General features: G+C 38.0%; 63 protein-coding genes, 6 tRNA genes, 1 pseudogene and 1 riboswitch (2 of these 71 running past the window's edge). Of the genes and pseudogenes, 13 read left to right on the forward strand and 57 right to left on the reverse strand.

From position 1 onward, the window contains the following. From rpmD to rpsJ, 20 genes are all read right to left on the reverse strand, one after another. Window positions 1-102, reverse strand: the 5' portion of a protein-coding gene (gene rpmD / locus H5R88_RS01390; protein ID WP_003664541.1) for a 50S ribosomal protein L30. 81 nt of this gene lie to the left of the window's left edge; 102 of the gene's 183 nt are visible here — the first part of the coding sequence; its start codon is at window positions 100-102; the stop codon falls past the left edge of the window. A gap of 15 nt (window positions 103-117) precedes the next feature. Beyond that, the gene (gene rpsE, locus H5R88_RS01395) at window positions 118-627 is read right to left on the reverse strand and encodes a 30S ribosomal protein S5 (protein WP_003664542.1); all 510 of its coding nucleotides are present in this window, start codon (window positions 625-627) and stop codon (window positions 118-120) included. Window positions 628-647: 20 nt separating this feature from the next. Then, window positions 648-1,004, reverse strand: a complete 357-nt coding sequence (gene rplR, locus H5R88_RS01400) for a 50S ribosomal protein L18 (RefSeq protein ID WP_003664543.1) — start codon at window positions 1,002-1,004, stop codon at window positions 648-650. 62 nt (window positions 1,005-1,066) lie between these two features. Then, window positions 1,067-1,603, reverse strand: coding sequence for a 50S ribosomal protein L6 (rplF, locus tag H5R88_RS01405; protein ID WP_182578451.1), 537 nt, complete (start codon window positions 1,601-1,603; stop codon window positions 1,067-1,069). 29 nt (window positions 1,604-1,632) lie between these two features. Beyond that, window positions 1,633-2,031, reverse strand: a complete 399-nt coding sequence (rpsH, locus tag H5R88_RS01410; protein WP_003664546.1) for a 30S ribosomal protein S8 — start codon at window positions 2,029-2,031, stop codon at window positions 1,633-1,635. Window positions 2,032-2,062: 31 nt separating this feature from the next. Then, complete coding sequence (locus H5R88_RS01415) at window positions 2,063-2,248, reverse strand: type Z 30S ribosomal protein S14 (RefSeq protein ID WP_003664547.1); 186 nt, start codon at window positions 2,246-2,248, stop codon at window positions 2,063-2,065. A gap of 15 nt (window positions 2,249-2,263) precedes the next feature. After that, window positions 2,264-2,806 (reverse strand): 50S ribosomal protein L5, encoded by a 543-nt coding sequence (rplE, locus tag H5R88_RS01420; RefSeq protein WP_153709926.1) that lies wholly within the window; start codon window positions 2,804-2,806, stop codon window positions 2,264-2,266. A 28-nt stretch (window positions 2,807-2,834) separates the two neighbouring features. Beyond that, the gene (gene rplX / locus H5R88_RS01425; protein ID WP_182578452.1) at window positions 2,835-3,143 is read right to left on the reverse strand and encodes a 50S ribosomal protein L24; all 309 of its coding nucleotides are present in this window, start codon (window positions 3,141-3,143) and stop codon (window positions 2,835-2,837) included. A 35-nt stretch (window positions 3,144-3,178) separates the two neighbouring features. Continuing rightward, window positions 3,179-3,547, reverse strand: coding sequence for a 50S ribosomal protein L14 (gene rplN, locus H5R88_RS01430; protein WP_003664550.1), 369 nt, complete (start codon window positions 3,545-3,547; stop codon window positions 3,179-3,181). Window positions 3,548-3,615: 68 nt separating this feature from the next. Further along, window positions 3,616-3,882 carry a 30S ribosomal protein S17 gene (gene rpsQ, locus H5R88_RS01435; RefSeq protein WP_003664551.1) on the reverse strand — a complete coding sequence of 89 codons (267 nt, stop codon included), beginning with the start codon at window positions 3,880-3,882 and terminating at the stop codon, window positions 3,616-3,618. 24 nt (window positions 3,883-3,906) lie between these two features. Further along, window positions 3,907-4,113, reverse strand: a complete 207-nt coding sequence (rpmC, locus tag H5R88_RS01440; RefSeq protein ID WP_003664552.1) for a 50S ribosomal protein L29 — start codon at window positions 4,111-4,113, stop codon at window positions 3,907-3,909. Continuing rightward, window positions 4,103-4,537, reverse strand: a complete 435-nt coding sequence (gene rplP / locus H5R88_RS01445) for a 50S ribosomal protein L16 (protein WP_003664555.1) — start codon at window positions 4,535-4,537, stop codon at window positions 4,103-4,105. Before rplP ends, rpmC begins: the two co-directional genes overlap by 11 nt. 3 nt (window positions 4,538-4,540) lie before the next feature. After that, window positions 4,541-5,206, reverse strand: a complete 666-nt coding sequence (gene rpsC / locus H5R88_RS01450) for a 30S ribosomal protein S3 (protein WP_003664556.1) — start codon at window positions 5,204-5,206, stop codon at window positions 4,541-4,543. Window positions 5,207-5,218: 12 nt separating this feature from the next. Further along, on the reverse strand, window positions 5,219-5,566 hold the full coding sequence (rplV, locus tag H5R88_RS01455) for a 50S ribosomal protein L22 (protein WP_003664558.1): 348 nt from the start codon (window positions 5,564-5,566) through the stop codon (window positions 5,219-5,221). A 17-nt stretch (window positions 5,567-5,583) separates the two neighbouring features. After that, window positions 5,584-5,862, reverse strand: a complete 279-nt coding sequence (gene rpsS, locus H5R88_RS01460; RefSeq protein WP_003664560.1) for a 30S ribosomal protein S19 — start codon at window positions 5,860-5,862, stop codon at window positions 5,584-5,586. Between the two features lie 40 nt (window positions 5,863-5,902). After that, the gene (gene rplB / locus H5R88_RS01465; RefSeq protein WP_003664563.1) at window positions 5,903-6,748 is read right to left on the reverse strand and encodes a 50S ribosomal protein L2; all 846 of its coding nucleotides are present in this window, start codon (window positions 6,746-6,748) and stop codon (window positions 5,903-5,905) included. Between the two features lie 25 nt (window positions 6,749-6,773). Further along, window positions 6,774-7,070, reverse strand: coding sequence for a 50S ribosomal protein L23 (gene rplW / locus H5R88_RS01470; protein WP_134989429.1), 297 nt, complete (start codon window positions 7,068-7,070; stop codon window positions 6,774-6,776). Beyond that, on the reverse strand, window positions 7,070-7,693 hold the full coding sequence (gene rplD, locus H5R88_RS01475) for a 50S ribosomal protein L4 (protein ID WP_153709923.1): 624 nt from the start codon (window positions 7,691-7,693) through the stop codon (window positions 7,070-7,072). Before rplD ends, rplW begins: the two co-directional genes overlap by 1 nt. A 21-nt stretch (window positions 7,694-7,714) precedes the next feature. Beyond that, window positions 7,715-8,374 (reverse strand): 50S ribosomal protein L3, encoded by a 660-nt coding sequence (rplC, locus tag H5R88_RS01480; protein ID WP_003664567.1) that lies wholly within the window; start codon window positions 8,372-8,374, stop codon window positions 7,715-7,717. 48 nt (window positions 8,375-8,422) lie between these two features. Next, entirely contained in the window at window positions 8,423-8,731 is a 309-nt protein-coding gene (rpsJ, locus tag H5R88_RS01485) for a 30S ribosomal protein S10 (protein ID WP_003664569.1), read from the reverse strand. 342 nt (window positions 8,732-9,073) lie between these two features. Here rpsJ and H5R88_RS01490 point away from each other — a divergent pair. Continuing rightward, window positions 9,074-9,244, forward strand: a pseudogene (locus H5R88_RS01490) (transposase); the annotation flags it as partial. Between the two features lie 202 nt (window positions 9,245-9,446). Here H5R88_RS01490 and fusA read toward each other — a convergent pair. From fusA to rpsL, 3 genes are all read right to left on the reverse strand, one after another. Then, entirely contained in the window at window positions 9,447-11,534 is a 2,088-nt protein-coding gene (gene fusA / locus H5R88_RS01495) for an elongation factor G (protein WP_182578453.1), read from the reverse strand. 138 nt (window positions 11,535-11,672) lie between these two features. Further along, the gene (gene rpsG, locus H5R88_RS01500) at window positions 11,673-12,143 is read right to left on the reverse strand and encodes a 30S ribosomal protein S7 (protein ID WP_003668788.1); all 471 of its coding nucleotides are present in this window, start codon (window positions 12,141-12,143) and stop codon (window positions 11,673-11,675) included. Window positions 12,144-12,163: 20 nt separating this feature from the next. Beyond that, on the reverse strand, window positions 12,164-12,583 hold the full coding sequence (gene rpsL, locus H5R88_RS01505; protein ID WP_182578454.1) for a 30S ribosomal protein S12: 420 nt from the start codon (window positions 12,581-12,583) through the stop codon (window positions 12,164-12,166). 275 nt (window positions 12,584-12,858) lie between these two features. Here rpsL and H5R88_RS01510 point away from each other — a divergent pair, with 275 nt between their 5' ends. Beyond that, window positions 12,859-13,533: a prepilin peptidase gene (locus tag H5R88_RS01510; RefSeq protein ID WP_182600087.1), complete on the forward strand. Its 675-nt coding sequence runs from the start codon at window positions 12,859-12,861 to the stop codon at window positions 13,531-13,533. Window positions 13,534-13,574: 41 nt separating this feature from the next. Here H5R88_RS01510 and H5R88_RS01515 read toward each other — a convergent pair whose 3' ends face one another. From H5R88_RS01515 to adhP, 7 genes are all read right to left on the reverse strand, one after another. After that, complete coding sequence (locus H5R88_RS01515; protein WP_182578456.1) at window positions 13,575-14,750, reverse strand: DUF998 domain-containing protein; 1,176 nt, start codon at window positions 14,748-14,750, stop codon at window positions 13,575-13,577. 68 nt (window positions 14,751-14,818) lie between these two features. Beyond that, window positions 14,819-18,454: a DNA-directed RNA polymerase subunit beta' gene (gene rpoC / locus H5R88_RS01520; protein ID WP_182600088.1), complete on the reverse strand. Its 3,636-nt coding sequence runs from the start codon at window positions 18,452-18,454 to the stop codon at window positions 14,819-14,821. A gap of 43 nt (window positions 18,455-18,497) precedes the next feature. Further along, window positions 18,498-22,115 (reverse strand): DNA-directed RNA polymerase subunit beta, encoded by a 3,618-nt coding sequence (gene rpoB / locus H5R88_RS01525; protein WP_182578458.1) that lies wholly within the window; start codon window positions 22,113-22,115, stop codon window positions 18,498-18,500. Window positions 22,116-22,342: 227 nt separating this feature from the next. After that, window positions 22,343-22,945 carry a TetR/AcrR family transcriptional regulator gene (locus H5R88_RS01530; protein ID WP_182578459.1) on the reverse strand — a complete coding sequence of 201 codons (603 nt, stop codon included), beginning with the start codon at window positions 22,943-22,945 and terminating at the stop codon, window positions 22,343-22,345. Window positions 22,946-23,211: 266 nt separating this feature from the next. After that, complete coding sequence (locus H5R88_RS01535; protein WP_182600089.1) at window positions 23,212-25,704, reverse strand: ATP-dependent Clp protease ATP-binding subunit; 2,493 nt, start codon at window positions 25,702-25,704, stop codon at window positions 23,212-23,214. A gap of 15 nt (window positions 25,705-25,719) precedes the next feature. After that, on the reverse strand, window positions 25,720-26,187 hold the full coding sequence (locus tag H5R88_RS01540) for a CtsR family transcriptional regulator (protein WP_182578461.1): 468 nt from the start codon (window positions 26,185-26,187) through the stop codon (window positions 25,720-25,722). Window positions 26,188-26,360: 173 nt separating this feature from the next. After that, a complete protein-coding gene (gene adhP, locus H5R88_RS01545) occupies window positions 26,361-27,389 on the reverse strand; it encodes an alcohol dehydrogenase AdhP (protein ID WP_182578462.1) in 1,029 nt (342 codons plus the stop codon). A 467-nt stretch (window positions 27,390-27,856) separates the two neighbouring features. Here adhP and H5R88_RS09580 point away from each other — a divergent pair, with 467 nt between their 5' ends. Next, window positions 27,857-28,030: a hypothetical protein gene (locus H5R88_RS09580; protein ID WP_220477535.1), complete on the forward strand. Its 174-nt coding sequence runs from the start codon at window positions 27,857-27,859 to the stop codon at window positions 28,028-28,030. Window positions 28,031-29,138: 1,108 nt separating this feature from the next. Here the strand turns inward: H5R88_RS09580 and H5R88_RS01555 are convergent. The 5 genes from H5R88_RS01555 to H5R88_RS01575 form a co-directional block, all read right to left on the reverse strand. Next, entirely contained in the window at window positions 29,139-29,561 is a 423-nt protein-coding gene (locus tag H5R88_RS01555) for a hypothetical protein (protein ID WP_019253138.1), read from the reverse strand. Window positions 29,562-29,581: 20 nt separating this feature from the next. Further along, window positions 29,582-29,812: a hypothetical protein gene (locus H5R88_RS01560; protein ID WP_019253139.1), complete on the reverse strand. Its 231-nt coding sequence runs from the start codon at window positions 29,810-29,812 to the stop codon at window positions 29,582-29,584. Window positions 29,813-30,743: 931 nt separating this feature from the next. Beyond that, the gene (locus H5R88_RS01565) at window positions 30,744-31,652 is read right to left on the reverse strand and encodes a helix-turn-helix domain-containing protein (RefSeq protein ID WP_182600090.1); all 909 of its coding nucleotides are present in this window, start codon (window positions 31,650-31,652) and stop codon (window positions 30,744-30,746) included. Window positions 31,653-31,849: 197 nt separating this feature from the next. After that, window positions 31,850-32,122 (reverse strand): helix-turn-helix domain-containing protein, encoded by a 273-nt coding sequence (locus tag H5R88_RS01570; protein WP_063164393.1) that lies wholly within the window; start codon window positions 32,120-32,122, stop codon window positions 31,850-31,852. A 1-nt stretch (window position 32,123) separates the two neighbouring features. After that, a complete protein-coding gene (locus H5R88_RS01575; RefSeq protein ID WP_182600091.1) occupies window positions 32,124-32,318 on the reverse strand; it encodes a helix-turn-helix domain-containing protein in 195 nt (64 codons plus the stop codon). Between the two features lie 119 nt (window positions 32,319-32,437). Between H5R88_RS01575 and H5R88_RS01580 the strand changes: the two genes are divergently transcribed. Next, on the forward strand, window positions 32,438-32,881 hold the full coding sequence (locus H5R88_RS01580; RefSeq protein ID WP_182600092.1) for a helix-turn-helix domain-containing protein: 444 nt from the start codon (window positions 32,438-32,440) through the stop codon (window positions 32,879-32,881). A 63-nt stretch (window positions 32,882-32,944) separates the two neighbouring features. Beyond that, window positions 32,945-34,096 (forward strand): site-specific integrase, encoded by a 1,152-nt coding sequence (locus tag H5R88_RS01585; RefSeq protein ID WP_182600093.1) that lies wholly within the window; start codon window positions 32,945-32,947, stop codon window positions 34,094-34,096. Window positions 34,097-34,245: 149 nt separating this feature from the next. On the opposite strand, the gene H5R88_RS01590 is transcribed toward H5R88_RS01585, so the two are convergent. The 13 genes from H5R88_RS01590 to H5R88_RS01650 all read right to left on the reverse strand — a co-directional run bounded on the left by H5R88_RS01590 (window position 34,246) and on the right by H5R88_RS01650 (window position 41,013). Further along, window positions 34,246-34,319 (reverse strand) — tRNA-Pro (locus H5R88_RS01590). A 45-nt stretch (window positions 34,320-34,364) separates the two neighbouring features. Further along, a tRNA-Arg gene (locus H5R88_RS01595) sits at window positions 34,365-34,438 on the reverse strand. Between the two features lie 5 nt (window positions 34,439-34,443). Further along, window positions 34,444-34,515, reverse strand: a tRNA-Gly gene (locus H5R88_RS01600). 90 nt (window positions 34,516-34,605) lie between these two features. Next, window positions 34,606-34,688, reverse strand: a tRNA-Leu gene (locus H5R88_RS01605). A gap of 8 nt (window positions 34,689-34,696) precedes the next feature. Further along, a tRNA-Val gene (locus tag H5R88_RS01610) sits at window positions 34,697-34,769 on the reverse strand. A 64-nt stretch (window positions 34,770-34,833) separates the two neighbouring features. Then, window positions 34,834-35,475: a deoxynucleoside kinase gene (locus H5R88_RS01615; protein ID WP_182578715.1), complete on the reverse strand. Its 642-nt coding sequence runs from the start codon at window positions 35,473-35,475 to the stop codon at window positions 34,834-34,836. A gap of 98 nt (window positions 35,476-35,573) precedes the next feature. Beyond that, complete coding sequence (locus H5R88_RS01620; protein WP_182578714.1) at window positions 35,574-37,049, reverse strand: amino acid permease; 1,476 nt, start codon at window positions 37,047-37,049, stop codon at window positions 35,574-35,576. Window positions 37,050-37,176: 127 nt separating this feature from the next. Continuing rightward, window positions 37,177-37,351, reverse strand: a riboswitch (Lysine riboswitch). Window positions 37,352-37,388: 37 nt separating this feature from the next. Beyond that, window positions 37,389-37,844, reverse strand: coding sequence for a GNAT family N-acetyltransferase (locus H5R88_RS01625; RefSeq protein WP_182600094.1), 456 nt, complete (start codon window positions 37,842-37,844; stop codon window positions 37,389-37,391). 72 nt (window positions 37,845-37,916) lie between these two features. Further along, window positions 37,917-38,591 carry a phosphatase PAP2 family protein gene (locus H5R88_RS01630; protein ID WP_182578712.1) on the reverse strand — a complete coding sequence of 225 codons (675 nt, stop codon included), beginning with the start codon at window positions 38,589-38,591 and terminating at the stop codon, window positions 37,917-37,919. Between the two features lie 54 nt (window positions 38,592-38,645). After that, a complete protein-coding gene (locus H5R88_RS01635) occupies window positions 38,646-39,119 on the reverse strand; it encodes a threonine/serine exporter family protein (protein WP_182578711.1) in 474 nt (157 codons plus the stop codon). Between the two features lie 11 nt (window positions 39,120-39,130). Further along, complete coding sequence (locus H5R88_RS01640) at window positions 39,131-39,886, reverse strand: threonine/serine exporter family protein (RefSeq protein ID WP_182578710.1); 756 nt, start codon at window positions 39,884-39,886, stop codon at window positions 39,131-39,133. A 105-nt stretch (window positions 39,887-39,991) separates the two neighbouring features. Next, window positions 39,992-40,192 (reverse strand): cold-shock protein, encoded by a 201-nt coding sequence (locus H5R88_RS01645; RefSeq protein WP_003672521.1) that lies wholly within the window; start codon window positions 40,190-40,192, stop codon window positions 39,992-39,994. Between the two features lie 146 nt (window positions 40,193-40,338). After that, the gene (locus H5R88_RS01650) at window positions 40,339-41,013 is read right to left on the reverse strand and encodes a metal-dependent transcriptional regulator (protein ID WP_182578709.1); all 675 of its coding nucleotides are present in this window, start codon (window positions 41,011-41,013) and stop codon (window positions 40,339-40,341) included. Between the two features lie 182 nt (window positions 41,014-41,195). Here H5R88_RS01650 and H5R88_RS01655 point away from each other — a divergent pair, with 182 nt between their 5' ends. Beyond that, window positions 41,196-42,116, forward strand: coding sequence for a cation diffusion facilitator family transporter (locus H5R88_RS01655; protein WP_182600095.1), 921 nt, complete (start codon window positions 41,196-41,198; stop codon window positions 42,114-42,116). 61 nt (window positions 42,117-42,177) lie between these two features. Here the strand turns inward: H5R88_RS01655 and H5R88_RS01660 are convergent, their stop codons facing one another. The 3 genes from H5R88_RS01660 to H5R88_RS01670 form a co-directional block, all read right to left on the reverse strand. After that, entirely contained in the window at window positions 42,178-42,870 is a 693-nt protein-coding gene (locus tag H5R88_RS01660) for a VIT1/CCC1 transporter family protein (protein WP_182578707.1), read from the reverse strand. Between the two features lie 14 nt (window positions 42,871-42,884). Further along, window positions 42,885-43,568 carry a VIT1/CCC1 transporter family protein gene (locus H5R88_RS01665; protein ID WP_182600096.1) on the reverse strand — a complete coding sequence of 228 codons (684 nt, stop codon included), beginning with the start codon at window positions 43,566-43,568 and terminating at the stop codon, window positions 42,885-42,887. Window positions 43,569-43,890: 322 nt separating this feature from the next. Further along, window positions 43,891-44,367 carry a universal stress protein gene (locus H5R88_RS01670; protein ID WP_182578705.1) on the reverse strand — a complete coding sequence of 159 codons (477 nt, stop codon included), beginning with the start codon at window positions 44,365-44,367 and terminating at the stop codon, window positions 43,891-43,893. Between the two features lie 279 nt (window positions 44,368-44,646). Here H5R88_RS01670 and H5R88_RS01675 point away from each other — a divergent pair, with 279 nt between their 5' ends. Genes H5R88_RS01675 through H5R88_RS01690 form a run of 4 tightly spaced genes read left to right on the forward strand, consistent with a single transcriptional unit; the run spans window position 44,647 to window position 47,534 of the window. Then, window positions 44,647-45,387, forward strand: a complete 741-nt coding sequence (locus H5R88_RS01675) for an amino acid ABC transporter ATP-binding protein (protein ID WP_269448352.1) — start codon at window positions 44,647-44,649, stop codon at window positions 45,385-45,387. 12 nt (window positions 45,388-45,399) lie between these two features. Further along, entirely contained in the window at window positions 45,400-46,230 is an 831-nt protein-coding gene (locus H5R88_RS01680; protein ID WP_182578704.1) for a transporter substrate-binding domain-containing protein, read from the forward strand. Continuing rightward, window positions 46,230-46,868 carry an amino acid ABC transporter permease gene (locus H5R88_RS01685; protein ID WP_182600097.1) on the forward strand — a complete coding sequence of 213 codons (639 nt, stop codon included), beginning with the start codon at window positions 46,230-46,232 and terminating at the stop codon, window positions 46,866-46,868. Before H5R88_RS01680 ends, H5R88_RS01685 begins: the two co-directional genes overlap by 1 nt. A 12-nt stretch (window positions 46,869-46,880) precedes the next feature. Further along, on the forward strand, window positions 46,881-47,534 hold the full coding sequence (locus tag H5R88_RS01690; protein WP_182578702.1) for an amino acid ABC transporter permease: 654 nt from the start codon (window positions 46,881-46,883) through the stop codon (window positions 47,532-47,534). Between the two features lie 47 nt (window positions 47,535-47,581). On the opposite strand, the gene H5R88_RS01695 is transcribed toward H5R88_RS01690, so the two are convergent. The 4 genes from H5R88_RS01695 to H5R88_RS01710 form a co-directional block, all read right to left on the reverse strand. Then, window positions 47,582-48,769, reverse strand: coding sequence for a CPBP family intramembrane glutamic endopeptidase (locus tag H5R88_RS01695; protein ID WP_182600098.1), 1,188 nt, complete (start codon window positions 48,767-48,769; stop codon window positions 47,582-47,584). Between the two features lie 147 nt (window positions 48,770-48,916). Beyond that, on the reverse strand, window positions 48,917-50,767 hold the full coding sequence (gene rnjA / locus H5R88_RS01700) for a ribonuclease J1 (protein ID WP_182578700.1): 1,851 nt from the start codon (window positions 50,765-50,767) through the stop codon (window positions 48,917-48,919). A gap of 254 nt (window positions 50,768-51,021) precedes the next feature. Beyond that, entirely contained in the window at window positions 51,022-51,360 is a 339-nt protein-coding gene (locus H5R88_RS01705; protein ID WP_182578699.1) for a DUF3368 domain-containing protein, read from the reverse strand. A 59-nt stretch (window positions 51,361-51,419) separates the two neighbouring features. Next, complete coding sequence (locus H5R88_RS01710; RefSeq protein WP_182578698.1) at window positions 51,420-51,869, reverse strand: MerR family transcriptional regulator; 450 nt, start codon at window positions 51,867-51,869, stop codon at window positions 51,420-51,422. A 132-nt stretch (window positions 51,870-52,001) separates the two neighbouring features. On the opposite strand from H5R88_RS01710, the gene H5R88_RS01715 reads away from it, so the two are divergent. Together H5R88_RS01715 and H5R88_RS01720 are read left to right on the forward strand one after the other, a co-directional pair. After that, window positions 52,002-53,510: an MDR family MFS transporter gene (locus tag H5R88_RS01715; protein WP_182600099.1), complete on the forward strand. Its 1,509-nt coding sequence runs from the start codon at window positions 52,002-52,004 to the stop codon at window positions 53,508-53,510. Further along, window positions 53,510-54,250, forward strand: a complete 741-nt coding sequence (locus tag H5R88_RS01720; RefSeq protein ID WP_182600100.1) for a DUF4811 domain-containing protein — start codon at window positions 53,510-53,512, stop codon at window positions 54,248-54,250. Before H5R88_RS01715 ends, H5R88_RS01720 begins: the two co-directional genes overlap by 1 nt. A gap of 225 nt (window positions 54,251-54,475) precedes the next feature. Here H5R88_RS01720 and H5R88_RS01725 read toward each other — a convergent pair whose 3' ends face one another. After that, window positions 54,476-55,348, reverse strand: a complete 873-nt coding sequence (locus H5R88_RS01725; protein WP_182600101.1) for an RluA family pseudouridine synthase — start codon at window positions 55,346-55,348, stop codon at window positions 54,476-54,478. Window positions 55,349-55,427: 79 nt separating this feature from the next. Further along, window positions 55,428-55,502 (reverse strand) — tRNA-Asp (locus tag H5R88_RS01730). 152 nt (window positions 55,503-55,654) lie between these two features. Here H5R88_RS01730 and mprF point away from each other — a divergent pair. Further along, window positions 55,655-57,671, forward strand: the 5' portion of a protein-coding gene (gene mprF / locus H5R88_RS01735) for a bifunctional lysylphosphatidylglycerol flippase/synthetase MprF (protein WP_182600102.1). It continues 572 nt past the right edge of the window; only the first 2,017 of its 2,589 coding nucleotides appear in the window; its start codon is at window positions 55,655-55,657; the stop codon falls past the right edge of the window.

The following is a 57,671-nucleotide window of genomic DNA, read 5'->3' on the forward strand; positions in this document are numbered from 1 at the left end:
TGAGCTATTGATCTTACCTAGTCCCAATGCCTTAACAGTACGACGTTGAGTAGGTTGTCGGTGGGCAACACTGTGAATTAAGGTAACTTTTACTTGAGCCATAATTTAGTGCCCTCCTTATTCTGCTAAGTGGTCTACTGAAACACCACGTAACTTTGCAACTTCTTCGGCGTTCTTTAATTGCTTCAAACCTTCAAACGTTGCACGAACAACATTAACAGGTGTGTTAGAACCAAGACGTTTGGAAGTAACGTCCGCAACACCGGCGAGGTCCATAACGTTACGAACCGCACCACCGGCAGCAACTCCGGAACCTTCAACAGCTGGCTTTAACATGATCTTTCCACCGCCGTATACACCAATAACTTCGTGTGGAATAGTGGTTCCAACGATAGGAACAGTAATCAAGTTCTTTTCAGCAGCCGCTTGAGCCTTACGAATAGCTTCTGGAACTTCTTGAGCTTTACCGGTACCAAAGCCAACATGACCTTTACGGTCACCAACAATTACTAAAGCAGCAAAACGCATACGACGTCCACCCTTTACAACCTTAGTAATTCGGTTGATGGCTACAACTTGATCGTCTAAATCCAACTTTGCTGGATCAATGAATTCTGATGATGCCATTGCAGGTTATTCCTCCTTTTTTAGAATTTAAGTCCGTTTTCACGAGCAGCTTCAGCTAAAGCTTGAACACGTCCATGGTAAAGGTATCCACCACGATCAAACACAACCTCAGTAATGTTCTTTTCGTTAGCGCGCTTAGCAATCAATGCACCTACACCACTAGCTTGTTCAGTCTTAGTCTTTCCACTTACTTCACTATCATTTGTGGAGGCACTTGCGAGCGTCACACCCTTTACGTCATCAATTAATTGAGCGTAAATGTTTTTGTTTGAACGGTAAACACTTAAGCGTGGGCGCTCCGCAGTACCAGAAATTTTACCGCGAACGCGTAAATGACGACGTTGACGGATCTTGTTCTTGTCTGGTTTAGAAATCACAATAGTCACCTCTTATTATATTAATTTTATTAAATAAAAGAATGTTAAATAATCTTTTTAGATTACTTACCAGTCTTACCTTCCTTACGGATAATGTGTTCGTTTTCGTAACGAATACCCTTACCTTTGTATGGTTCAGGTGAACGTACGGCACGAACTTCAGCAGCAAAATTACCAAGGTGTTCCTTGTTAATTGAGCTTAATTCGATAGTAGTATTGTCCGGTACGTTAATTTCAACATCTTCTGGCTTATCCATTTCAACTGGGTTTGAGTAACCAACAGTTAAAATCAACTTTTTACCTTTGAGTTGAGCACGGTAACCAACACCAACGAGTTTAAGAACCTTCTTGTAACCATTCACAACACCTTCAACCATGTTGTTAACATTAGCACGAGTAGTTCCGTGTAACATCTTTAACTTGTTAGTATCAGCATCACGATCAAACTTTACAACGTTACCATCAATAGTCATTTTGATTAATGGTGAAATTTCACGAGATAAAGTACCCTTAGGACCTTTAACAGTAACTACATTACCATCTTGAGAAATTTCAACACCATTTGGTAAATCAATTTCTTTGTAACCAATACGACTCATCTTTGCACCTCCTATCTAATATTCATTTTTTACCAAACGTAAGCGATAACTTCGCCACCGATTTTCTTAGCACGAGCAACTTTATCAGTAACAACACCTTCAGATGTTGAAATGATAGCAATACCTAATCCATTAAGAACCTTAGGCACAGCATCTGACTTGACGTACGTACGTAAACCAGGCTTAGAAATACGCTTTAAGCCAGAAATAACACGTTGACCGTCATTGCCGTACTTTAAGAACACACGGATGATGCCTTGCTTGTTATCGTCAACGTATTCAACATCGCGAATGAAACCTTCGTTCTTTAAGATTTCAGCGATGTCCTTCTTCATCTTTGATGCAGGTGCTTCTACTGATTCGTGTTGAGCCATGTTAGCATTACGAATACGAGTTAAGAAATCTGCAATTGGATCACTCATAGACATCGATGTTTTCCTCCTTTTGTCGGTTTTTTGTTTACCAGCTAGCCTTCTTCAAACCAGGAATTTGTCCTTTATGGGCAAGTTCTCGTAAGCAAATCCGGCATAGGTGGAATTTACGGTAAACAGAGTGCGGACGTCCACAACGTGCACAACGCGTGTATTCACGACTTGAGAACTTAGCTGGACGGTTGCACTTAGCAATCATTGATTTTTTAGCCAATTTGTGGAACCTCCTTTATTTAGCAAACGGCATACCGAGTTGAGCAAGTAATTCGTGGGATTCTTCATCAGTTTGTGCAGTTGTTACAATAACGACATCTAAACCACGAACTCGGTTAACTTTATCATAATCAATTTCTGGGAAAATTAATTGTTCATGGATACCAAGAGTGTAGTTACCACGGCCATCAAATGCCTTGTTACTTACACCATGGAAATCACGAACCCGTGGCAATGCCACATTAACTAACTTATCCAAGAAATCATACATCCGTTCACCACGTAAGGTTACCTTAGCACCAATTGACATACCTTCACGAAGACGGAACCCAGCAATTGACTTCTTTGCCTTAGTAATTAAAGGTTTTTGACCAGAAATTAAACCAAGTTCTTCAACAGCTTCATCAAGATTCTTGGAGTTAGTAGTTGCATCACCAACACCCATGTTTAAAACAATCTTGTCAATCTTTGGTGCTTGCATAACTGAAGAGTAGTTAAACTTTTCAATTAATGCTGGACGAATTTCATTTTCGTATTTAGCTTTCAAACGGTTTTCCATTAGAAGTTATTCCTCCCTTCCTTAAAAATTAGTCAAGTGTCTTACCTGACTTCTTTGCAACACGAACCTTCTTACCATCAACGAACTTGTAACCTACGCGAGTTGGTTCATTTGTTGAAGGATCAATCAGCATTACGTTTGAAGCATTGATTGCAGCTTCTGTATCAATAACACCACCATTAGGATTTGAGTTGCTTGGCTTTTGGTGTTTCTTAACGATGTTTACACCTTCAACGATAACGCGGTTTTGAGAAGCGAGTACCTTTTTAACAGTACCTTCTTTGCCCTTATCCTTACCAGCGATTACGCGAACCTTATCACCTGTTTTAATGAACATGTTGATTGTGCACCTCCTTATTTTCGGTAAAATCTTTAGAGAACTTCTGGAGCTAATGAAACGATCTTCATGAAGTCGTCTCCACGAAGCTCACGAGCGATTGGGCCAAAAATACGGGTACCCTTAGGGCTCTTGTCGTTGTTAATTAAAACAGCGGCATTTTCATCAAACTTAATGTATGAACCATCCTTACGGTGAATACCATGCTTAGTCCGTACAACAACGGCCTTAACAACATCACCCTTTTTGACAACGCCACCTGGTGTTGCCTGCTTTACAGTAGCAACAATGATGTCACCAATATTACCTGTCTTAACCCGGGAACCACCTAAAATCTTAATAACTAAGATTTCACGAGCACCGGAGTTATCAGCGACCTTCAACCGACTTTCTTGTTGAATCACGGTTAATGTCCTCCTTCCATTTACAAATAAGAATTAGAATACGAATATTTTTAGAGTTGTCTGCTAAATTAAAGGGTAGCAGCTTTTTCGACAATCTTTACAAGACGGAAACGCTTCTTAGCTGATAATGGCCGAGTTTCCATAATTTGTACAGTGTCACCGGTCTTAGCTTCGTTGTTTTCATCGTGTGCATAGTACTTCTTTGAATACTTAACACGCTTACCATAGATAGGTGCACTCTTGTAAGTATCAATTACAACAGTGATGGTCTTATCCATTTTATCAGAAACAACGTGGCCCTGGTAAACCTTACGTGCATTACGTTCTTCACTCATGCGCTAATCCTCCTTTTCGTATTCTTATTTGTTTAATTCTTGTTGACGAAGAACTGTCTTAACCCGTGCAATGTCCTTGCGTACTTGCTTAAGACTTGCAGTATTTTCCAACTGGCCGGTTGCTAATTGGAAACGTAAGTTAAACAATTGTTCCTTCAGTTCCTTTTCACGGTCAAGTAGCTTATCAGTGGTTAATCCATTCAGTTCTTGTACATAATCTTTACTTTTCATTAGATTGTCCACCTACTTCCTCACGTTGTACGATCTTAGTGCGAACTGGCAACTTGTGACCGGCAAGACGTAAAGCTTCACGAGCGACCTCTTCAGAAACGCCCCCTACTTCAAACATTACCTTGCCACGTTTTACTGGAGCAACCCATCCTTCAGGAGCACCTTTACCGTTACCCATCCGGACCCCAACACCTTTACTAGTGTATGAGAGTTGTGGGAAGATCTTAATCCAAACTTTCCCACCACGCTTCATGTAACGCGTCATAGCGATACGAGCAGCTTCGATTTGACGGTTGCTAATCCAATGTGAATCAAGAGCTTGTAAACCAAATTCACCAAAAGTAACAGTTTTTCCACCCTTAGCTTCACCGCGCATATGACCACGTTGAACCTTACGGTGCTTTACACGTTTTGGTACTAACATGTGTTACTTCCCTCCTTGTTCATCATTGTTTGAGTTCTTCTTAGTAGGAAGCACTTCACCACGGTAGATCCAAGTCTTTACACCAAGAACACCGTATGTAGTATTAGCTTCATCCCAAGAATAATCGATATCAGCACGAAGTGTATGCAACGGAACAGTACCATCTGAGTATGATTCAATCCGTGACATATCTGCACCGTTCAAACGACCAGCAACTTGAGTCTTGATACCCTTCGCACCAGCACGCATAGCACGTTGCATAGCTCCACGCATAGCACGACGGAAAGCAATACGAGCTTCTAATTGTCGTGCAATACTTTCACCAACAAGGTGAGCATCTAAATCTGGTTTCTTAATTTCCACAATATTAATGTGAACACGTTTACCAGTTAATTTGTTAAGTTCTTTACGAAGTGCTTCAACTTCTGAACCACCTTTACCAATAACCATTCCTGGCTTGGCAGTATGAATTGATACGTTTACGCGGTTAGCGGCACGTTCAATTTCAACGGTTGATACAGAGGCATCAGCAAGTCGCTTTTCAATATACTTACGGATTCGAAGGTCTTCGTTAAGGTAATCAGCAAAGTCCTTGTCAGCGTACCACTTTGCAGTCCAATCACGAATGACCCCAACACGAAAACCATTAGGATTGATCTTTTGACCCACTATTCATTCCTCCTATCGTTCTGTAACAACCACTGTAATATGACTAGTTCGCTTGTTAATTGGGGAAGCAGAACCTTTCGCACGAGGACGGAATCGTTTAAGAGTTGGTCCTTCGTTAGCAAAGGCTTCACTTACAACCAATGAAGCACGATCTAAGTCGAAATTGTTTTCAGCGTTTGCAACAGCAGATTTTAATACTTTTTCAACATCTGAAGCGGCACCACGAGGGGTGAACTTCAAAATAGCAAATGCTTCGGCAACACTCTTGCCACGAATAGCATCTAATACAAGACGAACCTTACGAGCAGAAACTCGTACCATCTTGGCAGTAGCCTTAGCTGACGTAATATTTTCAGCCATATCTTATTTCACCCTCCTTACTTACCTGTCTTCTTGTCATCAGAAGCATGACCATGGAAAGTCCGAGTAGGAACAAATTCACCCAACTTGTGACCAACCATGTCTTCTTGTACGTAAACTGGTACGTGCTTCCGACCATCATATACTGCAAAAGTGTAACCAATAAAACTTGGGAAAATGGTAGAACGACGTGACCATGTCTTGATGACAGTTTTCTTTTCAGAACCTTCTTGCTCCTTAACCTTCTTCAGTAATGAAGCATCAGCGAAAGGCCCTTTTTTCAAACTACGACCCATTTAGTGTACCTCCTCTCGGGTATTAAAACGTATATAAATATTAACGAGTATGTGGACCGCGCTTCCGACCACGAACAATAAACTTGTTTGAACGAGCTTTGTGTGAACGGGTCTTCTTACCAACAGTCTTCTTACCCCATGGAGAAAGAGGAGATGGTAAACCAACTGGTTGCTTACCTTCACCACCACCATGTGGGTGATCGTTAGGGTTCATAACAGAACCACGAACGTGTGGACGTTGACCAGCGTAACGAGTACGGCCAGCCTTACCTTTGATAATTAAGGCATGTTCATCATTACCAACAGTACCAATAGTGGCACGGCAAGTAGCAAGTACCATACGAACTTCACCAGAAGAAAGACGTACTAAAACGTATTTTTCTTCCTTACCAAGTAATTGAGCTGAGGCACCAGCTGAACGAGCAAGTTGACCACCCTTACCTGGCTTTAATTCAATATTGTGAATAACAGTACCAACTGGAATGTTCTTTAAAGGAAGAGCATTACCAACTTTGATATCAGCATCAGGGCCAGATTGAACAGTCATGCCAACCTTTAAGCCCTTAGGTGCAATGATATATGATTTAGTACCATCAGCGTAAACAAGTAAAGCAATGTTTGCAGTACGATTTGGATCGTATTCAATTGCCTTAACAGTTGCTGGAACATCATCTTTAATTCGCTTAAAGTCAATAATACGGTATTGACGCTTTGTACCACCACCACGGTGACGAACAGTAATGTGGCCATAACTATTACGGCCAGCAGTATGCTTTAACGGAGCCAACAATGATTTTTCAGGTGTTGTCTTCGTGATTTCAGCGAAGTCATAACCGTTCATGTTCCGGCGACCGTTAGTGGTTGCTTTATATTTACGAATTCCCACTGTTTTTTCCTCCTTTTTTTAATGATTAGTTTTCGTTGTTGTCGTTAAACAACTTAATTTCATTTGAATCGGCAGATAAAGTAACAATAGCCTTACGACGACGCTTAGTGTAGCCTTCATAACGACCTTGGCGCTTTAACTTACCCTTTACATTCATAATGTTAACTTTTACAACTTTAACGTCAAAAATTTCTTCAACAGCATTTTTAACTTGTGTCTTAGTTGCTCGTAAATCAACATCAAAAGTGTAACGCTTATTGTCCATACCAGCCATTGAAGCTTCAGTAACTACTGGACGTAAAATAATATCGCGTGCTTCCATTATGCGAGCACCTCCTCTACTTGAGAAAGAGCTGACTTAGTGATAACAATCTTTTGATTATCAACAACATTTAAGATGTTAACACCTGCTGGAGTAACAACTGTAGCATTCGCTAAGTTACGTGCCGATAAAGCAGCATTTTTGTCATCATCAGTGACAACAATTAATGTCTTTTCAGCAACGTTCAAGTTACTCATAACATCAGCAAATTCTTTTGTCTTTGGTGCATCAAAGTTTAATGCATCAACTACTACGAAGCTGTTATCAAGAACCTTTTGAGAAAGGGCTGACTTGATTGCAAGTTGACGAACCTTACGAGGTAGGCTGTACTTGTATGAACGCGGAGTAGGTCCAAAAACAATACCACCACCACGGAATTGTGGAGAACGGATAGAACCCTGACGAGCACGGCCGGTACCCTTTTGACGCCATGGCTTTTTACCACCACCGCTAACTGCAGAACGATTCTTTACAGCATGTGTACCTTGACGTAATGAAGCACGTTGACGCAAAATTGCATCAAACACAACATTTTCATTTGGTTCAACGCCAAATACTGCATCGTTTAATTCAACAGTACCGTTTTGGCTACCATCTTGTTTGTACAAATTAACGCTAGTCATTATTTACTTCCTCCTTTCTTCTTATTTATTGTGTTGTTTGCTAAGACTTTTCTTAGTGTTAGCCTTAACTGAGTTCTTAATAGTTACGTAAGACTTGTTTGCACCAGGAACATTACCCTTGATAAGTAATACGTTGTTGTCAAGATCAACCTTAACAACTTGTAAGTGTTGCATGGTAACAGTCTTGCCACCCATACGGCCAGGAAGCTTCATACCTTTGAATACTCGGTTGATAATAGCCCCCAATGAACCAGGACGACGGTGGTAACGAGAACCGTGTGCCATAGGTCCACGAGATTGATTATCCTTATGGATGTTACCTTGGTAACCATGACCCTTGGTAGTACCCGTAACGTCGACAGTTTCACCTTCTGCGAAAACGTCAGCCTTAACTTCGTCTCCGACTTTAATGTCCCCTAATTCAGCGTCGCGGATTTCACCGATGAAGCGCTTAGGGGTCGTATTTGCTTTTGCTGCATGACCTTGTTCAGGCTTGTTACTCAATACTTCCCGCTTGTCATCAAAACCAAGTTGTACAGCACTGTAACCATCATTTTCAACAGTCTTAATTTGCATTACAACGTTTGGTGTAACATCGATAACAGTAACTGGAACTAATTCACCATTATCAGTGAACACTTGAGTCATTCCAACCTTTTTACCTAAGATTCCTTTGGTCATGAGTACACCTCCAATTTTATGTTTTATGTATAATTCTTATTCTAGCAATTAAAGCTTAATTTCAATATCAACACCACTAGGAAGATCAAGTTTCATTAATGAATCAACAGTCTTAGGTGTTGGGTCAACAATATCGATCAAACGCTTGTGTGTGCGCATTTCGAATTGCTCCCGTGACTTCTTAAATTTGTGTGGTGAACGGATAACAGTGTAGATAGTCCGTTCAGTTGGTAACGGAATAGGACCTGAAATTTGAGCACCTGTCCGCTTAGCGGTTTCAACAATCTTATCAGCAGATTGATCTAAAATGCGGTGTTCATAAGCCTTTAACCGAATACGAATCTTTTGTTTTGCCATTATGTTCCCTCCTTCGTCAGATTTCAAATTTGACTAGCTCCGCGGAAATTACCGCCACATCCTGTGGCAAAGCGGCCGGGTGTGTCGCAACCTTCCGCATCAACGCTTCGCAGCTTTTACTTAATAGGGGGTAAGGCAAATCTACCTCCAAAGCTCAAGCACTTATCCATAGTACTAAAAAAATTTAATTAGATCAAGGGTAATTTCGTAATATTTTCGATTGAAATATTTTTGTAAAATTTTCACCCTAAATCAACCACAAAATTTCTGATTTGAAGAAACTATTTATTTTCTTTGACACAACATAGTTTATATGTGGCCTTACTATTTTAATCTTGAAAAATTCAAACATTACGTCATAATATGAAATTTGTCTTAAATAACGCTAAGTTTGACTACTCTAACGGGCCATTAAAAGGTATCAATTGCAAAATCAAAACGCTAAAACGAACTTGTTATAGTTTTGCTAATCCAAAATTTTTCTTTTTAAGAATTGATTGTATTTTTTCGTAAAAAATACCCCCTACATTTTCGTAGGAAGTATTTTCAGTCAACCATACCAGTTAACAGATATCCAGAAATAAACAAGCAGCTCATGCCAAAATCCAGGCACAAGCTGCTTGCTTAAGCTTATTCAATTTTCCTATCAGGATTTCTTAACGAAAAGTCAATTAAACCATAGTTCTTGATAGATTTGAGATCACAATGTCAATAATTAGTTATTGCCACCGTTTTTCTTAATAATATCTTCTTGAACAGACTTAGGGACGGCTGAGTAGTGATCGAAAGTCATAGTGAAGGTACCACGACCTTGAGTTGCTGAACGCAATGCAGTGGCATATCCAAACATTTCAGAAAGCGGAACAAATGAGTGGATCAATTGAGCATTACCACGTTCTTCCATACCATCAATAGTACCACGACGAGCCGTTACTTGTCCCATAACATCACCCATGTTATCTTGTGGTACAACAATGTCAACCTTCATAATTGGTTCAAGAATAACAGGATCAGCTTTCTTTGCAGCATTCTTAAGAGCTAATGATGCAGCAACCTTGAAGGCAGCTTCACTAGAGTCGACTTCGTGGTAACTACCATCGTAAAGCTTAGCGTGCATATCAACAAGTGGGTATCCTGCAAGGACACCATTTTGCATAGCTTCTTTTAATCCTTGTTCAACTGCAGGGATAAATTCACGAGGAACAACACCACCAACGATGGCATCTTCAAATTCGAATCCTTCCCCTTCTTTAAGTGGTGTAAATTCGATCCATACATCACCGTATTGACCTTTACCACCAGATTGCCGAACGAACTTACCTTGAGCACTTGCTTGTTTAGTAAATGCCTCACGGTATGAAACTTGTGGTTTACCAACAGTAACTTCGGCATGGAATTCCCGACGAAGACGTTCAACAATAATATCCAAGTGTAATTCACCCATACCAGCAATTAATGTTTCACCAGTTTCAGGGTTAGTTTCAGCCTTGAAAGTTGGATCTTCTTCGGCAAGTTTTTGAAGTCCCTTGTCCATCTTATCTTGGTCAGCCTTAGATTTAGGTTCAACAGAAACTTGAATAACTGGTTCTGGGAAGTCCATTGATTCAAGTTGAAGTGGGTGATCAGGATCAGTTAAGGAGTCACCAGTAGTTGTGTTCTTCAAACCAATAGCAGCCGCAATATCACCAGAGAATACTTCTGGAATTTCTTGTTGTTGGTTAGAATGCATTTGAAGCAAACGACCAACACGTTCACGCTTATCCTTAGTTGCATTAAGAACGTATGAACCTGATTGAAGTGAACCTGTGTAAACACGTAAGAAGGTTAAACGACCAACAAATGGGTCAGTAGCAATCTTAAATGCTAAAGCTGCAAAAGGCTTGTTATCTCCAGCAGTTAATTCAACTTCATTTCCTTCAGCATCATGGGCAACAAAAGGCTTAACATCAAGTGGTGATGGTAAGTAATCGATAACAGCATCAAGCATCATTTGGATACCTTTATCTTTGTAAGCTGAACCAGCTAATACAGGGAAGACCTTTTCTTCCAAAGTACCCTTACGAATAGCTGCTTTGATTTCATCAACAGTAATTTCGTCCCCTTCAAGGTACTTTTCCATTAAGTTATCATCAATGTCAGCTAATGTTTCAATCATTTCATCATGACGCTTTTGAGCTTCTTCCTTCATATCATCAGGAATCTCAACAGTATCCCAGTTGGTACCAAGCTTATCTTCATCATAAACATAGGCAACCATCTTAACTAGGTCAATTAAACCGATAAAGTCATCTTCAGCCCCAATTGGCATTTGAATAGGAAGTGGAGTAACGTTTAAACGGTCTTTAATAGTTTGAACAGAATAATCAAAGTTAGCCCCAACCTTGTCCATCTTATTAGCAAAAACAATACGAGGAACATCAAAAGCATCGGCTTGACGCCAAACAGTTTCAGTTTGTGGTTCAACACCAGCTTGCGCATCAAGAACAGTTACGGCACCATCAAGGACCCGGAGTGAACGTTCAACTTCGACAGTGAAGTCCACGTGTCCTGGAGTATCAATAATATTGATACGGTGGTCTTTCCAAACAGCAGTTGTAGCTGCAGAAGTAATGGTGATACCACGTTCCTTTTCTTCATCCATCCAGTCCATTTGTGAAGCACCATCATGGGTTTCACCAATCTTGTGAATCTTACCAGTATAGTAAAGAATCCGCTCAGTTGCAGTCGTCTTACCAGCATCAATGTGTGCCATGATACCGATGTTACGAGTTTTAGCAAGTGGGTATTCACGTTTATTAGCCATCTTAAAAGAGTATCTCCTTCCGAAATATGGTTATACTTATTTTACCATTATTTTCAAAAAGGGGTGACGTAATCGATGTTTGAACGTCACCCCTTCACTGAAACTAGTTAAATAACCAGAATCAAATGACAGTGATTATTACCAGCGGTAGTGTGCGAATGCACGGTTGGCTTCTGCCATACGGTGCGTATCTTCACGCTTTTTAACTGAAGCTCCAGTATTGTTTGAAGCATCGATGATTTCACGTGCAAGACGTTCAACCATTGTATGTTCACCGCGCAAACGTGCGTATTGAACAATCCAACGAAGACCTAACGTAGTACGACGGTCTGGACGAACTTCAATCGGAACTTGGTAGTTAGAACCACCAACACGACGAGCCTTAACTTCCAAGACAGGCATAACATTTTCCATTGCTTGTTGGAATACTTCAACTGGATCATTACCAGTTTCGTTCTTAATTTCATCAAAAGCAGCGTATAAAATCTTAGTAGCAGTTCCACGCTTACCATCAATCATTAAGTGATCAATTAAGCTAGTAACCAACTTTGAGTTGTACATTGGATCTGGTAAAATTTCACGCTTTTGTACATGTCCTTTACGTGGCATTACTTAACTCCTCCTTAAAATTACTTCTTATCCTTAGGCTTCTTAGTACCGTACTTAGAACGTGATTGCATACGGCCTTCAACACCAGCAGTATCTAGAGTACCACGGATGATGTGGTAACGAACCCCAGGTAAATCCTTAACACGACCACCACGAATTAAAACAACTGAGTGTTCTTGGAGGTTATGTCCAATACCAGGAATGTAAGCAGTAACTTCGATTAAGTTTGAAAGGCGTACACGGGCGTACTTCCGTAAAGCTGAGTTAGGCTTCTTAGGTGTCATAGTACCCACACGAGTAGCAACTCCACGCTTTTGTGGTGATGGAGTCTTAATTTCTTCTTTCTTGAAAGTGTTGTAAACATAACCAAGAGCTGGTGATTTTGACTTGCCCTTGTGGCTCTTACGGCCCTTACGTACCAATTGGTTAATAGTTGGCATTATTTTTCCCCTTCCTTAATTCAAATCAATTTAAGTCCACACATCCAGGCGGTTCTTTTTTATGAATAAAAAAAGCCTGTATGCATTTATAAAATTTTTGTGCCTTCGTTGACGCATCTGCCCAACGACAGACACTCCGTTGCTAAAAAAGCACCTTAAATAGACTATCATGCTCCCCAATGAATGTCAATGTACCCTCATCAATTTCTTTTAAATTGTTAATTTAAAAGTGAATTTCAATAAAAATTACGTATTTATCTATTGGGAGGTTTTTTATGTTATTTATATCATTTTTATTTGGTGCTTCTTTAGCTTCGTTTATTGCTTCTTATAGCTTCCGCCTTGTCAATAATTATCCTTTAACCATCCCTCAACGTTCATATTGTGATAATTGTCATTCTATTTTGCGGTGGTGGCATCTTATTCCGATCGTTAGTTTTATTGTCCTTCGTGGTCAATGTCACTATTGCAAACAAAAAATCAGTTTATATTTGCCAGTAATTGAACTTTTATCCGGAATTACGTTTGCTATTTTTTTCATTTATGAACCTGTTCATGACCTAATCATTATTAGCTTTCTCTCTAGCTTAATTTTCCTAACTTATACTGATTTTTTTAATCATATAATATATTCTTATTCATTACTGGGGCTGGTACCTATTGCCTTACTATCCGTTCCACAAAATTATTTCTATAACTTGATATTTGCCTGTATACTTGCAGTCAGCCTACTATTATTTGCCACTGTTACTAAGACATTAGGAATTGGCGACATTGAATTTTTATTTGTAATATGTTTGGTATGGGGATGGTATCAAACACTTCTAATTATCCAATGGAGTTCTTTAATCATGCTATTCGCTTTTTTGTTCACGAAAAAAAGTCAACTTCCGTTTATTCCCGCACTAGCTTTTACTACTATCCCATGTCTTTTTATACAAGGTTGTTAAAAAAATAAAAGACCAGAGTATACCCCAGTCCTTTACGGTACTTAATTAGTATTTTCTTTTACCGGCTTCAGTTTTACTACAAATAGATTTTGCCCAAATTGAGCGAGATTTTCAATGTTTTGCAGCAATAAAAGCAACCAAGAGAAAGCCAAGCCAAATTCAAACAATTCGAATGCCGTTAAAGAAAGATAGTCAGTTAACTTAAAAACAATGTATTCGATACTCATGCTGGCTCCAATCGTGTAAGAAATCACCAAAAATTGTTTAGTAACTTCAGGCAGAACCCATCTAATAACTACAATCAAAATCAACATAATATAAACAAGCCACATTGAAATTCTGTCATGTAGAACGTGAAATTCTGGATTATTAGGAAAAAGTCCAATAGAAGCAATGCAGATAGCTAACATAATTAATAGCCACCGCAATACTTGAATTTTATAACCACGATACCGACGCTGAATATTTACAAACAAGTAATCAACGAGGGCAATCATCAACAAGCCTGTAAAAATCAAAGTTATATTAAATTGCAGACTAGTAGAGTTTTTTGCTGTTCCTAAAAAGCTGAAATTATAACGCCACCAGTCTCGTTTAGAATTAGTCAGCATTGAAAAGAGCATTCCACCAATGATCATTATTGTTAATAAATTAGTGATAACTCCTGACGATAATGTTAACGCCAAATTAATCATAATGTAGTTTATTGCCGCAATAATCACAAATATAAAAACAGTTGCCGTATAAATATCAAACCGCGCATCCTTAAACATTTGACCGAATAACCAAAAAATTGCCGATAGTGAAAAAGCAATAATTAGCCCACATGCAATCGTAATTGTTGGCAAACTCCGCCAATGAAAATCTTTACTAGGCCCTTTCCCGCGAATTTTAGTAATAATAAAAGTTGTCAAAAATGATAGGACACCACTACATACTCCGAGAATTAAAGCGCCATTTGCAATCGAATAATCATCACCCGTGATTGGTACTGTACTAACCTTTTTAGCACTAAAAAAAATTAAAAATATCACGGCTAAGATAATTGAAGGAATCACATACCAAAAAATATTAATTTTAGGTAATTGATCACTCACATTTATTGGACGGATATTAATTTGCTTATGATTAACACTGAGAGAGAGTTCTTCATTAATAGAAAAATCTGTCTTATTAAATGCCGATTCAGGGATTTCTATCTGATATTTTTTTGCCAAGTAATCACCTCATTTTAAACTAAAAAAAGGCATGGTACCTCCACAGGTTAACCATTGCCTTTTTTAAATTAGTTTTGCTTATCTTCCTCTTTTAGCTTAGCCTCAATGTCTTTAATTGAGTAAGCAGCTACACTAACTTCTTTTGGCTTGATATTCCGGTAAGCACTCATACCAGTACCTGCAGGAATAATCTTACCAATAATAACATTTTCTTTCAATCCAACTAATGGATCATTCTTACCACGAATAGCAGCATCAGTTAATACACGGGTAGTTTCTTGGAATGAAGCAGCTGATAAGAAACTATTTGTCTCTAAAGCAGCCTTAGTAATACCAAGAATAACTGGACGAGCTGTTGCAGGAATATTACCGGCAACTAATGTGTCCTTGTTAGCATCACGGAATTGACTGATATCCATTAATTGACCAGGAAGAAGATCTGTATCACCTGGATCCATGACACGAACTTTCCGCATCATCTGACGAATCATAATTTCAACGTGCTTATCTAACAAATCAATACCTTGCATCCGGTAAACACCTTGAACTTGTGATAAGAGGTAAGTTTCAGTAGAAAGAACATCACGAACCTGAATTAATTCCTTAGGATCAATTGAACCTTCATTTAGGGGCTCCCCACGGTGGATGAAGTCACCTTCAGCAACCTTCATTCGAGCTGTGATTGGAAGGGTGTAAGTCCGTGTATCAGTTTCACCCTTAATAGTAACATCTTTAGTCCGTTCAGCAGGATTTTCTTCGATAGACACAACTTCACCAGTAACCTCTGTAATTGTGGCACGACCTTTAGGATTACGTGCTTCCACAATTTCTTGGATACGAGGAAGACCTTGAGTAATATCATCGTTACCAGCAACCCCACCAGTGTGGAAGTTACGAAGAGTTAACTGAGTACCTGGTTCACCAATTGATTGTGCTGCAACAGTCCCGACGGCTTCACCAGCTTCTACACGGTCACCAGTAGCTGCATTACGTCCATAACAACGTTCACATACACCATGTTCAGTGTTACAAGTAAATGCAGAACGAATAGTTACTTTCTTTACGCCTGCATCGACAATCTTTTGAGCCATTTCTTCGTCAATAAGAACATTCTTACCAACAATCTTTTCACCAGTCTTAGGATCAAAAACAGACTTCATCGTATAACGACCCATGATCCGATCATAAAGTGGTTCAATCATTTCGTTACCGTTTGTAATAGCAGTAACTTCAAGGCCACGATCAGTACCACAGTCTTTTTCACGAACCACCACATCTTGAGCAACATCAACAAGCCGACGAGTTAAATAACCTGAGTTGGCAGTCTTCAAGGCTGTATCAGTCATACCTTTACGAGCACCGTGTGATGAAATAAACATTTCCAACACTGAAAGTCCTTCATAGAAGTTTGATTTAACAGGTAACTCCATAATCTTACCATTTGGTGATGCCATCAATCCACGCATTCCGGCTAACTGAGTAAAGTTTGAAATGTTACCCCGCGCACCAGAGTCAGACATCATATTAATTGGGTTATGGATATCCATGTGTTCAATTAACTTGTTTTGAACTTCATCCTTAGCATCGTTCCATGCCCCGATTACTCGTTCATAACGTTCATCGTCTGTAATTAAACCACGACGGAATTGCTTAGTAATTAAAGCAACTTGCTTTTGTGCCTTCTCAAGAATCTCTGGTTTTTCTGGCAAATCATGAATATCAGACATAGCAGTCGTCAAACCAGAAATAGTTGATTCGTAGTAACCTAAGTCTTTAATACGGTCTAAGAATTGAGAAGTCTTCGTAACTTTGTAACGCTTGTATACTTCAGCAATCAAATCAGATAAGAAGCCCTTCTTAAATGGTGGAACTAGTGGTGCATTTTCAAGATATTCATGGATATCTTGACCAGGTTCAAGGAAGAAACGATCATCAACACCATTTTGAATATTTGCATCTGTTGGTTCGTTAATGTAAGCAAAATCTTTTGGCATAATTCTGTTGAAAAGAAGTTTACCAACAGTTGTCACCATGATCTTGCCTCGTTGTTCATCAGTAAATGGTTTTTCAGGGAATGCAGATACTTGAACTCCAACACGAGTTTGTAATGAAACATAGTCATTGCGATAAGCAAGTTCAGCTTCATCAGTATTCTTGAAAATCATTCCTTCACCTTCACGACCCTTATCTTCAGTAGTCATGTAGTAGTTACCAATAACCATATCCTGTGATGGTGAAACAATCGGTTCTCCGTCACGAGGACTAAGAATATGGTGAGCAGCAAGCATTAACAAACGTGCTTCCGCTTGAGCTTCATCAGATAAAGGAACGTGAATGGCCATCTGGTCCCCATCAAAGTCAGCGTTATATGCTGAACATACTAATGGGTGAAGACGCATTGACTTACCGGAAACCAAGATTGGTTCAAAGGCTTGGATACCTAACCGGTGCAGAGTAGGTGCCCGGTTCAATAGAACTGGGTGTTCCTTAATAACGTCTTCCAATACATCAAAGACATCATCATCACTGCGATCAATCTTACGCTTAGCAGCCTTAACGTTAGCAGAAAGGCCACGTTTTACTAATTCATGCATAATGAATGGCTTGAATAATTCAAGAGCCATTGGAACTGGAAGTCCCATTTGGTTCAATTTCAATGATGGACCAACATCAATAACAGACCGACCAGAGTAGTCAACCCGCTTACCAAGTAAGTTTTGACGGAAACGACCTTGCTTACCTTTAAGTAAGTGAGAAAGTGACTTCAATGGGCGGTTACCTGGTCCAGCTACTGGGCGACCTCGACGACCATTATCGATTAATGCATCCACTGCCTCTTGAAGCATCCGTTTTTCGTTTTGAACAATAATTCCAGGTGCTTGCAATTTAAGAAGCCGTTTTAACCGGTTATTACGGTTAATAACCCGTCGGTATAAATCGTTCAAATCAGAGGTAGCAAAACGGCCCCCTTCAAGTTGAACCATCGGCCGTAAGTCAGGTGGCATAACTGGAATTACATCCATAACCATCCATTCAGGCTTGTTTCCTGACTTAATGAAAGCTTCAAGAATATCAAGACGACGAATTGCACGGGTCCGCTTTTGACCAGTAGCTTCCTTCAATTCTTCTTTTAATTCAGCAGCTTCTTTTTCTAAGTCAACATCTGCTAAAAGTTTTTGAATGGCAGCAGCACCCATTTCAGCTTTGAAACGGTCACCGTATTCTGCCTTTTTATCACGATATTCAGCTTCAGTTAAGAGTTGTTTCTTTTCAAGTGGAGTATCACCCGGATCAAGAACAACATATGAAGCAAAGTAAATAACTTCTTCAAGTGAACGTGGACTCATATCTAATACAAGCCCCATTCGACTTGGTATTCCTTTAAAGTACCAAATGTGAGATACAGGAGCAGCTAATTCAATGTGCCCCATCCGTTCACGACGAACTTTTGCACTAGTAACCTCAACACCACAACGGTCACAAACACGACCTTTGTAACGGATACGCTTGTACTTTCCACACGCACATTCGTAATCCTTGGTTGGGCCAAAGATTCGTTCGTCAAACAGACCTTGCTTTTCTGGCTTTAATGTCCGGTAGTTAATAGTCTCGGGCTTTTTAACTTCCCCATATGACCAACTACGGATCTTATCTGGAGATGCCAGACCGATCTGCATACTTTCAAATTTATTGACATCAATCAAAGGATGTTCCTCCTTCTTTCAGTAAACCGTAGCAACCTAAATATTAATTTTGATTAGTTTTGTCATCGGTAGTTGTTGAAGTTGCTTCAGACTTATTTTCTTCTTCATTCTTCTTATCGTCTGTCTTATGTTCTTCTGCATATTTAGCTAATGCATCAACATTTACAACTTCATCATCATCTTCGTCCATGTTCTTCAATTGAATTTCCTTGTTGTTACCATCAAGGACCTTCATATCAAGACCTAATGCTTGTAATTCCTTAACAAGAACACGGAATGATTCTGGAACACCTGGCTTAGGAATTGGTTGACCATTGATGATTGCATCATAAGTCCGAACACGACCAACAGTATCATCTGACTTGTAAGTAAGGATTTCTTGAAGGGTGTAAGCAGCACCGTAAGCTTCAAGAGCCCAAACTTCCATTTCACCGAAACGCTGTCCACCAAACTGAGCCTTACCACCTAATGGCTGTTGAGTAACAAGTGAGTAAGGACCAGTTGAACGCGCATGAATCTTATCATCAACCATGTGAGCTAACTTAAGATAATGCATTGAACCAACAGCAATCCGGTTTTCAAATGGTTCACCAGTGCGACCATCATAAAGAATTGTCTTACCATCTTCTGGGAATCCTGATTCACGAACAGCATTCCAAACGTCCTTATCAGAAGCACCATCGAATACTGGAGTAGCCATATGAATTCCAAGACGACGAGCAGCCATTCCTAAGTGCAATTCAAGAAGCTGACCAATGTTCATACGACTTGGCACACCCATTGGACTAAGCATAATATCAATAGGAGTTCCATCTGGCATGTATGGCATATCTTCTTCTGGCACAACAATAGAAACAGTACCCTTGTTACCATGACGTCCAGACATCTTATCCCCAACTTGAATCTTCCGCTTTTGGGCAATGTAAACACGAACCATTGTATTTACACCTGGTGATAATTCATCCCCATTTTCACGAGTGAAGACTTTGACGTCTTGGATGATTCCGCCACCACCATGAGGAACACGTAATGAAGTATCACGAACTTCACGTGACTTTTCACCAAAGATAGCGTGAAGAAGGCGTTCTTCGGCAGATAATTCAGTCATTCCCTTTGGAGTAACCTTACCTACTAAAATATCTCCATCATGAACTTCCGCACCAACACGAACAATCCCGTTTTCATCAAGATCCTTCAAAGCATCGTCACCAACGTTTGGAATTTCCCGCGTCATTTCTTCAGGTCCAAGCTTGGTTTCACGTGCTTCGGATTCATATGATTCGATGTGAATAGAAGTATAAACATCGTCCTTAACTAACCGTTCATTAATAGCAATAGCATCTTCAAAGTTGTATCCTTGCCAAGTCATGAAAGCAATTAATGGGTTTTGACCAAGAGCTAATTCACCTTGTTCCATTGATGGACCATCAGCTAATACGTCATCAGCATCAACGTGCTCTCCGACTTTAACAATTGGACGTTGGTTATAATTCTTACCACCATTTGAACGACGGAACTTCATTAACTTATAAGTATCAAGTGTTCCATCTTCTTCACGAACTCGTACTTCACGAGCATCAACATATTCAACCGTTCCTGGTTTCTTAGCAATCATTGCAACCCCAGAATCATGGGCAGCCTTGTAGTCAATCCCAGTACTTACTAATGGGGCATGAGGATTGATCAAAGGAACAGCTTGCCGTTGCATGTTAGCACCCATCAAGGCACGGTTGGAGTCATCGTTTTCAAGGAATGGGATACATGCAGAAGCAACAGAAACAACTTGCTTAGGAGAAACATCCATGTAATCAATGTTTTCAACACTGGTTTCGATGTAGTCATCCTTATCACGAGCCATTACTTGATCGTCAACAAATGAACCATCATCGTTTAATGGTGTGTTAGCCTGAGCGATGATGAAGTTATCTTCTTCGTCAGCAGTTAAGTAATCAATCTTATCAGTTACCTTATGATCTTTCCAAGAAACACGACGATATGGAGTTTCAATAAATCCATATTTATTTACTCGTGCGTAAGATGAAAGACTGTTAATAAGCCCAATGTTAGGACCTTCTGGCGTTTCAATAGGACACATCCGACCATAGTGAGTATAGTGAACGTCCCGCACTTCATAACCAGCCCGGTCCCGAGTTAACCCACCAGGACCAAGAGCTGAAAGACGACGCTTATGAGTTAATTCACCTAATGGGTTAGTTTGGTCCATGAACTGGGAAAGTTGGGATGAACCAAAGAATTCTTTAATAGAAGCAACTACTGGGCGAATATTAATTAATTGTTGTGGAGTAACAGTGTCAGGATCTTGAATTGACATCCGTTCACGAACAACACGTTCCATCCGAGCAAGCCCAATTCGGAATTGGTTTTGAAGTAATTCACCAACTGAACGAATACGACGGTTACCTAAGTGGTCAATATCGTCTGTGCTACCAATGCCTTCTTGTAAGTTAAAGAAGTAGTTTAAGGAAGCAAGAATATCAGCCGGTTCAATGTGCTTGTATTCTAATGGAATATGACCGTTACCAATAATAGGTACAACTCGATCAGGATCAGTCTTAGAATATACTAAAATCTTTTGTAATTTAACTGGTTCAGTTATAACAGCTTCGTCTGAGGGAGTGTAAGTAATAGTCTTAAAATCATCACGGTCTAAGTAAGGTTCAAGTTTATTGAGTACTTCCTTAGTTACCGTGTCACCCTTTTGCGCTAATACCTCACCAGTGTCAGGATCTGCTAAAGTTTCTGCTAAAGTTTGTCCAAGTAAACGATACTTAAGCATTAACTTCTTATTTGTCTTGTAACGACCGACTGGTGCCATATCATAACGCTTTGGATCAAAGAACCGAGCTGTTAATAAGCTCCGTGCTGAATCAGCAGTCTTTGGTTCACCAGGACGAAGCCGTTCATAAATATCCTTTAATGCTTCTTCGACCCGAGAGTCTTCAGCATTTTTATGAACATCTTTGTCCAAGGTTAATGATAATGTCTCACTATCGCCACCAAACATGTCGATAATTTCATCGTCAGAGCCAAAGCCCAATGCCCGAATTAATTCAGTCATTGGTAATTTACGAGTCCGATCGATACGCACATATGAAACATTCTTAGCATCAGTTTCGTATTCTAACCATGCACCACGGTTGGGAATAAAGGTAGCACCGTAGTTTGGCCGACCATTTTTATCGTTTTCTTCACTATAGTAGACACCTGGTGAACGAACTAATTGCGAAACAATTACCCGTTCGGCACCATTAATAATGAAGGTACCTTGGTCAGTCATTAGTGGGAAGTCACCAAAGAATACATCTTGTGACTTAATCTCACCAGTTTCATGGTTAGTTAACCGTAACGTAACATGAAGTGGTGCTGAGTAATTAGCATCGTGTTCACGAGCTTCGTCAACAGTATACTTAGGTTCTAAAAGTTGATAGTCAACGAATTCCAAAGAAAGTTTTCCTTGAAAATCATCAATTGGCATAATATCATCAAACATTTCCCGCAAACCTTTTTCCATGAACCAATTGTAAGAATCGGTTTGAATTTCAATAAGGTTTGGCAATTCGAGAACTTCTTTAATTCGCGAGTAGCTACGACGGGTACGGTGTTTACCGTATTTAACTAAATGTCCAGCCAAACTGTTCACCTCTCTAATTTATTCCGCAAGCTCATTTAAATATTACATTTTGATTACATTTTGTCCAAAATCCGACTTTTGGGCAAAAAAAATCCAAAAACAGTTCAAAGACTGTCTTTGGCTTCTATGCAGAATCTAATGGACAATAGATCACCAGATTCAAATGAACTCACAATTACATACTACTATAGTATACAAGCTCTATTATTTTTTGTCAACAATTATTTTTATATTTTTTAATCTTTTCCGCCCCAATTTGATAAACCGTTAATAATGCAGTCCAAGATTAATTGATCACGTTGTTCTGGCGTAATTGAGTGACCACCAATTAATTGAGAAGTCCCAAAAATTGGAGTCAACCCTGCAATAAATAGTTCAGCAGCTTCTTTGGGAAGAATATCTGGACGTAATCCTACATCTGGTTGACGGAAAAACGCTGCAATCGGTTCTAAATAATCCATTGTAAAAATCATATTAAGTTTTTGTTGAGCACTTTTAGATAATAAACGCATTGCTTGATTATATTGGTCATAAATGCTCAATGGATGATGTTTTTTCAATGCCTTAGTAATTTGCCATAGTTGTTCATTTGGTGACAAATCATGTTTGCGCATTACTTTATTAATGTCTTGGCGCACTTTCCCACATAAATTTGTCATTACGTCAAGATATAAAACCTCTTTATCACTGAAGTGGTGGTATAAAGCTGGTTGTGTAATTCCAATTTGTTTCGCAATATCCCGTGTAGAAGTTTCACCAAAGCCCTTTTGCAAAAAGAGCTTTGTCGCAGTTTTCAAGATCGCTTGTCTTGTTTTTTCCAATTGTTCTGCACGTTTCAAATATAACATCCCCTATTAAAATCATTAATTATCTGATAAACACATTATAAGGCTATAACTTATCTTTTGACAACTATTTTAGAAAAATAATCATCAAATGCGATAAATGAATGTAATTTGTTAATTTTTCTTCTATTATTAGAGAACAAACATTGTAATTCTAGTATGCGTTAGTATATATAAAACGCAAATACCTCGTTTATATATTTGATAGTTAGCACAAAACGGTAAATTACTCTGTATTTCAGAATAATTTACCGTCCTTTTTATCTATTTAATTTTAATTCAACAGCTTTATCTTCATCTGGTTTTTTTACCTTAAAAGTAATTTTCCCTTGATGAGTACCCACCGTTACATCATCTCCAACACTAATCTCACCGCTAAGTAATCCAGTGCTCAAATCATCTTCAACATAATCTTGTAAAGCCCGTCGAAGAGGACGAGCCCCGTAAGCCGGATTGTAACCTAGCTTTGCGATTACATCAATTGCAGCAGGGGTGACTTTCAAGTTGATTCCCTGTTCACTTACCCGCTTGATCAAATCATTAACCATGAGTTTAACAATCTGGTGAAGCTCTTTCTTTTGCAATGAATGGAAGATAATCGTTTCATCAATCCGATTAAGGAATTCTGGTCGGAAGTATAACCTCATTTGTTGCTTAATCGCTGCCGACATCGCGTTATAGTCTTGTGACATATCTTTGGCCCCAAAGCCGACTTCTTTTTCATCTTGAAGTTGAGTGGCTCCCAGATTAGAAGTCATGATAATAATGGTATTTCTAAAATCAACCCGGCGCCCCTTTGCGTCAGTTAAGTAACCATCATCTAACACTTGAAGTAATAAATTAAATACATCTGGATGTGCCTTTTCAGCTTCATCTAGCAAGACAACTGAATATGGATGTTGTCGTACCTTTTCAGTTAATTGACCGCCTTCATCATAACCGACATATCCCGGAGCAGCACCAATCAATCGACTAGTACTATATTTTTCCATATATTCCGACATATCAATCCGGATCATGTTTTCTTCTGAACCAAACATTGCCGCCGCTAAGGCTTTTGCAAGTTCAGTTTTTCCTACCCCAGTCGGTCCCAAGAACATAAAGGAACCAATCGGACGACTAGGATCCTTAAGACCGCTACGTGCACGACGAATCGCTTTTGCAACTACGGCAACTGCCTCGTTTTGCCCAATTACTCGTTGATGAAGAACTTTCTCTAAGTTAACCAACCGTTCACTTTCGCTCTTCTTCAATTGAGTTAAAGGAACACCTGTCCATTCAGCAACAACTTGTGCAATATTTTCACCAGTTACTTTCAGTTTATAGTTATGAGAGTCCTTTTGTTGGTCGCGTTGTTCTTTACGATCAATCTTATCTTTAAGCGCTAATTCTTGTTGACGAAGAGTAGCCGCCCGATCAAAGTCCTGATTATCAATAGCCTCTTCCTTTTGAGCGCGGAGGTCTTCTAACTGATTCTCCAATGGTGGCTGACGATTTTTCTTATCTTCAGCATCAATTCGCACCATCGCTGCCGATTCATCGATCAGATCAATTGCTTTATCTGGTAAGAAGCGGTCTGAAATATAACGATCTGACAACTTAACTGCTTCTTCAAGTGCCTCATCAGTAATCTTAGCATGGTGGTGATCCTCATACTTTGATCGGAGCCCTCGTAAAATTTGCAGGGTTTGATCAGTAGTCGGTTCATCGACTTGAACAGTGGCAAAGCGTCGTTCAAGTGCAGCATCAGATTCAATATATTTCTGATATTCATCAAGCGTCGTTGCACCAATTGTTTGTAACTCGCCTCGTGCTAGAGCCGGTTTCAAAATATTAGATGCATCGATTGCACCCTCAGCACCACCAGCACCAATCAAAGTATGGAGTTCATCAATAAAAAGAATCACATGCCCATCAGTTTGAATCTCATCAATAACCTTTTTAAGGCGATCTTCAAATTCTCCCCGATACTTGGTACCTGCAACTAACGATCCCATATCGAGCATCATTAAACGTTTATTAGCTAATTCAGCCGGAACTTTGCCATCAACGATCCGCTGAGCAAGTCCTTCCGCAATCGCTGTCTTCCCTACCCCTGGTTCACCGATCAAAACAGGGTTATTCTTGGTACGACGACTAAGAATTTGTTCCACACGTTTAACTTCCTTATTTCGACCAATCACTGGATCAAGTCGCCCATTCCGGGCAAGCTCGGTCATATCACGGGCTAACTTATCTAATGTTGGTGTCCCAGTTTGTTGGGCCCGGCGACGAGATTGTTGACGATTAGGATTACGCTGTTGACTATCGGCAATCCCTAACCGCCGTAAAATTACTTTTCTCATCTGTCGCGGTACAACGTCAAGGCTATATAAAATCCGTGAAGATAGAACACTCTCATCAGCGATTAATGCTAATAACAAGTGTTCAGTCCCAATCTTTAATGCATGCATTTGTTGGGCCTCTTTACCCGCTAATGATAATACTTGTTTTGCTTTTGGTGAGTATGGAAGATAATCTGAAACACCCAGATTTTCCATCGTTCCATAGCCAATTAAGCGTTCGATTTCTTCACGAATATCATCACTGGTGATGGAAAACTGTTCAAATATTTTATTGGCAATCCCATCTTTATCCATTGAGAGGGCAAGCAATAGGTGTTCAGTCCCTACTGCTTGGTGTTTAAAGTATTTTGCTTGTTCTTGTGCAATGGTTAGAACATGCTTTGCACTTGGCGTGAACATATTATCCATGTACAATCCCCCTTTTTAACTTTCATAGCGCAGTCGATTCAAGAATGATACTAATATACGAGCGCGAAGTTGATCTTCAATTTTACCATCGTTAACTGCCAGTGCCTGTTTAGATAATGCAACAAGCATAAGGTCTCCTTCACGTCTCGTAACCACATCTTCTTCATATAACGTTCGAACAATATCAAAAGCATCACGTTCACGAACCGAGTCGCCAATTGCTTGAATAAGTGAGTTTAGCACATTTACATCATCAAGTAAATTAACACGCTCGATTCGAATGTAGCCACCTCCACCACGTTTACTTTTAACTAAATAACCATTTTGAATAGTAAACCTCGTCTTAATAACATAATTAATTTGTGACGGTACCACATCAAACTGATTGGCAATCTCAGAACGGCGAATTTCGACCTGGGCTGAGTCACCAAGAATTTCTTTTAAGTATGCTTCGATAATATCTGAAATACTTTTATTCTCCATTATATCACCTCGGCTCTTTTGACTAATCTTGACCATTATTTTAACACACTTTTAGAGTTAGCGCCTACTTGTATGATCATTCAGTTATACATTTAAGAAAATAATAAAGACCAGCGAAGCATCCAAGTGCAACACTAGTCTTTCAGAGAATTAAATATGAACTACTTTTTTAATTAATCATTATCGTTGTGAACAAAATCAACAACATTCCGACCAACAACCTTGTTATCCTTAAGTTCTTGGATCATATCATTAATTTCGCTTAACTTACGAGTCTTAACAATTGGGTGAACTTTACCTTCTGCACCAAATTGGAAACATTCAGCTAAGTCTTGACGGGTACCAACTAATGAACCAGCAACGATAATACCATCAAGAACAGTCTTAGCAATGTTAAGTTTCATATCACCTTGTGGAAGAGCAACAGCAACAAGCTTACCATCTGGACGGAGTGAATCAACTGCTTGGTCGAATGCAGATGCAGAAACAGCCGTTACTACAGCAGCATGAACACCGCCAACTTTTTCTTGAATTTGCTTATCAACATCGCCATCGTGACGGTTGATAACAATTTCGGCACCATTCTTCTTAGCGGCCTCAAGCTTATCAGGATTACCATCAACAGCGATAACATGAGCGCCAAATACGTTGTGAGCAAATTGAATACCCAAATTACCTAAACCACCAGCACCAACGATTGATACCCATTGACCCGGCTTGATGTCGGCAACCTTTAATGCTTTGTACATCGTAACCCCTGCACAAGTTAACGAAGTAGCTTCAACAGGATCAAGACCTTCAGGAACCTTAACAGCGTAATCAGCTGGTACGATACATTGTTCAGCCATTGCACCATCAGCAGTGTAACCTGCATTAAGAACGTTGCGACAAAGAGTTTCGCGACCTGTTAAACAATATTCACAGTGTCCACAGCCCTTGAAGAACCATGCAATTGATACACGATCGCCAACTTTTAAGGAAGTAACCCCAGGAGCAACTTTAGATACACGGCCAACCCCTTCATGACCGATAATACGACCTGGCTTTTTACCAAAATCCCCAGCAGCAACGTGTAAATCGGTGTGACAAAGACCACAATATTCCATGTCAACTAAGGCTTCACCGGGCTTCAAATCCCGAAGTTGAACATCTTTAACAGTAACAAAACCATCTACTGGATCATTAATAACAGCAGCTTTCATAAGGTAAAATCTCCTTCATTAATAAACAAAAATAAACAAATTACTTTTACAATGTTTATGGTACCACAACTTCTAGATAAATTTAAAGTGAAATTTTGCACATTTTATGAAATAAATAATTTTACTTTTTGTTCAAAGTACTGGTTTAACAATGATAGAGTCCTATAAATTAATTCTGTTCATATTGTACAGTAAATCACTTACTAATTCTCATTAAAACTTTAACTGCTATAATTTATAGGTATTACCTATTAATAATAAATGTCATAACTTAATCAGCTAGACAAGAGAGTATAACTATATTTTATGGAAGTACAAAGCCACAATTTACGCAAATGCGCTTGCTCAATTAGGCTTTCTTACCTTATTACCCTTGCCCCTGATTAAGTATATATCAGTGAATTAGCGGAAAGCCTCGCTATATTAAGTCTTCAAACCCCTTCTAGTGCTATAGTCTCGATTATTTAGTGCAGAAGCAAAGCAAGTCAAATTGTGAGCAAATTAGCTTTATCGGTATTAGTGAGGAAGCTGTTTTTGCTCTTATTACTGTAGCCGTTGATACAGGAATTAAATCTAATGTAACCATTTCAATGTATGGTATGACAGATAATTGGAAGATGATCAATCTTGCTCTTAAATAATTATTCCAGCTTAAAGATCAATTATCAAAGCAATGATGGTATGATTTTCTAAAAGGCTAGCCTGATTATCAGCCATCCTTGCCAGAGGAACCATGATAGTACTGACGATTTACCAAATCATGATGTATTAACAAATGAATGGCTTCGTTTTACGCCTTTAAACATGGTATTCAGTCTAGATGCCTGCGGAATTACGACAACCACTTCCAATTTATCAATACTTTAATTTTCGGCATTAAACTATATTAAAGAAATTTCACCACAGCCAATCCTATTTATTTTATGGAGACAACGTCCATTCACGTTCTTATCCCGAGATGTTAACTACCAAAAGCAAAAGGTAATCGTAGAAGACTGTGAACATATTGATCTTTCTGACAATATAAAGAAAATTCAAGTAGAGCAGATTGCAAAGTCTCCAAAAGATAGTTTCAATGCATAATTGAATTACAAAATGCCAATTAAAGCATCGAACATGAAGCACTAATTGACATTCCATTTTAAATATTTGTGAAATTTAATCATTAATAAAAAGACTGCTACCTCTTTTAGGATAAAAGTAATAGCAGTCTTTTTGGCTTATCGGAATTACAAGATTTGAACAAATGGTACACAAGCAACTAGTTTCTTCCTATTATATTAGGATTTTATTTGTGAAATTTGAGTCTTGGTACAGAAAATATACAGAATACTTCTGTCCGGCAGAAAATGTGGCTATCGTTATTCGGTAGCCATTTTTAATAAAAAAAGAGCGCTTATTAGGCGCCCACAACCGGTTCGGTTTAAGTAACGAACTGAAACCATTTTGCACACCGGCATCATAATTCTAATGCTTATATTATAACATGCTTTTTCTATGATACAATGTTTAAGCACATTGTTAGGCGTAACGAACCTACAAATGCGTGCATGTTGGGAGGTGTCCCAATTGCATTGTTGGTGCATCATAATTCTAATCGTGCCGAATAGGCTCGTTAAGCAACTGCTACATTCCGTAAAAGTTGCAGTTAAAAAGGCTCTCAAACGCCTAATTGAGGGAATTCTTGGTTAAACTCCAAGTCATTTCTGAAAACAATCGTAAGAGTTGCTATTTCAGCGGTAGTATTTGCTATCGCTGTTTTTTTATTGTCCTTGGATAAAAGTAACTATATCCTCGTAATACATCACTTACCGGGATTATTTTATTACCAGCTTTATCTATCCACAAAGTAATGCCCATAAAAATCTCATATACCTTTTCTACCGGCACACAATACAAACGGCTACATTCCTCAAAAGTAAATCCAGGCATTGTCTTTTTATAATCTAATCCTAGAATCTCACATCGAACCGAAGATACTTCGTCAATTTGTACATAACCTTGGTGACTTGAAAGCTCTTGAATTTTTTCTTTTGAAGTTTGCCATGCTCTAGCTAAATCTTCAATCGCAATTCCTGTTTTATCACGTTGTTCTTTTAAATATTTTTCTCTTTCAACTGGTGTTAGATTTTCGTAATAATCTAACAAGCGTTTTACTTCAAGATAATTCATAATATCCCCCTTTATAACTATTAATCAGCTGCTATTTTTTCATGAAGATCGGCAAGAATAATCGCCGCCTTGCGAACTTTTATCTCAGCATTATTCATTACCTTTGCACTCTCATTATCATTTTCCTTTGCAAATAATACTACAAAATCGTGTAAATTATCCGCAAGCTGGTCAGTGATAACTAAATAATTTTTTATCCCATCACGTAATCCCTCTGAGGTTATTCTTTCAAAATTCTCACTAAAAATCATAATAATAATTTCACCTCTTTTTATTTTTCCAACCAAAATTCTGAATTTAATCTAGTAATTAATACTCAAATCAAATTAGTAAAGTATCAATTTTTCAACAAATTATTTTTAATAACTTTAGCAAAAAGCACTGTACAATGATGATGCTTTTTGTAGACTTGCGTGATGCAAAAGCGCATCTTTCTGGGTGTCAAATAGTCGGCAGACGAGAAAATTCGGGTAACAGCAGAAAATCCCGCCACTGGCGGGTTCCCGGCATGCCGGGGACAATTTTCCCTTATGCTCATTAATTAAAATAGCGTTTAAATTTTACTGTTCTAAATTTAACTATTACAAAAACCAAACTTCAAATAATTAATTGCATATAAAAAGCAAAACTATAACTTAACTTTAATTGACTCTCACCGAAATTATTTTAGAAATGTAATGTACGATAAATAGATTTTTCAATTTGAAATTAATATAAATTTTCAAACGACCTATTTTCTTTTTTGCAAAATAATTTTTTATTCGGAAAAATATATTTTACTTAGCATAATTATTTTCTCTTTAATTCCAGCTTTAGCGTTTAGAAAAATTACTTCATCATTCCATACTGACGGCCATTCCTTTTGCCAATTATACTCAACGACTAGGTGACGCCTTTTACCCCCCCCCAGATTTTTCTACGTTCTAAAAACTTAAACATTGTGATTCACCTCTCGTAATTTATTTATAGCAATTTAGTTTTATATCTAACTGTCCTTTAAGTCAGAACTTTTTTCAATCTCATTAGCAACATGATCTCAAATTGTTTTTAAGAAATAGCTAAACGATAAAACTATATTTTGTCTTTGCTATAAGCTCTTGCTTTATCCATTGCATCAAGAACCACATCATCACTTAATTGACTTCTGAGCCCCTCTAAAGTTTGTAGTTCATTCCTCAAATCCTATTTTCCTCTGTTGGCTATTCGCTCTTTTACTTTATGGATCACCTCCGGATCTGCCTTTTTGCAAAGTTCATCTTGTGATTTCCTAGTCCATTCTGGCATTGGCTCTTTAATCGGCTTACGCTTGTTATTGTAGCTAGACTTTTTCTTATGGTCTTTAGATAGTTGTTCCGCTTGTTCAACTGTATTCACTGAATTATCCTCCAAATTTTTCATAACAGTTTGTAAATATTGCCAATTCGGGTAGGTTGCATTATTAGCTGTTTTGCGAATAGCCCAACATACAATAGAATTTCCAAGCTTTTCGATAAACTCAACAAATACTGGTAAATGTAATTCAGAATTAACGTCAATATTAGCTTGCCTAGCAAGAATAAATGGATCTTCCTCAAATTCTAATTTTCCTTCGCGCGCGTACGCGCTATCATCATCATCTATATTCTTACTTGTATTATTAATACTTGTATTATTAATACTTGTATTATTCTCCTTCGGGTTTTTCGGTATAGGGTATTCGGCTTTTTCGGTATACCCTCTTCGGGTTTTTCGGAAGGGGTATTCGGCTTTTTCGGTATACCCCCCTTCAGCTTTTTCGGAAGGGGTATTCGGCTTTTTTCGAATAGGGTCAAAGATTGGAAATAATCTACGTTCTTTAATTTGCTTACCATCTTTTACCATTAGGACTTCTAAATATCCTCTTTGTTTTAGATGATTAATCCAATCAGAAATTGTTGATGAACTTTTATCATAAAGCTGAGCAAAATATTTATTGGTTGCATGGCAATATCCTTGTTTATTGCTTAAGGCAGTTATCTCACTAAATAATAATTTTTCGTTTGCTTTAAGGGTTTTATCGTAGCGAACGTTGGCTGTTAAAGTTGACCAATAATTGGGATAATCTTGTGCCATTACGTTTAACCTCCTCATGTTATAATCAAGAAGTAGTTTATTAATCTAACTACTTCTTTTTTTAGAGACTTAATCAACACTGACTGTCACACCTGAGTTGATTAGGTCTTTTTTTCGTATTCCTTCGTTTTCATTCCAAGTCACTCTTTCTAGTTATTAATTAATAATCACGCCGGACAGTTGTGCTTATCTTGTTTTTAATTTCTATGTTTTGCTAGAAAAGAGTCGACTTCTGATCGCTTATATCGTGTTACATTTCCAATTTTGACAAAAGGCAATTTAACTTCATCAGCCCACTTATCAAATGTCTTGTAAGATACCCCAACATACTTCGCCGTTACCTTTTTATTCATGTATGGTGGATAGCCACTTGTATTAACAAAACTTTCTAGCTCTTGATGTAACTGTTGAGAAATTGCTTCTCGTAATTGATTTTCAAAAGCTTCTGACGTTTCTAAATTTAGTTGCAACTTAATCACTTTCCTTTCCAACAATTACTTCATGCTCTTTCATAAAAGCATCAATAGCCGTTTTGCTAATTCTTTTAGATTTACCAATAATCACAACTGGCAGACCCTCACGAATATAATTGTTTAAGCTTTTTTGTGATTTAAAGCCTAAATATTTTGAAGCTTGTTCTAAATTCATAAATTCACTCAAAGCCATCACCTCATTTCTACTTTTGTCTAATAATACTCTACTTTTGTAGCTTTAGCAAGAATTTATTAGACTTTTGTAGAAATAAAGTGATTTTAAAGGTAAAATACATAAAAAGGAGGAGAAAATTGGTTACAGAAAATAGAATTCGAGAACTTCGCTTAAAGAATCATATTACACAAACTGAACTTGCTAAAAAAATACATGTTAGTCCTCAAGTTATCAGTAAATATGAAAAGAATGAGCGAAAACCTAAAATTGATAAATTGCAAAGCCTTGCTAATTTTTTTAATGTTTCTGTTGAATATCTCATGGGTCTTAGCGATTCTCCTGCTTCTGGGTTGAGTGATATGGCGGGTGATATAACAAAACCACTTACTATTAGCTATAAATCACTTTTTTCAATGCTTTATATTACGTATGTACATGGAATTGATATAACAAATAACCCTAATTTTCTTGAGATAAATAAGAAAATCGATAATTTAACTGACTATCAGAAACGAGCAATTATCAAAAACTTTCTTACTTGGTTTGAAAGTGAAATAAACAAGTCTTCAAACATAGATTAACCTCTTCTAGTGACATACATAATCACCTGCCGGACAGCTGTGCGATTATGGAGGTTAATTAAAATGGCATCTTACAGAAAATATCAAACTAAAAAAGGGCAGCGTTGGATGGTCACCGTTTCATATACCGATCGATATGGAAAATATCGTCAAGTCAATAAAGCGGGTTTTAAACTAAAAAAAGAAGCCACCCAAGTTGCATTACAACTTGAAAATGAGCTTCAACAAAGAGATTATTTTGCGGATTCAAAGCTAACATTCCAACAGGTATATACTAAATGGCTTAAAATTAAAGCTGACCTTAAACCATCTAGCTTAAATAATATTCATACAGTTATGCGCAACCACATTTCCCCGCTTTTCGGTGAAATGATTATTAGCAAAATCACAATTGATGATTGCCAAAATGCAGTTGAAAAATGGTATTTCCACCCTTACAAGAAATACTATCGCTTTTATTTATTGTTAAACAGTATTTTAGAGTTTGCTGTTGAGCGTAATTATATTCATACTAACCCTGCTCAAAAAGTTCATTTACCAAGAGCTGACCGCCAACCAGTGAAGACTTCTTCAAAAAAGCAATTCTACACACGTGAAGAGCTTCAAACTGTTTTAAAGGCAATGAAAGCTAACGCTCCAACGGAAATGTTCACTTTCTTTTGGCTTATTGCTAACTCTGGTTTACGCCGTGGCGAAATGTTAGGTTTGCAATGGCAAGATATTGATTTTGAAACTCATACTTTAAGAGTTCAACGCACACAGTCGTTTGGCGTTGGTAATAAATCAATTCTTAATTCGCCTAAAACAAAGAATAGTAAACGAACAATTTTTCTTGCTACGAAAACTGAAAAATACTTAAAAATTTGGCAATTAGAACAGGCAAAATACTTACTTTCTATCGGCCAAAATTCTCATAGAGCTAATTTGCCCGTATTCACCCGTATAAGCGATTCTAATATGATGTCGGTAAATTACCCATCGCAATGGTTAAAACGCTTCTGTGAGGCTCACAGCGTCCCATATTTAGAAATCAAGGGGTGGCGACATACTTTTGCAACTCTTGGAATTGAAAATAATAATCTAACGGCTAAACAGGTTCAAGCAGAATTAGGTCACGCTTCCGCTGATACGACCTTAAACGTTTACGCTGGAATATCCGAAGAAGAAAAAGCGAGAACCGCTGACACAATGGCTAATTTAATCGCTTTTGATTAAGAATTTTCATTACAGAATTTTCAAAACTCTATTACAGAATTTTTTACAGAATTGTTGCCTACTAGGTACAATTCAATACATTTTACAAAACAAAAAAGACTGTCATTTCAACGATTTACCGTTTAATGACAGTCCTTATTATATATAAATCGGAATTACAAGATTTGAACTTGCGACCTCTGCGTCCCGAACGCAGCGCTCTACCAAGCTGAGCTAAATTCCGAAAAAAAAGCGTAACAGTTAAAACTGTCACGCTTATAATAATAAGTGCACCCAGAAGGAGTCGAACCTTCAACCTTCTGATTCGTAGTCAGACACTCTATCCAATTGCGCTATGGGTGCATATAAGCGGAAGACGGGATTCGAACCCGCGACCCCCACCATGGCAAGGTGATGTTCTACCACTGAACTACTTCCGCATACCTATGATAAGTCATTTCCTATTGACGGTTATTAATATTACACGAAAATCTCATTAATGTCAACAAGAATTTTCAAGAAATATTAAATGCGGATGAAGGGACTTGAACCCTTACATCAAAATGATACAAGATCCTAAATCTTGCGCGTCTGCCAATTCCGCCACATCCGCAAATTAAATGGAGGATACAGGGCTCGAACCTGTGACCTCCTGCTTGTAAGGCAGATGCTCTCCCAACTGAGCTAATCCTCCATAAATAGGTCTGATATATAAATCAGCCTATTTAATATACCATCTATGTAATTTTTTGTCAATCCTATTTAAGATTTAATTCAATTAATTTTTCATCAATCATGGCTAAGACTTTCTTGGCAGCAGCCGGGTCTTCAACAAAATCATATTTATCACCATCAATAACCATCTTAGGACTTTCGTTGTAATCCTCATACCACTGAGCATAACGTTCATTTAAATTCTTATAATATGAGTATAAGGAAGGATCATTAGTAATTTGTTCAAACGAACGCCCCCGCTTCTTAATTCGTTCGAGCATTGTTTCAAACGAAACTCTAATTGTAATCAAAAGGTTAGGGGCCTTTTGATGTGGTTGCTCCGGTAATTCTTCCATCATATTACCTAATAATGAAGAATAAATATTTGACTCTGTTTCCGTGGCCCGCCCCATATCTGCGTTTAATTTAAATAGTAATGCATCTTCAAAGATTGAGCGATCTAGAACATTTAGGTCATTTGAATATGAATCTTTAATCTCATCAAGACGTTTGTTTAAAAAGTAAATCTGTAATAAGAAACCATATTTTTTAGGATCTTTATAAAAAAGTGGCAAAATTTTATTATCATCCACAGATTCGTAAAAGGCCTGACTATTAAGATGTTCTGCCAATAACTTTGTCAAGCTGGTCTTTCCTGCACCGATTGTCCCGGCTAAAGCAATCATTAATTATTTCCCCCTGTTTAAAATTCAAAAAGTAACGAAAATAATTCTAACATTTAAAATAAAAAGGAGCGAGTATTTTCTCGTTCCCTTTTCACTTATTAGTCATCTACTGGTTCGTATGATTCACCCTTTGTTTGCCGTGATAAATCAACCTTCTCAAGCGAAATCAAGTGTGTTTTATAACGAATCTTGTAGTAAAAGAAAAGAATTAAGAATAATGGAATTCCCATATAAGTAATCAAGATGTTTTGCCAATCCATTTTGACAAAAGCATCAATATTTTGACCACAAATAACGATAATACATAAAGCAAAAGCAAATACTGGGCCAAATGGAAATCCCGTTGCATGATACTTTAATTCTGAAAGTGTATGCCCTTGTTTTAAAAATGCTTTTCTAAAACGATAATGAGAAATTGCAATTCCTAGCCACGCAATAAATCCACATAATCCAGATGCCCCAATTAGGTAGTTATAAGCTTGTGGTCCAATAAATTGGGTTGCATAAGCTGCTAATGAGACAACCATTGTTCCTAACAAAGCATAAATTGGAATACCACGCCGGTTTACATAACCAAAAATCCGCCATGCATATCCTTCACGGGCTTGAGAGTAAAGCATCCGTGTTGAAGCATATAAGCCTGAGTTAGCAGCAGAAATGACAGCAGTTAAAATAACTGCATTCATTGCACTAGCTGCGAATGCTAATCCTGCCCGCTTAAATACAATCGTAAATGGACTCATCGTAATGTTTGAAACATCTTGGTTCAATAAGTTCTTATCAGTGTAAGGAAGGATACAAGCAATAACAAAAATAGCAAAAATATAAAAAAGTAAAATCCGCCAGAAAGTTGAATGGATTGCCTTAGAGACAGATTTTTCTGGTGTAGCAGCTTCACCAGCAGTAATTCCAACTAATTCTGTTCCTTGGAACGAAAAACCAGCAACCAAGAAAACACTAATAATTGCTGGTACACCACCAACAAAAGGTGCCTGCTTGTAGTGAAAGTTGCTTAATCCAACTGGTTTACCACCCATAATTCCAAAAATAATTGCAACCCCAACAATTAAAAATACAATAACTGTGATAACTTTGACTAAAGCAAGCCAAAATTCAGTTTCACCATAAGAGCGTACTGATAAATAATTGATTAAGAAAATCAAGGCCATCACTGTTACACTAAAAATCCACCCCGGAACATTGGGAAGCCAGTAATTCATGACAATTCCCGCAGTTGTAACATCAACGGGGATCGTAATTGCCCAGTTAAACCAATAATTCCAACCAAGAGCAAAGCCTAGTGCTGGATCAACAAATTTCGTTGAATAAGCCGAAAATGACCCAGTTAATGGCATATATGTTGCCATTTCACCTAGACTCGTCATTAGGAAATAAACCATAATCCCCATAATTCCATATGCAACTAATGCTCCACCAGGTCCCGCAGTTGAAATAGCGGATCCACTGGCAATAAAAAGTCCAGTACCGATTGTCCCACCAAGGGCAATCATGGACAAGTGACGCGTCTGTAATGTCCGTTCCATATGACCCGTCGACTTAGATTCATCTGCCATAAATATTTTCCCTCCAAATTTGTGTATCTTAACGTCAACATTTTCGAAGAGGATAAATTAAAAGGGCCTTCTGATCGGTAACCCTACCAGAAGACCCAACTTAATACCTACAATTAATTGTTGAATCAATTTAGGAAGCGCCCCGCAACTATTGCGACAGTCTATAGCCTATTATGACTATAGCCCAACACCTACCAGAAATAAGCTAAGTAGTGTTTCGGCATATTTTCCTTTCAATAATACTCCAGTGCTTATTCACCTAATATTAGCTACTAATAAAATATGCAACCTCTTCATCGAATGAAATTATACCCCACTCAAATATAAATGCAAGTTCGATTATTTAATAATGCGTTGCCACAAGTCATCCTTATCATAAATAAAGCCACATTTAATAAGCACTCGCTTGGAACGATAATTACTTTGTTTGCACTCCGCATGAATCGTAATTTTAGACGGCAAAATAGAAATAAATTTTTGAAGTGCCGATGTCATTATGCCTTTATTCCATTGGTCTTGGCGCAAAAGATAACCTAATTCATAATGGTGAGCAATTCTTCTTCCTTCATCCCCATACCAGGCACTTAATACAATTATTCCTACTACATCTTCATTTAGTTTCACTACCATAACATGATTTTGATAAACAAACATTTTAATAGCTTGCACACGATTTTCTCTTTGAAGAGGTAAAAGCAATCCCACTGTTTGTGTCAATTTTTCATCGTCTAACAATTTAACTATTGCTTCTAAATTGTTATTACTTTTTGCTGACTCAATTATAATTTTACTCATTTTTCTCCTATTTCCCGGGAAATAAAAAAAGAAGCGCAACCAAAAAAGATTACCCTTCATCAATTCCGATTATTAAATCTCAACACTACGGAAGAACGGAATCCGTTGTAAACGTGGTGCCCAAGCGACATAGAGCCATTCAGCCACTTGTAACCATGCATAAGCTAATAGCATTGCACCAATAGTATCAAATGGCCAGTGAGCATAAAGATATACCCGTGATACTGCCAAAAAGAAAACTGCAAATATTAATAAGATTTGCAAAATTGTGCGGATAGATGCTTTTTGAATAAGCGGAATCACTATTAAGAATAAAATTGCTACTACCAAGAAGAATCCTAAAGTGTGACCACTAGGGAAACTATAGCCATCATCTGCCGCCAAGTGTTGTGCAGGACGTACCCGTTTAACGATATGTTTAATAATCGTTCCAAGCACATCTCCACCGAAAATCGTTCCTAGTGACCATAAAGCCGGAATGCGATAGCCCTTCAGCCATAAAACACCTGCAATAATAAATACCCATACTAAATCTAAGACCGGTTTAGCTAAAAATGAAAGCAAACTCATTAAAGCGTGGAACCAACCAATTCCTTCTAGGCGCTGACTTGTAAATAATGACTGCAGAACAGCATCAATCATTGTTAACACTGACGAATTAAACATAATTAACAGCATCAATGCAATAAAGAAACCACCGCTTAAAGCAAAGCGCCACCAACGATGATCATCACGTTCAATAAACATAATCAAGGATTCTCCTAACTTAAATTATTAATCAAAAATGAGTATACCACAGTGTTAAAAATTCCATCGTGACTTTTTAATTAAATATTTATGAAGATAGCTCAAAATACGATTTAAAAGTTCCCCTATCCCAAAGCCAAGGGTAATTGCACCGACAATTACAATCACCTGATAAAAATAAACCGTAACAAGATGGTAATTACCAATTGCAAAATTTCGAACCATTTTATAAGCCTGTCCACCAGGAACTAATGGAACCAGTGCCGGTACATTAAAAACAATAATTGGCATTCGTTTTCGCCGCGCTGCTGCCTGGCTTAATACCGAAATTAAAATTGCAGCAACTAGATTACTAAATGCAAGCTCAACGCCAATGTAATAATACATTACCCAGTAAACTACCCATACACCCCCACCAATCATCCCTGCAGTATGGTAAGCACGTTTAGGAATATTTAAGAGGATACCAAAACAAACTGTCGAAACATAGCATAAGAAAAATTGTAATAATAGGTTACTCCAATTCATCTTCTACCCTCCTAATTAAAGTGCAAAACAATTACAATCGCACTGCCAATTGAAACAGCAGTTAGAATCGCTTCAATTCCTCTTGTGGGTCCACTAATCAAATTCCCTGAAACTAAATCCCGTGCCGCATTAGTTAAAGGCACTCCAGGAACAAGGGGCATAACCGCACCAATAATAATATCATTAATATTATTGGCAAGGTGCATTTTAACAAATATTACTGCCAAAATACCTATAATTAAGGAAGAACAAAACTCTCCTAAATACTGAATCTTAAACTTTCGTAAGAGATAGGAAAATGCTGCATAACCTACGCCACCTGCAAGAAAGCCAGCCCAAGAATCAGAAACATTGCCTGTAAAGACAATCATCAATGCACCGCTTAAAATTGCTGCGGCAAATGATTCATACCAGTTTTGCCATCCTAGCATCTTTTTGCGATCAATCTTTTTTAATTTAGCAAACGCTTGTGGAACATCAATTTTGCGACGTGCTAATTCGCGAGAAACTTCATTGACCTCTGCAATTTTACTTAAATTATTTTTTCGATGACGAATAGTAATTACTTGGGCATTAGGCTCATTAATTGTCCCCACTACAATTCCGGTTACGGTTGTAAAGGCCTGAAAGCCACGGAGTCCAGCACTTTTTGCCATTCGGGATAAGGTGTCGTTAACTCGTTCCATATTTGATCCATTTTCAATTAAAAGTCTTCCGGCTAGCAAACAAGTTTTTAGTGCTAATGCTTGTCGTTGTTTTGTTAGCATCTTTTCACCTTCTCTGTTCAAGGATATTTATTATTATCCTCTATTGAGATAAGGAGCTCAACACAAAAAAACGACCGGAAATCCAGTCGTTTTTTGTTTTTGTATTTAGTCTTTAACTACATTTGCAGCTTGAAGGCCACGTTCGCCCTCTTCAACTTCAAATGTAACATGTTGTCCTTCGCTCAATGACTTAAAGCCATCCCCTTGAATAGCAGAAAAATGAACAAATACGTCATCGCCGCTTTCACGGGTAATGAAGCCATACCCCTTATCGTCATTAAACCATTTAACAGTTCCTTGTTCCATATTGGAAATCCTCCTGTGCATCAAGCACTAATATAATTTGTAATTCATCTCAGGTGAAGAGATCCATTTGCAATGAAACAATCGAACCAACCGCACTTAAAAAAACTACAAAAACAATTGTATCACATAAGCCATCATTTACATAATTAATCTTTATTTTCTTGAGCTGTGTCAGGTTCAATAAAAATATTATGTGAGGCCTTATATGAGACATTTATTTCCTGGTCATCATCTTCTTTTCGAATCACAATCGGCCCTTCAAAAGGTTCATGACGAATTACAATAACCTGTTCTTGAGGCCGTAATCCTAACTCTTCTAAGTAAGTTAGGAGTTCGTGATTATCCAGGAATCGTTCTAATTCAACTTTTTCTCCATCATCAGCATCCGCCAATAAACGATGTGTTACATCTGGAAACTTACCATTAGCCGACGGAATTACTCCACCATGCGGACAATGGTCAGGGTGATGCAAAAAAGTATCTAGGGCCGTTGCTAGTCGATCACTTGTCTGATGTTCAAGAATTTCTGCTTCTGAATGGACATCTGCAAAGTTATAGTGAAGTTTATCTACTAAAAACGTTTCCCACAAACGATGCTTCCGCACTAATTCTGCAGCGTATTTCTGTCCTTTTTCAGTTAACGAAATGCCAGCATACGGTTCATGAACAACCAGCCCTTCGTCAGCCAACTTAGAAATCATCTCGGTTACTGATCCAGCGGCAATTCCTAGTCCAAGGGAAATCTCTTTATTAGAAACTTTTTTATGACTACCACCTAATTCAAAAATAATTTTTAGATAGTCTTCCTTCATTGGAGTCAAATCGTTTCACCTCTGGGTATTAAAATTTGGCCTACGATCGGTCATTATGTGTTTTTATATATTAACATTGAACCCAAATTGATTATAGCATATTATTAAAAGTGTAGTTTGGAAAGCCTAACTTTTTTGTTATAAGCTTTTTATAAACCCGCAATCGATTTTTACGGAGGAGTAGGTTAATCATGGACGAAAAAGTAACAGGGAAACGGTTTTTAGCAGTTACCCTCCTAAATATAATAATTACAATTGTTGAGATCCTCGGAGGTATTCTTTCAGGAAGTTTAGCCTTACTATCGGATGCTTTTCATAACTTAGGGGATTCGCTTTCCATTGTATTAGGCTATTTTGCCCAGCATATTGGCGGACAACCAGAAAATCAGCAACGAACCTATGGCTACCGTCGAGCAGAAATCCTCTCAGCATTAACTAACAGTATTTTCTTAATTGTTGTCTCTGTCTTTTTAATTATTGAAGCTATTAAACGGTTAGAGCATCCCCAGCATATTAATGGGGGCATTATGTTAACTGTGGCTGTAATTGGTCTCCTTGCAAACTTTATTTCAGCAGCACTCTTACATGCTGGAAGTGAAGATAGCTTAAATGTTAAGGCAACCTATCTCCACATTCTAAGTGATGCCCTCTCTTCAGTTGCTGTTATCATTGGAGGAATCATTCTTACCTTTGTCAATGTTCCCTGGCTTGATCCTGCCTTGACAATCGGCGTTGCCCTCTATATCGCTTATGAAGCTTGGCCGATTATTAACCAAACCATTAAAATTCTCATGCAATCCTCCCCTGATCTTGATTACAATTCCATCGAAAAGGATTTAAAACAAATCGATGGAGTTACGGCGGTTCATCACATTCATGCATGGATGATGGATGAACACCGAATCATTTTCTCTGCCCATCTTAATTGTGATGACTTACCACTAAGCCAGGTCGAACAAATCTATAGTCAAGTAGAAAAGATCTTACATGAAAAATATGGCATTTGCCATGTTACTATTCAAGCAGAATATCGCCGTGGTAAAGATGAAGAACTATTCAATACTCCCGTTGATGAAAAAAATGTTATTAATAATAACTTTAAACAGGACTAAAATTAAAGGAAGCAAAAAGTTGAGCAAAAACTCAGCCTCTTGCTTCCTATTTTCATATAAATTAAAATAATTTTCCAACCCCGTAGTGAATCGTAATCGTAATCAAACCAATAATAATATTTCGAATAACTGCAACTTTAACAAGCCCATTACCAAGCTTAGAACTAATATAACCAGTTAGGGCACTCGTAAAGGCAACCGCTAAAATCACGGCATACCACTTATATGTCTCGGGAGCAAAAGTCATCGCCATTAACGGAATCAATCCGCCAGCAGCTGCTGAAAAAAGAGAAGAAAATGCAGCATCCCAAGGATTGAGGTAGTGGCCAAGTTCAATATCATATTTAATCCGAACAACCGTTTCTAAGGGCTTTTTATTAAGGAGGTCCTTAGCAATTTTGATTGAGGTTTCAGGAGTAACTCCTTTATTTACATAATAGTCTTTTACTGCCGCAAGCTCCCCTTCATAATCCATTTTTAAGAGTTTTTCTTCTTGAGCAACGGCAGCTTTTTCTGTATCTTTTTGCGTAGATACAGAAGCATATTCGCCAGAAGCCATTGAAAATGCACAAGCAAGCAAATCAGACAAGCCAGCAATGAAGATGGTAAAACGGTCACTTGTCGCTGCGGCTACAGATACCAGAACACCGACAACCGTTAAGATTCCATCATTTGAACCTAATACACCAGCCCGTAGTGTATTTAATTTTTCTTCCATCGTTTGCTTTTGATGCTTTTTCACCTTAATATCCATTTAATCTCATCTCCCTACCGCGCAAATAATTGTCCAATCAGGTATGTAACACCCATTGTTAATAATCCGGCAGCTGCATTCCTAATCATCGATTTAATCCGATTAGACTTTCCTAAAACTGCCGCAAAATAACCAGTAATTAACAATGCAATAAGAACTGCAATTGCGGTTGCTAAGATTCGAACATTTGCTGAAGAAACTGTAACAGCCACCATTGGTAAAATTGAACCGGTGGGGAAAGATATAAAGGACGCAATCGCCGCAGCATACGGACTTGTAAACTCATTGGGATTAAAGCCATACCGCTCTTGAACGGTTGTCCCTAAAGCGTCCTTTTCCATTAATTCTTTCGTCGCTTGTTTAGCTAGTTGAGGGGCAATATCTTGCGCTTCATATTTCTTTTGAACATAATCAAATTCATGCTGATACTGATTCTGCAGACGCTGTTTCTCACTAATCAATGCCATTTTTTGGGAGTCCTTTTGGGTCGAAACTGAGACATACTCTCCCATACACATTGAAATCATACCGGCAAGTGTTCCAGATAAGCCGGCAATTAAGATTGAACGAGCATTACTTGTTGCTGCTGCCACCCCAATAACAATTCCGGCAATCGAAATAATCCCATCATTAGCTCCCATTACACTCGCACGTAGAACATTTACCTTTTGTGCTAATGACATCTTTTTCTTGGACAAATTTATCCCTTCCCTCTCTACTTTAGAATCATTATAACATAGAGGTGGTGAAAAACAACTAAAAAACCATCAAAGCATATCATATATTAGAATCATTAAAATTACATTTTCATAAAAAACAAGTGGGAAATAATCTTCTTGACAAGGTGGTGGGCTAGCCCAGGACGATGATTCGCGCGGCATGAGCTAGTACTTAGGCTCAAGCCTTGTAGCAATGCGAAACTAATTCCACATTATCTTGCTATTGTTCGTAAAAGCAGTTGAGGCTGGGAGAAAACTTTTGTTTTATCCCAGCCTCAATAATATCAAGAAAGCAAATTATTTATTCGTAAGCTTGAACCGTATTCGTCCGAATTACAAATACTGATATTCCAGCGTGGCGAGCCATGTAAGATGCCTGGGAACCAACTGCTTTACGATTTCCCTTTTTACCAATTGAACCAACAACTAATAAGTCTGGTTGAAAAGCAGGGATAACATGATTACAAATCCGCTCAGCTGGCCGTTCACCACGATCAACAATTGCCGTAATCTTTTCTGGATCAACACCGTAATCAATTGCGGCTTGAACATATTCATTTACCCGTTGACGTAATTCGTCTTCACTACTATGAACATAATCCTTATCTAAGATTTGGTATACATTCACCCGGTCAGTTTCAAGAATTGATACAATCCCTAATTCTGACCCATCACGTTTTGCCTTATCAACCGCATATGAGAAAGCGGCACGGGCATCTGGTGCATCGTCAACACCAACGAGGATCTTCTTGAACTTCTTTGGCTTTATTTCGAACATTAGTATTCTCCTTCCTATGTTCTACACTTTAACGGTGAAGCATTACTCGCTCCTCTTCGTTAAGTCATATTCTTCATTTCTTATGTTACTACTTATCTCAATTTTGTAAATAATTATTTCGGCCTTCCTAAAATAAAAGTGGTTTATTAAAGAATTTTATAATTGTTTTGGCAAATTAATAATTACACAAAGCAGATTTTGACGGGTTATAGAACAAAATATATAATTAGGAATGTTTACTGCTTATTGTAAATACAAATGAATGGGGGTTAACTACACATGTCAATGATTGAATTTCATAATGTGCAAAAATACTATGGTAAATTCCATGCATTAAAAGATATTAATTTAATAATTGATGCTGGTGAAACGGTTGTTTTAATTGGGCCATCTGGTTCGGGGAAAAGTAGTCTGATTCGAACAATCAATGGATTAGATCCAATTAGGGATGGTCAGTTAATTGTTAACGGGTTTGACCTTGCTGATAAGAAGACCAATGTTAATTTGATTAGGAAAGACGTTGGAATGGTTTTTCAGCATTTTAACCTGTACAACAATAAGAGTGTTATCGAAAACATTATGCTCGCACCACGAATCGTGTTAAAGCGACCGGAAGCCGAGAACCATGAATTAGCAATGAAACTGCTTGATAAAGTTGGCCTAGCAAACAAAGCCGAAAGCATGCCGGCTCAATTATCTGGAGGCCAAAAGCAACGAATCGCTATCGCCCGCAGTTTGGCAATGAAACCTAAGTGCCTCCTGTTCGATGAACCAACAAGCGCCCTCGACCCTGAAATGATTGATGATGTTTTAGACGTTATGAAAGATATCGCTAAAAACTCAAATATGACTATGTTAGTGGTGACCCACGAAATGGGCTTTGCACGGGCAGTTGCTGACCGCGTAATTTTTATGGCCGATGGGCGGATCCTTGAAGATGATTCAACGGAAAAATTCTTTGGTGATCAACCTTCTACTGAACGCGCTCGCGAATTTATGAGTAAGATCAGTGGGCACTAAGGAGGCATTACAATGAAAAAGTATTGGCGATTAATTAGTCTTAGCGCCCTCATCTTTGTTACTCTCCTTACCCTTTCTGCCTGTGGTACCTCAATTGCAAAAAAAGATGTCCTTACTGAGGATATGCATAGTCAACGAATTACCTGGGGAGTAAAAGCAGATACTCGTCTCTTTGGGCTGGAAAATATTCGGACAGGGAAGTTAGAAGGATTTGAAATTGACCTCGCAACTGCTCTTACAAAAAAGATTCTGGGGCCTCAAGGAAAGCCAATTTTTGTTCCTGTAACTAGCGGAACCCGGGTGCCCCTATTAAAAAATGGTAATATTGATGCGATTATGGCAACCATGACAATTACTCCTGAACGTGCAAAACAAGTTGATTTTACCAATTCTTACTTTGATGCCGGACAATCCCTCCTCGTGAAGAAGGGCAGTCCAATTAAAAACATTAGCGATTTAAATCGGCGAGGTGCTGTAATTCTTGGGGTTTCTGGATCAAATTCAGTAAAAAACGTTGCTAAGTTTGCCCCGAAAGCACGTGTCCTTCAATTATCTGACTATGCTCAAGCAATGACTGCTCTTAAATCAAAGCAAGGGGATGCCCTTACCACTGACAATGGAATTCTCTATGGGATGGCAGCTGAAAATCCTGGTTATGAGGTTGTCGGTGGCAATTTTACTAAAGAGCCTTACGGAATTGCCGTTAATAAAAATCAGGCACGCTTCCGTAATAAATTAAACTGGGCATTACGTGAAGTTGAAAAGGATGGCACCTATAACCGTCTTCTACTCAAATGGTTTGGGAACGTTAAAGGATTTAATTATCAGGAGATGAAACGCTAATGTTAAATTTAATTATAAATGAGTGGCATCCCCTTTTAACCGGCCTATGGAATACTATTCTATGTAGCCTTATTGCATTAATTGGGAGCCTTATTATTGGAACCTTTTTTGCCCTTCTTGAGATTTCTCAACATCGGGTTTTAAAAATTATTGGATATGTTTATGTCGAAGTCTTTCGAAATATTCCGTTACTAGTGATCACAATGGCCTTTTTCCTTATTATCCCAATGTATATTGTTAAAATTAATGGATTTACTGCCGGAACAATTGGGTTGACCCTCTATACTTCTGCTTTTATCGCTGAAACTGTACGTGCGGGAATTAATTCCATTGATTCTGGACAGATGGAAGGCGCCCTCGCAAATGGTCTTACTTACGGTCAGGCAATGCGTTATATCATTTTGCCACAAGCATTTCGCGTTGTTATTCCGCCACTGGGCAACCAATTTATCAATTTGGTTAAAAACTCATCGGTACTTGCCTTTGTCGCTGGCTTTGATCTTATGTACCAAGGAAACCTAATTGCAAACGATACTTTAGCAACAATGCCAACTTATTTCATTGTCGGTATCATGTACCTTATCATTACGCTTCCCTTGAGTTATTATATGCGACATCTTGAAAAGAAATTAGCCTAGGAGGAATGATCAATGCAAAACTTTATTGACGCTTATTCATGGATTAATATTCGTTTCCTCCTAGAAGGGCTTTGGATCACAATTGAAGTTTCTGTAATTTCAATTATAATCAGCTTTATTTTAGGAACTTTTCTCGGAATTATTCGTTACGCGAATATCAAATACTTATCAGCAATTGTGGGGTTCATTATCGATATTATCCGTAATCTTCCCCTATTACTAATAATTTTCTTCACATACTTTGGCCTTCCTAATATTGGAATTAAACCAGAAATTATTCCTGCCGCAATTATGGCCCTTTCAATTTTTGAATCCGCAATGGTAGCTGAAATTGTTCGATCAGGGATAAATTCGATTGATTACGGTCAAACTGAAGGAGCACTAGCTAATGGGTTAACCAAATGGCAAGCATTACGAATTATTGTCTTACCACAAGCAATTAAGAATATGATGCCGGCTCTCGTTAGCCAGTTCATTTCATTAGTTAAGGATACATCACTTGCTACAATTATTGTCTTGCCAGAATTAATGTATCATGCCCAGATTATCTATGGTCAAAACACAAATTATATTATTCCGATGTTTATTGCTTTAGCAGTTCTATACTTTATTGTCTGCTACTCATTATCATTATTTGCACATTATTTGCATAAACACATTGCCTAAGCACAAAAAATGACGAGACTAGAAAACTTTTCTAATCTCGCCATTTTTTAATACTGAATCATAAAATCAAACCGTTGATGTTCTCCCGTTAAGCGATTAACATGTCGTTTCATCACTTGACGTCGTTGTCCAAACATCATCCAAACGGCAATTCCAATAAATACTACTAATTCAATTCCCGTCCCAATCCAATCCTGAACTGTTACTTTTCCAGTCATTAATGTTGAATCAGAAGCAATAAATGCTGTCCAGTCTAAAAGGAAGTGCATTACCATAGCTAGCCATAATTGACCTGTATAAACATAAACAGTTGCAAAAAATAGTCCAATCCCTGCTGCGCTAACTGCTTGTAAAACAGTCATTGACCATTCTTGAGGGCCATAGTTGGCAAGATGAACAATTCCGAATAAAATTGAGCTAGTAGCTAACGCTAACGGAAGTCGTTGTTTTACATTGCGCCAAGCATAGAATAAGATGCCAAGAATAGCAAAACGGAACAAGGTCTCTTCCATTACCGCAGCCTCAAATGCTGAAAGGGTAAAATCCCAATTAGCACGATGTAGAATTGGCATTTCTCCCGTATTTAAAGCCATAAAGATAATATCGATAACAACTAATCCCGCGAATATCCACCAATTAAAATCGCCACTCCAATGCGGCTTTAATCCTGGCCATGATAAGTGCCAGGTTCGCATGACGGTTGTCGTCAGAATAAAAAAGGCAACTGCCCCAACTGCACCAGTAGATAATGCTAATAATAAGAAGTGGTTATCAACCAAGTCTGTAGGTAATGCAATCAATGGCGTGAAAACCACCTGAGCTAACCAGGCAATAAATATTAAACGTTCGATGCTCCAATGCATGAGCTCACCAATTACGCTTGCAAATGGTGCAAACATAATAAAGTAATAAAAAATCATCATTGTTACAACGCCTCGAGATGGTAAATGCAATAGAACAATAATTTCTCGAACCATTACATCCCAAGCAAACACTAAAATTATCGGCTGGGTAATTACTTGTAACCATGCATTCAACTTTTTAACTAACAGGGACACATTAGGTAAGAGTTCAAAAGCTAGACCAATTCCTAAAATGATAACCATGATCAATAATGCCAATGCAACGGTTTGACGATTAAATTCATAATTACGAATCATCATCATCGCTAAAATGACCAAGGTCGCCCCAATTTGAACCCGGTACCAGATTTTTAGATAATCGTTTCCGGTCATTTTTCCTCATCCTCTCTGGGAAATATAAAATAATTGCTAAATATGATCATACCAAACAATCTCCTTAGTTTTAAGAATAAAATCTTCTTTTTTAGTTTAAACCACAAAAGAACCTGCAGGCAAAAAAGCCGCAAGTTCTTTTATTGTTTATTTTGTGTTTCCAGTTACAACTGGTTGCTTCTCTTTACCATTTCTCTTTTTAGGATGTTGCTGGGAGTTCCGGTGAGAATGATTACTTGGTCGTTCATTTTTATGATTATTCTTGTTGTTTGGTCGCCGATAGTGTTGATTTTCTGAACGATTATTACCGTTTAAGATTGTCACCATCGGAATAATCACTGGACGACGACCGGTGCGATCATAAAGTAATTTTTGCAAACGACTGATAATTGTCCGGTTTAATACCCGTTGATCAACGTGCTTGTGATTTTTAAATGTATTAAGGATTGCCCAGAATACTTCATGATTAGCTGCCTTAATCAGTTCTTGTGACTCATGCATATAAACAAAGCCACGAGAAACAATATCAGGCCCCGCAACAATTTGGTAATCCTTTAAGTCGACAACCGCAATTGCTGTTACGACACCTTCTTCCGAAAGTAAGCGTCGTTCGCGAATTTCGGGGTTCCCGACTGTATCTCCAGCATCACGACCATCAATATAAACATCGCTAACACTATCAATGTGGTCCGCTACCCGGCAAGAGTCCTTCGTAAGAGCTAAAACATCCCCATTTGCAAGAACAAAGCTATTTTCCTTTGGTACACCAGTCATTTCAGCCAACTTAGTGTGAATCTTTTGCATTCGGTATTCACCGTGAACGGGAGCAAAGAACTTAGGCTTCATTAACCGTAACATAAATTCTTCATCGACTTGACCACCGTGTCCTGATGTGTGGATATTATTAACATACCCGTGAATTACATTAGCCCCGCTTTCCTCAAGCTTATTAATAAGGGCATTAACACTAGTAGTATTTCCTGGAATTGGGTTACTAGAAAAGACAACTGTATCTTCTGGCTGAATAGTAATTTGGCGGTGTGTACCATTAGCAATTCGACTAAGGGCTGCCATTGGTTCACCCTGCGACCCAGTACACATGATCAATACTTTCTCCGGTGGGTAATTGTTAATTTCATTCTGGTCAATAAGCGAATCTTTCGGAATATTAAGATAGCCTAATTCTTGACCAGCAGTAATTGCATTTTCCATACTACGACCAAAGACCGCGATCTTTCGTCCTTGCGCAATTGCAGCATCAGATGCTTCACGCAACCGGTAAACGTTAGATGCAAATGAAGCAAAGATAATGCGTCCTTTAATGCGCTCAAAAATCCGGCGAATATGGATATCAACCCAACGTTCGGACTTTGTAAATTCTGGTCGTTCTGCGTTCGTACTATCTGACGTTAGGAGAAGAACCCCATCATCCCCTAATTTAGCCATTTGTTGAAGATTAGGACCGGGCAAATTACCAACTGGTGTCAAGTCAAACTTAAAGTCACCAGTCTGAACAATTGTTCCTTGGGGAGTATGAACTGCAATCCCCAATGTGTCAGGAATTGAGTGGGTTGTTCGGAAGAAGCTCACCCATAACTTCTTAAAATGCACTTCATCAAATTCATTAATTTCATGCAATTCGGCATTTCTTAGTAAGTGTTTTTCTTCTAATTTACCCTTAATTAATGACATTGCGAAGGGCCCTGCATAAATAGGTGCATTGACCTTTTGTAAGAGGAATGGTAATCCTCCAATGTGGTCCTCGTGACCGTGAGTAATAAAAATTCCCTTAATCTTATCTTTATTTTCAATGAGGTAATCATAATTTTGAATTACGTAATCTACCCCTAGCAATTCATCTTCGGGGAATAAAACTCCACAGTCAATAACAATAATTTCATCTTGGAATTGTACACAATACATATTTTTACCAATTTCACCAAGGCCACCCATGGCGTAAAAGGCAACTTCATTGTTTTTAATCTTTAATTTTGTCATAATACCTTTCCTTTTATAGATTTTTATCATGTTAATTAACGGAATTTAAGTAAGCCAAAAGAACCGCTTTGTTCTGACAAGGTCGGTTATTGATATTTATTTTATTATTGGCACTTAATCTTAATTATTTAATCCGTACGTAAAACTAACTATTATTTTACCACATCTGCAAAATTGAAGGTAGTAATAAATAAAAGAGTGATAAATAATCAGCTAAATACAATGATTATTCACCACTTTCCTATTCTTGTATTTTAATCTTCTTCTGGCAATTGTTCTTCTTTTTCTTTCCATGCTGTTAGCCAATCAACAACGGGCTCACCATCTTTTTGGAATTTAACATTTGTTAATTGCGATAAGATTTCTTGGTATACTGGCTTACTAAGGCGAATACTAATCTCAACTAACTTACTATGTCCCATAAATTGATTATCACGCAATATCTGGTTAATCGTCGCAATCAACCCATTTTCAACATGTGATCCTAAAATCTCTAAACTTTCCTTATTATATTGACTAACATAAAAATTAACAAACGAATTAAGGGCAGTTTCTTTAGCCTCAGTACTTAATTCATTGTAAGTCATAGTCATGTATGGTCGTCCCTTTCTACTTTTCTTCATTTTAACCATATCACAAAGTTTAAGGCACGTTAATCCTTCATCGTTCGCGTACGAATATGCAGACTTGTTTGTTGACCATCAATAACTGCATAGACCTCTTTAGTTGGTTCTTCTGCTAGTGGGCCAAGATTAATTTCACCTTTCTTTTCACCAGTCTGCTTCACTTCCATAATACAATCGGCAATAAAGCGAATAAAAATTTGATGTAGTTCACGACGTTTGTGTTCCTTTTTAACGGCCATTGCAAGAGTATAACCTTGGTCCAAAAAGTCCTTAATCGTAAAAACCTGAAACATCACAGGTAAGGTAAAATAGTGATTTTTATTCTGTTCATCTTGTTCGGATTTAATGTACCCTTTTTTCTCCCAGTACCTTAACTGACTAGTCGATACATCAGTTACACGGGCCATCTCACTCATACTAATCTTCAATTCTTTACTAGCGATCAATTTCCTAATTTTTTCCGAAAGCGGATCCATTATTTTCCTCCAAAGTATATATTTTAATCATAAATTACCAAAAATCTGATATCTTTGTCAAATCATTTGACAAAGATATCAGATAGTATTATTATTTTCACATTGCAAAAAATGTAAAGGAGGATTCTATTAGTGAATCAAAAGCAACAACCTGTTGATATTAATGGTAATAGCTACAATCGTTCCCTTATGATCTTAGTATTATTAATTGGGGCCTTTTGTACAATTTTAAATCAGACTATTTTATCAACTGCCTTCCCAGCATTAATGGATGCGTTTAATATCAGTACTGCAACTGTCCAATGGTTAACTACTGGTTTCTTAATGGTAAACGGAATTATGATTCCTGTTAGTGCTTATCTTACTGGTCGGTTTAACACCAAAAGTCTATTCATTATTGCCATGTCAATTTTTGAAATCGGGACTATTATGGCATGGCTAACACCATCATTCAGTATCCTGTTAGCAGGCCGACTTATTCAAGCAATTGGTGTCGGAATTAATATGCCCTTAATGCAAAATATTATGCTTACTGTATATCCACCAGAAAAGCGGGGTGCCGCCATGGGAGTTAATGGTTTAGTGATTGGACTAGCTCCTGCTATTGGCCCAACTTTATCTGGATGGGTTATTGATAATTATAGCTGGCGTTGGCTTTTTGGAATGATCGTGCCAATCGCCGCTTTAGTAATTATTGCCAGTATCTTTTTGGTTAAAAATGTTATTCCTAACACTAGACCTAGTCTTGACTGGCCCTCGGTTATTATTTCAACTTTAGGATTTGGAAGCATGCTTTATGGTTTCTCTAGCGTTGGTAACAAAGGGTGGACAAATCCGATCGTCCTTTCCACAATTATAATTGGGGCTGTCTTAGTCGTTTTCTTAGTTCTTCGCCAAAACAAATTAGACAACCCATTTCTCGAATTTAAGGTTTTTGAAAGTAAAGAATTTTCACTGGCAACGATTTTAAGTTCGATCGTTATGATGGCCATGGTTGGGGTAGAATTTGTTATTCCACTTTATCTTCAAATAATTCATGGAATGTCAGCCTTTCATTCCGGCCTTACCCTCTTATTTGGGGCCTTATTCATGGGATTCATGAGTCCAATTACAGGAAACTTATTCGATCGTCATGGAGCAAAACGGTTAGCTTTTACTGGAATGTTCATTCTTAGTATTGGAACAATTCCATTTGCCTTTATCAACCGTGATACCCCGACAATCTATATTATCTTCCTTTACGCCGTGCGAATGTTTGGTATTTCAATGGTAATGATGCCCGTTACAACTGCCGGAATGAATTCCCTTCCAGCTAATTTAATTTCTCACGGAACCGCGGTTAATAACACTATTCGCCAAGTGGCTACTTCAGTCGGAACTGCAATTATGATTTCTGTCCTGACTAACGTTACGAATAGTAATAAACCAGCACACTCATTACTTGTGCAAGCACCCTTGCAATATAAGGCAAAGATGTTTGATGCCACTTTAATGGGTTACCACGCAGCCTTCTGGTTTGCCATTGTTTTCTCACTCCTTGGCCTTATTCTTACCCTCTTTGTTACAAGTGGTAACGGAATCCATGTCCGCCTCGATAGTAATGATATCATTGAACCAGCTGATGAAGGAGGTAAGAAATAATGGTTATTATCTTAACTTTTCTGGGTGCAATTGCATTCTTTGCCTGCATGATGTTTACCCAACAAAAAGTCCTACGAATTATCTTAACAACCCTTACTGGAATCATTTTTGTCGGTTCAACAACATTAATGACCCTTAACTACAGTCATCATTTTGGTATGCACAAAGTTACAACCACATCAACTAAACGTATCTACTCAGCTTCAAATTCATCAATGCCTCTCGCCCTCTACCAACCAGTTGGAAAGAGTGGTCAAGATAACGTTTATATTTACAACACCAAACCAAAACAAAAAACACCTCAACATACACAAGCAAATGAGTACACATTTAGTAGAATTAAATGGACACAAGATGATACTCCTCAATTAATTACAACTGAAGTTCGTTGGAAATATAAAAATAATTTCTATCGAACACTTTATGCATGGTCAGGAATGGATAACACGTTGGTTAAACGAACCAATGTATTAGAATATCCTCAAACATATATTAAATTAACAACTAGTCAGGCCAAACAGCTCTCAAAGGTCGCAAATTCGGCAGCTGGAAAGCAATTACAAGCACAAGCAGCAGAACAAGGACGGGCCTTTGTTACATCCAAGGTTCAAGCGGCAATAGCCAAAAATCCGCATATGACTGCTAAACAAATTCAAAAAGTATCAGCACAAGCAGAACAAGAATTCCAGGCGCAAAGTGTTAAACAGATTTTAAAACAAGTTAAGGAAACAGAGAATTAACTATTAATTCTCGCCCCCTTATATAACAAAAAGGGCTCGAAACAGAAATCACTCGTGACTTCATTTTTCGACGCGAAGCTAGCCTCTGAGAGCCCTGCAAGCAATAAGGCCTCTAATGTTCGGTAAAACCGAGCATTGGAGGCCATTGTTGTACTGCGCTATTTGTCTTTTGTGAAAGGAACCTAACTGATGTCGCAACCCCTTTTATTTACTCTGCTTCTCAATTTAAGATAATGTAGCAAATACTGGTGGCAAGTCTGACGTAAATGTCATTTGTTTAAGAGTGAAAGGATCATTAAAACTAATTTTACTTGCATGAAGCAGTTGATGCCCATACTTATTAGTATCACCGCCATAAAGATGATCACCAATCAAAGGATGACCAATAGCGGCAAAGTGAACCCTAATCTGGTGTGTTCGCCCGGTGTGAAGTCTTACTCGTACGCGTGTCCAATTTACGTCTCGTTCTTCAACCCAATACTCGGTCAAAGCTTGTTGCCCATTTTTATCAATTACACGTGCAGCTTGTCCATCCTGCCTTCCAATCGGCTTGTTAATTTCGCCATGTTCGTCCATAATTTGTCCTTCTACTAAGGCGGTATACTCCTTCAGCATTTGATGTTGCTGTACTTGCTGACTGATCATGCTAGAGGCAATATGATGCTTAGCAATAAGGAGGAGTCCTCCCGTAAAGCGATCCAACCGTGTAATCAAGTGGGGACGAAGATCTATGGAATTATTTGTAATTAAATACCCTTTTACTCGATTTAAAACTGTATCATTTTGAATGGTTGGTCCTGGAATAGAAGTTACACCTGCTGGCTTATCTACTACCAACCAATTATTATCTTCATAAACAATATCTAAGGGTTCATTACTAATTTTAACAGTATCATCAGCTAACTCTGGCTGGGCCTTAACAGTTAAAGGCTGATTAGGAAGAATTTGGGTTGTTGGTCGCACCTTCCGATAATCAACAAGAAATTCTCCTTCCCCGTTTTTAAGATCATTGAATAATCGATGCCCCATCCCCAATGACTGAAGATACTTCTTTATTTTAATAGGTTCAGTACCTTGGTATATCCATGTGTTTTCCATTTTAATTTCCTCCATCTACATTAATAAAAGATACAAAAAAAGAGCTGATGACCTAAATCACAGCTCTTTAATATTAGAACGGTCCGTACGAGACTCGAACTCGTGATCTCATCCGTGACAGGGATGCGTCCTAAACCAACTAGACCAACGGACCAACTTAACAACAAGTAAAAGTATACGAAATTTCTAGAAATTAGTCAACAAAAATCTAAAATTATTTTTAACTTTTCGTCTTTCCTATCTGTACCGTAAAAATTCTCAATAGTTTATAATGAAAGTACAGCTATTATTAAGGAGGAGTTTTTAATGCAGCAGTTGGGCAAACGCCTATTAAACTGGTGGTCTAAATATTCAAAAATTATAAAAGTAGTCTTTGTGACTTCGGTTCTGATCTTTGTCATTCTTGCTCTTGGCAATTTTTTCAAAACCGTTAAATGGCATGCAGTTGGAGTTGGCTTGTCAAACCTATCTTGGGCCAACATCACTCTTTTATTGATTACAGGATGCATTGCTGTTGTTCCTATGTTAGGTTATGATTTTGCTATTACCCATTTATTACCCGGGAAATTTAAGAAATCATACATCATTCGTTGTGGGTGGATAACTAACACACTTACCAACATTGCCGGTTTTGGGGGCATTCTTGGTTCAACTTTACGAGCATATTTTTATCGAAAAAATGCAACTAAAAAGGAAATTCTCCTTGCAATTTCAAAAATTGCTGTTTTCTTGCTTTCAGGACTTTCTGTTCTTTGTTGGATTGCCTTAATTATCATGTTCGGGTTCCATGATGGAGGCCATTTTAATCAATATGCTCTTTGGCTTGTCGGTGGTGGTCTTTATTTCCCAATTATTTTTTATATTACCGTTATCCACAATAACAAGGTCTTTAAGGATGTCACTCCCAAAGTAGGAACTTTCTTAATTACTAGTTCAACTTGCGAATGGTTATTTGTCGCCCTTTTTTTCTTACTGGTCGGCTGGTGCTTAGGAATTAGGCATAATTTAATAAGTGTTCTACCATTATATGTTGTAGCCCAGGTCTTAGGAATTCTTTCCATGATTCCAGGTGCACTGGGATCGTTTGACCTTTTAATGATGTTAGAACTATCATTACTGGGAGTACCACGAACAACTTCTGTCATTTGGTTATTATTATTCCGAATTTTCTATTACCTTATTCCATTATTTATTGCAGGAATTATTTTCTTACATTCCCTTGCTGCCCAAGTTAACCAATTCTTTGATGGACTTCCACTATTAATGGTCCATAAAACCGCCTATTTCTTAATAACCACTTTTATGTATACTTCTGGGATTTTAATGCTTATTACGGCTTCCGTTCCAGATATTACTGCCCAAAATAAAATTATTGCGCGTCTGTATCCATATACCTTTTTCTTCTTACACCAATTAACTACTATTCTCTTTGCTCTCGCAATGATTGCCTGTGCAAGAGGGTTACAATCAAAAGTCAAAAAAGCTTATCTTCCGACCTTGATTCTCCTCGTAATTGGAATTGCCAATACTATTTGGAATCTCGGCACCATTAGTTTAACAATCTATCTTATTATTGTACTGGTATTAGTTTTATTATCACGACATGTCCTTTATCGTAAAAAACTAGAATATTCAATTGGTAAATTTACCGTTGATAGTTTAATTTTTGCTGGATCTTGTATTTTATACGTCCTTGTTGGCGTTATCAATGCACCCCAGTATTCCAGCAAACACCATATTCCAAATTTCTTTTTCTTTCCAGGCGAAAAACTTTGGCTTTCCGGACTATTCGGTTTAATCATTGGTCTTTTGTTAATCTTCTTCATCCTTCGCTATTTTATGGCTGGTAAAGACCCATTTAATATGCCAATTATTTTTAATGCTAATCGTGTAAAAAATGTAATTAAAGAGTACGGCGGTAATGAGACAAGCCATCTTGCTTTTCTTAAAGATAAGGCTATTTACTATTATAGTGTGGATGATCACGATAAATTATTTTTTATGTATCGACGTAAATATGATCGATTAATTGTAATGGGGGATCCCGTTGGTGATAAAAAAAGTTGGCGCCCTGCGCTTCATCAATTTATTCATGAAGCAGATCAATACGATTACCAATTAGTTTTTTATGAAGTATCTAGTGATATGACGATGCTTCTTCATGAATTTGGCTTTGACTTTATTAAAACTGGTGAAACCGGGCTTGTTAAGCTAGCTGACTTTACGCTTGCTGGTAAACGACAACGATCGCAACGGGCCTTAATGCATAAGTTCGACCGAGAAGGATATACCTTTTCAGTTGAACAGCCACCTTTTAGTAAAG

Source organism: Limosilactobacillus agrestis (genome assembly GCF_014145585.1).
Taxonomy (GTDB): domain Bacteria; phylum Bacillota; class Bacilli; order Lactobacillales; family Lactobacillaceae; genus Limosilactobacillus; species Limosilactobacillus agrestis.

What these genes read in the sequence shown, in the direction of transcription:
- rpsE (WP_003664542.1), bottom strand. Translation starts at nt 627, where the DNA reads ATGGCATCATCAGAATTCATTGATCCAGCAAAGTTGGATTTAGACGAT.
- rplF (WP_182578451.1), bottom strand. Translation starts at nt 1,603, where the DNA reads ATGAGTCGTATTGGTTACAAAGAAATTGATTTACCAAATGGTGTTGAA.
- rpsH (WP_003664546.1), bottom strand. Translation starts at nt 2,031, where the DNA reads ATGTCTATGAGTGATCCAATTGCAGATTTCTTAACTCGTATTCGTAAT.
- rplE (WP_153709926.1), bottom strand. Translation starts at nt 2,806, where the DNA reads ATGGAAAACCGTTTGAAAGCTAAATACGAAAATGAAATTCGTCCAGCA.
- rplX (WP_182578452.1), bottom strand. Translation starts at nt 3,143, where the DNA reads ATGTTCATTAAAACAGGTGATAAGGTTCGCGTAATCGCTGGTAAGGAT.
- rpsQ (WP_003664551.1), bottom strand. Translation starts at nt 3,882, where the DNA reads ATGAGTGAAGAACGTAATGCACGTAAGGTTTACCAGGGCCACGTTGTT.
- rpmC (WP_003664552.1), bottom strand. Translation starts at nt 4,113, where the DNA reads ATGAAAAGTAAAGATTATGTACAAGAACTGAATGGATTAACCACTGAT.
- rplP (WP_003664555.1), bottom strand. Translation starts at nt 4,537, where the DNA reads ATGTTAGTACCAAAACGTGTAAAGCACCGTAAGGTTCAACGTGGTCAT.
- rplV (WP_003664558.1), bottom strand. Translation starts at nt 5,566, where the DNA reads ATGGCTGAAAATATTACGTCAGCTAAGGCTACTGCCAAGATGGTACGA.
- rpsS (WP_003664560.1), bottom strand. Translation starts at nt 5,862, where the DNA reads ATGGGTCGTAGTTTGAAAAAAGGGCCTTTCGCTGATGCTTCATTACTG.
- rplW (WP_134989429.1), bottom strand. Translation starts at nt 7,070, where the DNA reads ATGGAAGCACGCGATATTATTTTACGTCCAGTAGTTACTGAAGCTTCA.
- rplD (WP_153709923.1), bottom strand. Translation starts at nt 7,693, where the DNA reads ATGACTAGCGTTAATTTGTACAAACAAGATGGTAGCCAAAACGGTACT.
- rplC (WP_003664567.1), bottom strand. Translation starts at nt 8,374, where the DNA reads ATGACCAAAGGAATCTTAGGTAAAAAGGTTGGAATGACTCAAGTGTTC.
- rpsJ (WP_003664569.1), bottom strand. Translation starts at nt 8,731, where the DNA reads ATGGCAAAACAAAAGATTCGTATTCGGTTAAAGGCTTATGAACACCGC.
- fusA (WP_182578453.1), bottom strand. Translation starts at nt 11,534, where the DNA reads ATGGCTAATAAACGTGAATACCCACTTGCTAAAACTCGTAACATCGGT.
- rpsG (WP_003668788.1), bottom strand. Translation starts at nt 12,143, where the DNA reads ATGCCACGTAAAGGACATGTACAAAAGCGTGAAATTTTACCAGATCCA.
- rpsL (WP_182578454.1), bottom strand. Translation starts at nt 12,583, where the DNA reads ATGCCAACTATTAACCAATTGGTACGTAAGGGCCGTAAGAGCCACAAG.
- H5R88_RS01510 (WP_182600087.1), top strand. Translation starts at nt 12,859, where the DNA reads ATGTTATTTATATCATTTTTATTTGGTGCTTCTTTAGCTTCGTTTATT.
- H5R88_RS01535 (WP_182600089.1), bottom strand. Translation starts at nt 25,704, where the DNA reads ATGGATAATATGTTCACGCCAAGTGCAAAGCATGTTCTAACCATTGCA.
- H5R88_RS01540 (WP_182578461.1), bottom strand. Translation starts at nt 26,187, where the DNA reads ATGGAGAATAAAAGTATTTCAGATATTATCGAAGCATACTTAAAAGAA.
- adhP (WP_182578462.1), bottom strand. Translation starts at nt 27,389, where the DNA reads ATGAAAGCTGCTGTTATTAATGATCCAGTAGATGGTTTTGTTACTGTT.
- H5R88_RS01555 (WP_019253138.1), bottom strand. Translation starts at nt 29,561, where the DNA reads ATGAATTATCTTGAAGTAAAACGCTTGTTAGATTATTACGAAAATCTA.
- H5R88_RS01560 (WP_019253139.1), bottom strand. Translation starts at nt 29,812, where the DNA reads ATGATTTTTAGTGAGAATTTTGAAAGAATAACCTCAGAGGGATTACGT.
- H5R88_RS01565 (WP_182600090.1), bottom strand. Translation starts at nt 31,652, where the DNA reads ATGGCACAAGATTATCCCAATTATTGGTCAACTTTAACAGCCAACGTT.
- H5R88_RS01575 (WP_182600091.1), bottom strand. Translation starts at nt 32,318, where the DNA reads ATGGCTTTGAGTGAATTTATGAATTTAGAACAAGCTTCAAAATATTTA.
- H5R88_RS01585 (WP_182600093.1), top strand. Translation starts at nt 32,945, where the DNA reads ATGGCATCTTACAGAAAATATCAAACTAAAAAAGGGCAGCGTTGGATG.
- H5R88_RS01615 (WP_182578715.1), bottom strand. Translation starts at nt 35,475, where the DNA reads ATGATTGCTTTAGCCGGGACAATCGGTGCAGGAAAGACCAGCTTGACA.
- H5R88_RS01620 (WP_182578714.1), bottom strand. Translation starts at nt 37,049, where the DNA reads ATGGCAGATGAATCTAAGTCGACGGGTCATATGGAACGGACATTACAG.
- H5R88_RS01625 (WP_182600094.1), bottom strand. Translation starts at nt 37,844, where the DNA reads ATGAGTAAAATTATAATTGAGTCAGCAAAAAGTAATAACAATTTAGAA.
- H5R88_RS01630 (WP_182578712.1), bottom strand. Translation starts at nt 38,591, where the DNA reads ATGTTTATTGAACGTGATGATCATCGTTGGTGGCGCTTTGCTTTAAGC.
- H5R88_RS01635 (WP_182578711.1), bottom strand. Translation starts at nt 39,119, where the DNA reads ATGAATTGGAGTAACCTATTATTACAATTTTTCTTATGCTATGTTTCG.
- H5R88_RS01640 (WP_182578710.1), bottom strand. Translation starts at nt 39,886, where the DNA reads ATGCTAACAAAACAACGACAAGCATTAGCACTAAAAACTTGTTTGCTA.
- H5R88_RS01645 (WP_003672521.1), bottom strand. Translation starts at nt 40,192, where the DNA reads ATGGAACAAGGAACTGTTAAATGGTTTAATGACGATAAGGGGTATGGC.
- H5R88_RS01655 (WP_182600095.1), top strand. Translation starts at nt 41,196, where the DNA reads ATGGACGAAAAAGTAACAGGGAAACGGTTTTTAGCAGTTACCCTCCTA.
- H5R88_RS01660 (WP_182578707.1), bottom strand. Translation starts at nt 42,870, where the DNA reads ATGGATATTAAGGTGAAAAAGCATCAAAAGCAAACGATGGAAGAAAAA.
- H5R88_RS01670 (WP_182578705.1), bottom strand. Translation starts at nt 44,367, where the DNA reads ATGTTCGAAATAAAGCCAAAGAAGTTCAAGAAGATCCTCGTTGGTGTT.
- H5R88_RS01675 (WP_269448352.1), top strand. Translation starts at nt 44,647, where the DNA reads ATGTCAATGATTGAATTTCATAATGTGCAAAAATACTATGGTAAATTC.
- H5R88_RS01680 (WP_182578704.1), top strand. Translation starts at nt 45,400, where the DNA reads ATGAAAAAGTATTGGCGATTAATTAGTCTTAGCGCCCTCATCTTTGTT.
- H5R88_RS01685 (WP_182600097.1), top strand. Translation starts at nt 46,230, where the DNA reads ATGTTAAATTTAATTATAAATGAGTGGCATCCCCTTTTAACCGGCCTA.
- H5R88_RS01690 (WP_182578702.1), top strand. Translation starts at nt 46,881, where the DNA reads ATGCAAAACTTTATTGACGCTTATTCATGGATTAATATTCGTTTCCTC.
- H5R88_RS01695 (WP_182600098.1), bottom strand. Translation starts at nt 48,769, where the DNA reads ATGACCGGAAACGATTATCTAAAAATCTGGTACCGGGTTCAAATTGGG.
- rnjA (WP_182578700.1), bottom strand. Translation starts at nt 50,767, where the DNA reads ATGACAAAATTAAAGATTAAAAACAATGAAGTTGCCTTTTACGCCATG.
- H5R88_RS01705 (WP_182578699.1), bottom strand. Translation starts at nt 51,360, where the DNA reads ATGACTATGACTTACAATGAATTAAGTACTGAGGCTAAAGAAACTGCC.
- H5R88_RS01710 (WP_182578698.1), bottom strand. Translation starts at nt 51,869, where the DNA reads ATGGATCCGCTTTCGGAAAAAATTAGGAAATTGATCGCTAGTAAAGAA.
- H5R88_RS01720 (WP_182600100.1), top strand. Translation starts at nt 53,510, where the DNA reads ATGGTTATTATCTTAACTTTTCTGGGTGCAATTGCATTCTTTGCCTGC.
- H5R88_RS01725 (WP_182600101.1), bottom strand. Translation starts at nt 55,348, where the DNA reads ATGGAAAACACATGGATATACCAAGGTACTGAACCTATTAAAATAAAG.